Annotated in this window: 41 protein-coding genes and 1 pseudogene (2 of these 42 only partly in view); 12 read left to right on the forward strand and 30 right to left on the reverse strand. The window is 45.3% G+C overall.

What is annotated here, in order from left to right; all coding sequences use genetic code 11:
* From ACX9NY_RS18950 to ACX9NY_RS18980, 7 genes are all read right to left on the reverse strand, one after another.
* Positions 1-471, reverse strand: the 5' end (the start) of a protein-coding gene (locus ACX9NY_RS18950; RefSeq protein ID WP_472474406.1) for a toll/interleukin-1 receptor domain-containing protein. 573 nt of this gene lie to the left of the window's left edge; the window shows 471 of its 1,044 coding nt (coding positions 1-471); it begins with the start codon at positions 469-471; its stop codon lies beyond the left edge, outside the window.
* A 984-nt stretch (positions 472-1,455) separates the two neighbouring features.
* The gene (locus ACX9NY_RS18955; RefSeq protein WP_472474408.1) at positions 1,456-2,718 is read right to left on the reverse strand and encodes a WG repeat-containing protein; all 1,263 of its coding nucleotides are present in this window, start codon (positions 2,716-2,718) and stop codon (positions 1,456-1,458) included.
* A gap of 41 nt (positions 2,719-2,759) precedes the next feature.
* The gene (locus ACX9NY_RS18960; RefSeq protein WP_472474410.1) at positions 2,760-3,062 is read right to left on the reverse strand and encodes a WG repeat-containing protein; all 303 of its coding nucleotides are present in this window, start codon (positions 3,060-3,062) and stop codon (positions 2,760-2,762) included.
* Between the two features lie 1,596 nt (positions 3,063-4,658).
* Positions 4,659-5,849 carry a hypothetical protein gene (locus tag ACX9NY_RS18965; RefSeq protein WP_472474412.1) on the reverse strand — a complete coding sequence of 397 codons (1,191 nt, stop codon included), beginning with the start codon at positions 5,847-5,849 and terminating at the stop codon, positions 4,659-4,661.
* Between the two features lie 690 nt (positions 5,850-6,539).
* The gene (locus ACX9NY_RS18970; protein ID WP_472474414.1) at positions 6,540-7,598 is read right to left on the reverse strand and encodes a hypothetical protein; all 1,059 of its coding nucleotides are present in this window, start codon (positions 7,596-7,598) and stop codon (positions 6,540-6,542) included.
* Positions 7,599-7,739: 141 nt separating this feature from the next.
* The gene (locus ACX9NY_RS18975; RefSeq protein WP_472474416.1) at positions 7,740-8,738 is read right to left on the reverse strand and encodes a M48 family metalloprotease; all 999 of its coding nucleotides are present in this window, start codon (positions 8,736-8,738) and stop codon (positions 7,740-7,742) included.
* Positions 8,739-8,805: 67 nt separating this feature from the next.
* Complete coding sequence (locus tag ACX9NY_RS18980) at positions 8,806-9,651, reverse strand: DUF2971 domain-containing protein (RefSeq protein WP_472474418.1); 846 nt, start codon at positions 9,649-9,651, stop codon at positions 8,806-8,808.
* A gap of 947 nt (positions 9,652-10,598) precedes the next feature.
* On the opposite strand from ACX9NY_RS18980, the gene ACX9NY_RS18985 reads away from it, so the two are divergent.
* Positions 10,599-11,362 (forward strand): IS5 family transposase gene (locus ACX9NY_RS18985; RefSeq protein WP_472474420.1). Its coding sequence is split into 2 segments (ribosomal slippage): positions 10,599-10,935 and positions 10,935-11,362, totalling 765 coding nucleotides; the frame shifts between segments, so codons are not numbered across the junction.
* Between the two features lie 268 nt (positions 11,363-11,630).
* Here the strand turns inward: ACX9NY_RS18985 and dhaK are convergent.
* Positions 11,631-13,400, reverse strand: coding sequence for a dihydroxyacetone kinase subunit DhaK (gene dhaK, locus ACX9NY_RS18990; RefSeq protein ID WP_472474422.1), 1,770 nt, complete (start codon positions 13,398-13,400; stop codon positions 11,631-11,633).
* The gene (locus ACX9NY_RS18995; protein WP_278296700.1) at positions 13,400-14,542 is read right to left on the reverse strand and encodes a glycerol dehydrogenase; all 1,143 of its coding nucleotides are present in this window, start codon (positions 14,540-14,542) and stop codon (positions 13,400-13,402) included. The genes dhaK and ACX9NY_RS18995 overlap by 1 nt, the downstream gene beginning before the upstream one ends.
* Positions 14,543-14,846: 304 nt before the next feature.
* Between ACX9NY_RS18995 and ACX9NY_RS19000 the strand changes: the two genes are divergently transcribed.
* Together ACX9NY_RS19000 and ACX9NY_RS19005 are read left to right on the forward strand one after the other, a co-directional pair.
* Positions 14,847-15,881 carry a PocR ligand-binding domain-containing protein gene (locus ACX9NY_RS19000; RefSeq protein ID WP_472474424.1) on the forward strand — a complete coding sequence of 345 codons (1,035 nt, stop codon included), beginning with the start codon at positions 14,847-14,849 and terminating at the stop codon, positions 15,879-15,881.
* Between the two features lie 105 nt (positions 15,882-15,986).
* Positions 15,987-16,976, forward strand: a complete 990-nt coding sequence (locus tag ACX9NY_RS19005) for an aldo/keto reductase family protein (protein ID WP_472474426.1) — start codon at positions 15,987-15,989, stop codon at positions 16,974-16,976.
* A 236-nt stretch (positions 16,977-17,212) separates the two neighbouring features.
* Here ACX9NY_RS19005 and ACX9NY_RS19010 read toward each other — a convergent pair.
* The 4 genes and pseudogenes from ACX9NY_RS19010 to ACX9NY_RS19025 form a co-directional block, all read right to left on the reverse strand.
* Positions 17,213-18,094, reverse strand: a pseudogene (locus ACX9NY_RS19010) (LysR family transcriptional regulator); the annotation flags it as partial.
* Between the two features lie 30 nt (positions 18,095-18,124).
* Entirely contained in the window at positions 18,125-18,586 is a 462-nt protein-coding gene (locus tag ACX9NY_RS19015; protein WP_472479350.1) for an SMI1/KNR4 family protein, read from the reverse strand.
* Between the two features lie 41 nt (positions 18,587-18,627).
* On the reverse strand, positions 18,628-19,728 hold the full coding sequence (locus ACX9NY_RS19020; RefSeq protein ID WP_472474428.1) for a threonine aldolase family protein: 1,101 nt from the start codon (positions 19,726-19,728) through the stop codon (positions 18,628-18,630).
* 54 nt (positions 19,729-19,782) lie between these two features.
* Complete coding sequence (locus ACX9NY_RS19025; protein WP_472474430.1) at positions 19,783-20,643, reverse strand: LysR family transcriptional regulator; 861 nt, start codon at positions 20,641-20,643, stop codon at positions 19,783-19,785.
* A 181-nt stretch (positions 20,644-20,824) separates the two neighbouring features.
* Between ACX9NY_RS19025 and ACX9NY_RS19030 the strand changes: the two genes are divergently transcribed.
* The 5 genes from ACX9NY_RS19030 (at position 20,825) to ACX9NY_RS19050 (ending at position 24,260) form a co-directional block, all read left to right on the forward strand.
* Positions 20,825-21,814 (forward strand): quinone oxidoreductase family protein, encoded by a 990-nt coding sequence (locus ACX9NY_RS19030; protein ID WP_472474432.1) that lies wholly within the window; start codon positions 20,825-20,827, stop codon positions 21,812-21,814.
* A 398-nt stretch (positions 21,815-22,212) separates the two neighbouring features.
* Positions 22,213-22,452 (forward strand): bacteriocin immunity protein, encoded by a 240-nt coding sequence (locus ACX9NY_RS19035; protein ID WP_472474433.1) that lies wholly within the window; start codon positions 22,213-22,215, stop codon positions 22,450-22,452.
* A 5-nt stretch (positions 22,453-22,457) separates the two neighbouring features.
* Entirely contained in the window at positions 22,458-22,982 is a 525-nt protein-coding gene (locus ACX9NY_RS19040) for a HEAT repeat domain-containing protein (protein ID WP_472474435.1), read from the forward strand.
* The gene (locus tag ACX9NY_RS19045) at positions 22,979-23,389 is read left to right on the forward strand and encodes a hypothetical protein (protein WP_472474437.1); all 411 of its coding nucleotides are present in this window, start codon (positions 22,979-22,981) and stop codon (positions 23,387-23,389) included. Before ACX9NY_RS19040 ends, ACX9NY_RS19045 begins: the two co-directional genes overlap by 4 nt.
* Positions 23,390-23,471: 82 nt before the next feature.
* The gene (locus ACX9NY_RS19050; RefSeq protein ID WP_017690511.1) at positions 23,472-24,260 is read left to right on the forward strand and encodes a formate/nitrite transporter family protein; all 789 of its coding nucleotides are present in this window, start codon (positions 23,472-23,474) and stop codon (positions 24,258-24,260) included.
* Between the two features lie 239 nt (positions 24,261-24,499).
* Here the strand turns inward: ACX9NY_RS19050 and ACX9NY_RS19055 are convergent, their stop codons facing one another.
* The 6 genes from ACX9NY_RS19055 to ACX9NY_RS19080 form a co-directional block, all read right to left on the reverse strand.
* The gene (locus ACX9NY_RS19055; RefSeq protein WP_472474439.1) at positions 24,500-26,068 is read right to left on the reverse strand and encodes a glycoside hydrolase family 30 protein; all 1,569 of its coding nucleotides are present in this window, start codon (positions 26,066-26,068) and stop codon (positions 24,500-24,502) included.
* A gap of 82 nt (positions 26,069-26,150) precedes the next feature.
* On the reverse strand, positions 26,151-28,862 hold the full coding sequence (locus ACX9NY_RS19060) for a glycoside hydrolase family 3 C-terminal domain-containing protein (protein ID WP_472474441.1): 2,712 nt from the start codon (positions 28,860-28,862) through the stop codon (positions 26,151-26,153).
* 625 nt (positions 28,863-29,487) lie between these two features.
* Complete coding sequence (locus ACX9NY_RS19065) at positions 29,488-34,458, reverse strand: DUF5724 domain-containing protein (protein WP_472474443.1); 4,971 nt, start codon at positions 34,456-34,458, stop codon at positions 29,488-29,490.
* A 24-nt stretch (positions 34,459-34,482) separates the two neighbouring features.
* Entirely contained in the window at positions 34,483-34,902 is a 420-nt protein-coding gene (locus ACX9NY_RS19070; RefSeq protein WP_472474445.1) for a hypothetical protein, read from the reverse strand.
* Between the two features lie 409 nt (positions 34,903-35,311).
* The gene (locus ACX9NY_RS19075; protein ID WP_339239763.1) at positions 35,312-36,049 is read right to left on the reverse strand and encodes an SDR family oxidoreductase; all 738 of its coding nucleotides are present in this window, start codon (positions 36,047-36,049) and stop codon (positions 35,312-35,314) included.
* A gap of 17 nt (positions 36,050-36,066) precedes the next feature.
* Positions 36,067-36,351 (reverse strand): Atu4866 domain-containing protein, encoded by a 285-nt coding sequence (locus tag ACX9NY_RS19080; RefSeq protein ID WP_339239761.1) that lies wholly within the window; start codon positions 36,349-36,351, stop codon positions 36,067-36,069.
* A gap of 162 nt (positions 36,352-36,513) precedes the next feature.
* Here ACX9NY_RS19080 and ACX9NY_RS19085 point away from each other — a divergent pair, with 162 nt between their 5' ends.
* On the forward strand, positions 36,514-37,446 hold the full coding sequence (locus ACX9NY_RS19085) for an AraC family transcriptional regulator (protein WP_472474447.1): 933 nt from the start codon (positions 36,514-36,516) through the stop codon (positions 37,444-37,446).
* Positions 37,447-37,525: 79 nt separating this feature from the next.
* Here ACX9NY_RS19085 and ACX9NY_RS19090 read toward each other — a convergent pair whose 3' ends face one another.
* The 3 genes from ACX9NY_RS19090 to nirB form a co-directional block, all read right to left on the reverse strand.
* Entirely contained in the window at positions 37,526-38,266 is a 741-nt protein-coding gene (locus ACX9NY_RS19090; RefSeq protein WP_472474449.1) for a hypothetical protein, read from the reverse strand.
* Positions 38,267-38,412: 146 nt separating this feature from the next.
* Positions 38,413-40,545 (reverse strand): assimilatory nitrate reductase catalytic subunit NasC, encoded by a 2,133-nt coding sequence (nasC, locus tag ACX9NY_RS19095; protein WP_339258968.1) that lies wholly within the window; start codon positions 40,543-40,545, stop codon positions 38,413-38,415.
* Between the two features lie 39 nt (positions 40,546-40,584).
* Positions 40,585-42,753, reverse strand: coding sequence for a nitrite reductase large subunit NirB (nirB, locus tag ACX9NY_RS19100; protein WP_342571915.1), 2,169 nt, complete (start codon positions 42,751-42,753; stop codon positions 40,585-40,587).
* A 425-nt stretch (positions 42,754-43,178) separates the two neighbouring features.
* On the opposite strand from nirB, the gene ACX9NY_RS19105 reads away from it, so the two are divergent.
* Complete coding sequence (locus ACX9NY_RS19105) at positions 43,179-44,408, forward strand: nitrate/nitrite transporter (protein WP_339261308.1); 1,230 nt, start codon at positions 43,179-43,181, stop codon at positions 44,406-44,408.
* Between the two features lie 123 nt (positions 44,409-44,531).
* Here ACX9NY_RS19105 and fabF read toward each other — a convergent pair whose 3' ends face one another.
* Positions 44,532-45,770, reverse strand: coding sequence for a beta-ketoacyl-ACP synthase II (gene fabF, locus ACX9NY_RS19110; protein WP_339239747.1), 1,239 nt, complete (start codon positions 45,768-45,770; stop codon positions 44,532-44,534).
* Between the two features lie 139 nt (positions 45,771-45,909).
* Between fabF and ACX9NY_RS19115 the strand changes: the two genes are divergently transcribed.
* Together ACX9NY_RS19115 and ACX9NY_RS19120 are read left to right on the forward strand one after the other, a co-directional pair.
* Entirely contained in the window at positions 45,910-46,773 is an 864-nt protein-coding gene (locus ACX9NY_RS19115) for a helix-turn-helix transcriptional regulator (RefSeq protein ID WP_339239744.1), read from the forward strand.
* Between the two features lie 135 nt (positions 46,774-46,908).
* Positions 46,909-47,583: a response regulator transcription factor gene (locus ACX9NY_RS19120; protein ID WP_339239740.1), complete on the forward strand. Its 675-nt coding sequence runs from the start codon at positions 46,909-46,911 to the stop codon at positions 47,581-47,583.
* A 21-nt stretch (positions 47,584-47,604) separates the two neighbouring features.
* Here ACX9NY_RS19120 and ACX9NY_RS19125 read toward each other — a convergent pair whose 3' ends face one another.
* The 7 genes from ACX9NY_RS19125 to ACX9NY_RS19155 all read right to left on the reverse strand — a co-directional run.
* Positions 47,605-50,829 carry a hybrid sensor histidine kinase/response regulator gene (locus tag ACX9NY_RS19125; RefSeq protein WP_472474452.1) on the reverse strand — a complete coding sequence of 1,075 codons (3,225 nt, stop codon included), beginning with the start codon at positions 50,827-50,829 and terminating at the stop codon, positions 47,605-47,607.
* A 194-nt stretch (positions 50,830-51,023) separates the two neighbouring features.
* Positions 51,024-51,329 carry a PAS domain-containing protein gene (locus ACX9NY_RS19130; RefSeq protein ID WP_339239734.1) on the reverse strand — a complete coding sequence of 102 codons (306 nt, stop codon included), beginning with the start codon at positions 51,327-51,329 and terminating at the stop codon, positions 51,024-51,026.
* Positions 51,330-51,400: 71 nt separating this feature from the next.
* Positions 51,401-53,398, reverse strand: a complete 1,998-nt coding sequence (locus ACX9NY_RS19135; RefSeq protein WP_472474454.1) for a methyl-accepting chemotaxis protein — start codon at positions 53,396-53,398, stop codon at positions 51,401-51,403.
* Positions 53,399-53,885: 487 nt separating this feature from the next.
* Entirely contained in the window at positions 53,886-54,743 is an 858-nt protein-coding gene (locus ACX9NY_RS19140; protein WP_445252657.1) for a MetQ/NlpA family ABC transporter substrate-binding protein, read from the reverse strand.
* Between the two features lie 65 nt (positions 54,744-54,808).
* The gene (locus ACX9NY_RS19145; RefSeq protein WP_339239730.1) at positions 54,809-55,480 is read right to left on the reverse strand and encodes a methionine ABC transporter permease; all 672 of its coding nucleotides are present in this window, start codon (positions 55,478-55,480) and stop codon (positions 54,809-54,811) included.
* Positions 55,477-56,286: a methionine ABC transporter ATP-binding protein gene (locus ACX9NY_RS19150; RefSeq protein ID WP_472474456.1), complete on the reverse strand. Its 810-nt coding sequence runs from the start codon at positions 56,284-56,286 to the stop codon at positions 55,477-55,479. Before ACX9NY_RS19150 ends, ACX9NY_RS19145 begins: the two co-directional genes overlap by 4 nt.
* Before the next feature lie 131 nt (positions 56,287-56,417).
* Positions 56,418-57,671 carry the 3' portion of an outer membrane protein assembly factor BamB family protein gene (locus ACX9NY_RS19155; protein WP_472474458.1) on the reverse strand. 1,050 nt of this gene lie beyond the right edge of the window, so only the last 1,254 of its 2,304 coding nucleotides appear in the window; its start codon lies beyond the right edge, outside the window; its stop codon occupies positions 56,418-56,420.

The following is a 57,671-nucleotide window of genomic DNA, read 5'->3' on the forward strand; positions in this document are numbered from 1 at the left end:
CGGTGTTAGCTTCTCCTCGTAAAATTCTTTAGCTCTAGTTCCAAATCGAACCATATTGGGCGCCTTTAAACCACGTTCAACAATAGCTTGGGCCACTTTGCTTAAATCATCAACATTAGAAAGAGTAATAGTTTGCAAGTTAGTGCGATAGGGAGTTTCATTGAGTGCCATATAACTCAATGGTGGTAATACTATCGGTATTATGGCTTGCTTGTTTACCCACGAGGCTCCAAGTTCACATAAACAAAATTGGCTTTTTAGGTAGTTAGGAGTTATGATTGGCAAAATTATTTTAGAATCCTCTACACCTTTTCTAATCTGCTCTAACCAATCGCCTCCATAGGTTAGTTCTTCGTCAGAAGACAAAAAGAAATCACTTCGCGAAAGGTCAAATTGGCCTTGAAGTAAATCCATAAGGTTTCTTATTATAGGTGCATCCTTTGAGGAGTGGCTTATGAAAAACATCGGCATAGTCTTTTCTCCTTATTTTATAAAATAAAGAACTGAACAAATTAAATTCCCTTAATATTAACACCTATTTAATCTAAATGACTAGCCCAAGTTTATTTTACGTCTTTATATTTCTTGTTGTTCGAAAAAAAATAAATCCGAGAGCTACTAAATCCAATCCAGCTCTCAGGAGGTGAAAAATGACCCCTAACATGAATGCTTACGAAAAACTCATCGAACAGAAAGACCGGATCGTCATACGTGTCTGGACCTGTTCTAACAGCGATCCAACAGATTCGCGAGATAGGTAAAGGCAAGGCACCTACCCAAGCGCCAAGCATGTCTATGACATCCATAAACGTTAGCACCCGTGGGCGAGGTGTTATCTTCCAACCAGTACGGACCTGGAAGTACCCCGTGACGATATTGTATCAGACGAATTGTCCAGATCCTGACCTCCAAATTCCAACTTCGTCGGTTCTTTGACGCCCTGTGTAAATGCCTCGGCAAGCCCAAAAATAACAGCGGTTAGGACAAAAACGACCACCTTCCAATATTGGAAGGTGGTCGTTACCTACACTTATGTTAGATTCGGAAAATTAGTTAATGATCTCCCAGCCACTTCCGGAGCGTGTTCTTTCGACGACACCCTGCCCCTGAACGAATCGGAGTACGGTACCATCTTGCATTGTATGTTCCAGGAAAGGCAGTTTAATCTGGAACGGGCTATATCGACTACCATGCGCATTCATTTCGGAAAGCACAGATGTGGTAGTTGTGCTACCTTCGGGCCTATCGTTCCAAACGCTGGACAGAGAATATGTTCAGATTCGACTTTGGCATGTTGATCGTAATATCTCGTTGTGACCGGATTCTTACATTCGTGTTTTCCGAATATCACATTGTACGGCTAAATACTGAGAATGAGCCTTTTCGATCCCCGTTTTGTAAATCGTGTATATATCGTTGTAAACTTTCTCGAACGGGAAGGTATACCAAGTCGTTTCATCCATCAATACCTGAGCGGAATACTTCTTTTCCTTTTTCATTGAAAATAACAAACTTATTATTGTTCCCTAGCGGAATCCCACTGTACATTCCGTCACCAAGGTAGTTTACGAATTCATATTTTGGGAATATCCGTTTGCCCGTCTCGATATTGATTGATGTGGTAATCGCACCATCCTTGGCTTTTAATGCATATCGAATCGTTGTGATCGGATCAATATCGTGATAATAGTCGGTACGTTCGATATTAAGAACTTCGTATTTCACATCCATCACGATTTCCCCCCGACTATCCACGATCCCATAGTTTTTCTTCAGCTTTACCCGGTATAGGGGATTCTTTGTTGTCATTTTGTCAATACGGTTATTCATGTAATTGGTCCGCTCGATAAGTGGAACCATTTCATCGTATTTGGCAGGCAAAATGACCTCACCACGAGTTCCAATCAACCCATACTTGCCACTCTGGCGAATGACGGCACTTCCCATCTGGAACAGGTTGGCCTCTTCGTACTGAGCGGATATTTTAATGTCTCCCCGCTTCGAAACATAGCCCCATTTTTGATTAAGTTTCACAGCAGCCAGGTCCTCTGAAAATGCTTGAATATCTGTATAATTGGACTCGAATAGTAGCGTTTGATCCATTTTATAAAATGTCCAACCAGCACTTTGATATTTCATGTATCTCACAGCATAACTTCCGTCTTCTGAGAGAATAACCTTTTGATCATCTTGAGGTTCAACAATTATTTGTCCGGATACATCAACGATTCCTTCGCCACTCCCTTGGATTTTCCAAAGTCCATTCTGTGGCTCACCTAAGCTCAAATATTGTTTTTCTAAAGGAATAATCAAACCATCTTGCCGAACAATGACACTGTACGCATCACGGTGGAGTCCCCACTCTAGTGCATTCCCTCTAAATTCGATCTTATTTTGGAACTCCGCGGGTACCACTAACTGCCCCTTGTAATTCATACTCCCCCACAGTCCATTTATTTTTACGGGGAATAGCCCTGATTTACGATAGTGTGTCCCATAATCCATGTCTTCGATGTTAAACGCTGTAAGCAGTTTCCCTTTGGTATTGATGAGTGCCCACTTACCGTTCTTTTTCACCAATGCTGCTTGATTGTATGTAGGAGAGATAACGAATTTCCCTTTGGTATTTAGGTAGCCAATCTTCCCATTTTTCTTCGCGATCGCCAGCCCATTGTCAAACCCACCGATATATTCAATGCTTTTGTCCTGAAATACCATTTTGCCCTTACTATTAATTAACTGATTTCTATTTACGACTGCTACACCTGGTAGAATGCATCTCTAGCTAATTGAAACTGCGGTTTAATCACAAACTTGCCCTGGTAATTGATGAATCCCCACTTCCAGTTTTGACGAACCGGGATGAGCCCATTATCTGCTCGGTCAGTGAACCACAGATGGCTCAATCCCACATGTTCCTGCGCCTTGTCCCACTCTTGATATGTTGGCTCGCTTACTGCTGCTAGCGCAACCCTGGGTGATATAAATATTGCCGCGATGAGCATAAAAATTGAAACGCCAAGAATTCCCGTGAATTTTTGATACATTGCCCTTTTCTTCAACACCATATTACTCCTTGATATAAAGGTACCATCTTACTCTTACATTAATACATAAGGAAAAATAACTATCAATAGCTTAATGATCAAAAGGAACATTTGCCAAGGTAGTACACTATTCCTGGATTTTTCAACCGTTATGTTCTTGTCCCGCGACAATTTATCCAGCGCTCATCCCCTCAAGAACATTATCAGCGCATCCATATAATCAAGTTTAAATCCGCCAGGAGAGATCCAGCGAATTATTTGTTATCACTATTATAAGTAGCTACCGAGATTATCTACCCAATCACGTTTTATGAGACATTTCCCACTTTTTATTTTAACCGATTTTAAATAAAATGTATTTTCCTTTATATACTGTAAAACCCCTCTCAAAAATCGAAAGGGGGCTCTGATCCGAACGGGAACTTCATTGAATTGATCATACCACGTGTTGATATAATGTCAACTTTGGTACTTAACCTGTTGTAGCCCTTGTGCCATCGCTGTAAAGCGGCAGTAGAACAGCGTCTCCGACTGTAAGATTTTCATTGTATGGAGATAAAACTTTTCTTTTGACACCTTAGTAACGTACATCCATCCATGCATGCGAGCACTTTGGACTTATTGAAGTTTTTCAACAAAAAGGGTCCTAGCACCTTTTTTACAGATATTCAAGAATCAATTTTTTAATAATAGCTACGAGAACACCAATAATAAGTTGGGTAGCGGCTTTAACCCAATAAATGGGCTTACTAGCCCGATATTTGAATGTCCGATAAATATTTTTCATGTGATTTTTCATGTGTTTTCCTCCAATGGTTTATTGGAGTGGCATCTGGAGGAAACAAGAATCATGTCTAGAATCAGCAAAGATCTACTTACTTAAAGGATTTAGGTACGCAAGATATAAATGAATTCAATAATGTACATGTAGATTTCAATAGGTATATGTGGATTCTCAAGGTATATGTAGATTCTCAAAGGTATATGTGGATTCTCAAGGTATATGTAGATTCTCAAAGGTATATGTGGATTCTCAAGGTAAATGTGGTTTCTCAAGGTATATGTGGATTCTCAAAGGTATATGTGGATTCTCAAGGTATATGTGGTTTCTCAAGGTATATGTAGATTCTCAAAGGTATATGTGGATTCTCAAGGTATATGTGGTTTCTCAAGGTATATGTAGATTCTCAAAGGTATATGTGGATTCTCAAGGTATAAGTAGATTCTCAAAAGTATAAGTGGTTCAATAAGGTACATGTAGATTAAATGCTGTTCACAGTCAAATCCTTGATTGCTCTAGGGAATAACCACTCCAATAGAATTATACCCGATTCTTGTAGCGACAAGCAATCTCTATTTTTAACTTCTCGTACATCTTTACCCGGTGGTGTGGTGTATAGAATGAAAGAAGGAGCTAGGTATCGCTAGAAAACACGTTAATATAGGGTATATTGCCTTTAGTCAAATATATCTTCTTATACGAGCTTTTCCAATATACATATTGTTAAGTTTAGCTAAGTCGCTACACTATCCTGCCCGTTAGTTCAATAAAGCAGCTGATCACGTTGGTCAGCTGCTTTATTGGTTTTGTTGAGTTATCGTTCTACTGCTTCACTTTAGTCCAGGCGATTTGTTCAAATCATATCGGATAATCTGGTTGCTGTCGTTCATGTAATAGACGATACCCCCACCCTCATATACAAACGAGGACGTATTTCCGTTGATTTCAGATGTATTCATTGTATGTAGCAATTTCAACTTGGTTGAAGCTGAATTTCTTGCCTGATAGATAGATACTTGAGATTTCTCGACCAACATCACAGTCCCATCTGAAGCTGTCTGATAAATCTCTGCAGAAGCCCTCACTGTCTGCATGACACCCTTACGGTCGATGAATATAAAGTTTCCATTAGTCAGAATTCCTGTGAATCCAAATGAGAACACTTCTTTACCTGAACTCTTCAGATCTTCTCGGTATCTGAAGTTACTTATTTTTTTGGTCCATACTACTTTGCCTTCCTTTGTCTTTGCCGTAAAACTTCTAACGTTATTACCGAGCTTCTTTTCTAAATATACATAACCGTCGGGGCCTAGCCCATCAAATTCCCCTTCTGTGAAATCAAAATTATATTGAAATTGCTTTTTAAAATTAAAATCATAATAAGTGAAACGACTTGAAGTTTTGCTTGTCCTATTAACGGTTTCCAGATAACCATTCACAAAACCATAAAGAATTGATGCGTTCCAACTTTTTTTTCCCAATAGTTTACCCTTAGGGCTATACCGGTAACTTACAACACGATCAGAGGCTGTCTCTAGGTATATAAACAGGTTACCATCTGGCATCAATGAAACTCCAGATAAAGAGCGGATCTTCTCATTAAAATACTTATTCCACAGCACATGTCCGTCCGGGTGATAAGCACTCAAACGCTGTTTTACAACACCAGATGCATTTTTAATTGGTGTGAGAATATACACTGTTCCATTTTGATCAACTTGCGCGTATGTACCGAAGAAGCTGAAGCTAATGTTGGTTCCCTCTGTATAGCTGGTTTTAGACATTAGCTTGCCTGTCTTTTTGTTAAGAATATACATCTGATCATCCATGCTAAGATAACTGAACGTTTTATCTGTGATTCTAACGTTACTATACCACATGTAAGTGTGTTCTTCAGGAACAGAAAATGTCCAATCCGGCTCGGGTAAACTCGAAAACTGGTTGGCAGAAACATTGCTGGGATTGAGGCTGCAAAGTAATAAAACGATTACGAAAGCGAATAAAACATATGCATGTTTCAAAAAAAGGCACCTTCTCTATATTTTTTTAGGGTTTACAACTGAATTATCGTCATTTAATCCGCTCCATTTTAGCCCATCTATTAATCTCCTTCCGCCTTCCTTGATTCATCGATCTGTCTAACATAGTTAGTTGAACATTGTAGTATATTGAAGGGTCAATTTTTATCATGAACTAACTTAGTAAGTATAATCTTATACCCATCTACACTTGAAACTTCTTCTGCTTCGTAGTAACTTTAGGCTTTTGATTCGTCGTATTGTTCTTTAATTATTCATTCTGCTGATTCTTTATTTTCTGCCGTCACTAAGACAATATCCCTATAACCGTTGTAAAGATACAAGGCAACCTCAAAAAGCTTCATTATGTTTATCCCCCTCAAGCAACCTATATAATGCTCTAATATCATACCGACTACTTACCATTAATGGAACTAAACTGCCGTTAATTGAACAAAAGCAGCCGATTATGTTGGTCGACTGCTTCCTTTATATTATTGAGCTATCGCTTCTACGTTAGGGTAGCCTTGAACATAGTTCCTCCACCATGAAACACACCAATTACGGATACATGATCAACGTCATTCAGCGGAATATCACGAACGAATTATTATTCTGTTACTAAATTACTTCCTCTGGAAACATTGGAAGCTTACCTTCTAAAACTGCTTCGGCGTACAATCATGCCAATGATTAAATTCTTAGTAAAGGTAGGTTTAATCTTGTTGCTAGATCTTTTGCCTGACCTACCGACCATTCGCTTGTATCTTCTGTTTCTAATAGAAATACTGCAATGGGATTAGTATAAGGATCATTAAGTAGCACAATTTCGTTATATGCGTCAGTTCCTTTGACATCCTCAATACCGCGTTTTTGTGTTTTTTTTGAATTGTTCTCAATTTCTTCAATATGCATAGTTTTGCATGTTTTAATAGCGCTATAATGTAAATATGTATCCGGCCCTAGCGGTATTGACGTAAGCGAGAAAAATTCAGGGCTGATACTTTGACCGAAAGAAAGAAAATCTGCATAGCAATCAGTGCTACTAATAAGCAATACATTCTTTAAATTAGGCTGATAAACAAACCCAAATTTTGAATTTCTATAAGTCCCTTGAACTTCGTCTGTAATTAGACTTGTAGAAATGATAGGATTACTCTTCGCATTACGAAGAGCAGTTTCAGCATTTGTACCTATAGCATGTACAAGAAATTTAAACTTACATCCTTGTTGATACTTATTGGGTTTTGTAAGTTGATTCTCCCACTTCCTTAATGTAATTCCCGCAAGAGGTTCTTCAACATCATAATGAAAATTTATATATGCTTTGTATCGTGCCACATAATCCTCGTCATCACTATTTAAATGTCTAATTATTTTCCTTGCTAAGTCATGATTGCTAGAAAATTCATCTTTTAGATCTAACTCTCTTTTCAGCCTATCCTCTTTAAAATCAGAAAACTGCTCCTTCCTAAATTTAAAACGTTCATTAATTTTTTCAACAATATTTACATCATCATTACTAAAGCCTCTAATTGTTCCGTCTAAAATCGCAGAGATATTGAGCTCTGTTTGCTCTAACTTTCTTATTAACTTTGAATCATCTAATGGAATGGAATTAATAATGGTAGTTAGAGTGTCGAAATCTTTAATTTGAATATTATTTGAGCAAGCTATCTTGTCTATTTTTTTACGTCTCTCGTATAATAAGCTTTGAATTATCGTCTGTTGAAACATAGATTCAAAATACATTTTATTACCACCCTAATAAAATTTGGACAGTTGAGATAGATAATGAAACTCATCTTACCTACCTTCAACCAAAATTAATTACTACATCAGCTTCAACTTTGTACACTGAGCTATTTACAAACTCAATGCCAGCAAGTTTAGCTAAAGCTTTTTATACAATTTATTGCGTGTATATTTTAATAATTTATCATACAATACTTCGCGATAATAAAGATTCACCTCTTCCATATATGCAATCCGTCGTGTATCAACTAAAGAAATTAGCTCTTCAACACGATTAAAAGATGGATTATGAGTTCCTACTTCCTGGTAAACCTTCTCGCAAAGAGGAAACATTTCACGAAGAATCTCCTCATAACATTTCGCAAATTCCGGTTTAGTTTGTTTAACGACAATTGTTGAAATATCAATATTAACCGCTTGTCTTAAAGCTCTAGGATAATAATTTTCTTGGTGAATATTTTGAAAATCAACAGCTTCTTCCTCAAACAAATAAAAGAATGAATTTGTAGCGAATATCCAAAACCTAAGTAAGTCATTAGCACTCCGCATTATTGGAAGATTCTGATCAAGATCAACGGACAAGAATTTTCCAAATGAGCGTGATGTAGCATAAGCATCCGCATCCATCTCTAGTGTTCTGCTTTCTAAGTGTTTCTCGTAGTCCACATTTCTTTCTATCATTTTTCTAAATGGTCTAGAACAAGAGTCAAATTCTAAGTGGCCGTGATAAAGGTGACCTAATTCATGAAGAATAATAAACTCAATTGCCATAAACATCAGCAAATCTAACAATATATGTCTTTGCTTCTTTTCAACCACCCATTCAAAAATTCCTGTATTCAATGCTTTAACAAAGTATGTTTCTAATTGATGTACTGTCCCAATATTCAAACCTATTACATCCGTTTTCCCATATATAAAGGCGAATGCATTTATATATGGGTTGTTGATATAAACAAATTCAAATTCGTGATCATGACTTCGAACCAATGCTTCAGGTTCATTGGCTGACTTCAGATGTTTGTAAGCCCAATTTTTATAAATATCGTACACATATGAATTCGTAAAACACGATGTATCTAGAATCGGATCTTCTCCACGATCCTTTAGGTATGTATACAAGTCGTTGGACATCATCCCCCCTAACTCTTGTGTGAGTCCATTACAGCTAATCTGAATCAGTATAGGAAGAACAGCGTTTGTATTATTTATCTCTCTTACGGAAGATGTATTTCCCATCTCTCTCAAATCTAATATTCTTTCTTTTCTGAAGTATTCTCTGAAAATAAATCAGATCGGAACTCAAATTATTCTCTTCCAGAATTACTTTGATTTTTTCTACAAATTCTTCACTGGAATACGGAGAAATAATAATCTTATCTATGAGCTTGCTTAAATCGATTTTAAAATTTTGATTCCCACCATATTCAGGGTCTAACTCGATAACTGCTCTGACTTCTTTCTCATGTTCATACAAGTAATCCTTAAGGAATAAACTATTCAGAGGCTTCATCGAAGCTTCCACATTATATTGATTTTTTTTCTTTGGCCTTTCATTTAGTAGAAAAGACAACTCACTATGTTCCATTAAATCACTGTAATCCACTGCTCCGATTGTAAGATTTGCATCGTATGACGATAAAGCATAACGCAACTTATCGAATGTTGTCGTAATTGCAATCCCCTCTTCACCCTTACCTACGTAAAGATCCCACATGGCTAACGATTGAGTTTTATTAGCATGCCAACAGCTAACTCCGAAACCTTCACGTCCGTTTAAGAAATAATTCATATAATCCTCCAGAGATACATACGGAGGAGCAGCGAGTTCAGGAAACCTAGAAACAAACCTTTCATGCGCTTCAATTCCTTCATCAAAATATGCAGTGATCTTTTGCCATTCCAGACTTAACATTCCTTCATTATCATCTTCAAACTCGCTTGGTTTAGCAAAATACAAGCCTCCCGTTTTGATTAAGCTCTCAAAACGCTCCATATTCATGTAGCGCCAGAGTCTGTTTGTCTTGGGTTTCTTAATAACATTAGACATTTCAATAATCCTCCTTGAATTTATAATTGTCAAAATGATTAACTCGATTTGATATTATTATATAAGTGTTATATAAGGGTTGTCAATATTTTGTTAACGATAAAAGTGCGATAGTCCACTGAAGAAGATTCGTAAATGTTTCCCCAATGTTAGCACTGTCATAAAAAAGTCGCTAAAAATAGTGAGTTCAAGTTGGAGTGTGCGTTCTTATCCCTCGACCACTGCAGCTTTTTAATAAAGGTGGCTCAAACGTAATGATGACTTTGTCCTTGTGATCATTTTTTTTGGAATTATGAGAAAGTAAATTTGTTATGGATGTCTTAACTGAAGAAGCCGTTCGGATCGCGGCAAATGTCATACATAGGAAGTACTTTGTCCCATTAGTAATATAAGGTTTGGTTACTTCCGGAGATTACTGATAAAAATTAAAAACCCTTCGCCAAAGGCGAAGGGTTGAGGCCCACCATGGGGCATTAGTTTTAAGTTAATACATTTTATCCCTTTCGATAATTGAAAGGGGTCTCTGCTCCGAACGGATAAAAATATAATTGTTACGGTTGCCCCGGACGGACTTCATCGAATTAATCATACCAAGTGTTGACATAGTGTCAACACTTGGTACTTAACCTCTTGTAGCCACTTGTGCCATCGCTGTAAAGTAGCATTAGAACGGCGTCTCCGACTGTAAGATTTTCATTTGAAGAGAGATAAAACTTTTCTTTTGACATCTTAGTTAACGTACTTCCATCCTTGCGAGCACTTTGGACTTACTGAAGGTTTTTCAAAGGGGCTAGCCCCTTTTTTACAGATATTAAAGTATCAATTTTTTGATAATAGCTACGGGAACACCGATAATAAGTCGGGTAGCAAAATTAACCCAATAAATGGGCTTACTAGGGAATGTCTTCAAACTGATTAAATGGTAATAGATGGGTTAATTATTTTAAATGAATACACGATACGAAATTCACGAGAGACAATGGCGGCTAATTCAAGATTTGTTTCCATCTGAACAAAAACCACAAGGAGGACGTTCCGCAGTGGACAATCGAATCATGTTAAACGCGATGCTATGGGTAGCTCGTTCAGGTGCCCCTTGGCGTGATCTGCCAGACCATTTCCCTAATTGGAAATCCGTCTACACCCGTTTTCGGCGTTGGCAGAAAGCGGGCATTTGGGATGAAGTGTTAAAGCATGTTTCCCTAGATTCTGACAAGGAAAGCCTGATGATTGACGCCACGATTGTGCGGGTTCACCAGCATGGATCAGGAGCAAAAGGGGGCAAAGCAAGCAAGCGATCGGACGTTCCCGGGGTGGATTAAGCACGAAAATTCATGCGGTAGTTGACGCGTTAGGAAATCCACTGTGCTTCGACTTGACTGGAGGTGAAGCGCATGACCCCGTCCAAGGTTTCAACATCCTTAAAAGCATGATACTGACCCGGAAGCAAGTCCTAGCCGATCGAGCGTATGATACGAATGCCATTCGGGCCTTTTTGAAGGAACAACAGGCCATACCGGTTATTCCCCTAAAGAAAAATCGCCGAACGACCCTAAAATATGATCGGGATGTCTACAAAGAGCGCCATTTGGTGGAATGCTTCTTTAATAAAGTAAAGAATTATCGTCGTTTAGCGACTCGTTATGATAAATTAGAGTGTACGTTCAAGTCTTTTTTGGCCTTGGCATCCATTATGGTGTGGCTTGCTTGAGCTTGAAGACACGCCATAGTTTAATATATTTCGCACCATAAATCCCAAAATAAAAAAACGACATTATACCACAAAGTGCAGCATCACTATGTAAAGCTGCACTTTGTGGAGAAAACACTTCATAATCATATATTTTTCCTTGAATAATTAGAGTTTTTACGAGTTTGACGACAACATTAGATAAAATTACCGACAAAATACTATAAAGTTACCGACATTATAATATAAAATAAACAATAATTTTACAGTTACGAGTTTGCCGACAGCTTTACTTCATCGACTCGGACAGCTCTGTGAAAATAACACCCAGCGCATACGCGCCAGCATCTGGGTACCCCAGACTGCGATCGCCGACAGTACCTGCGCGGCCCATACGTGCCACGATATCTTCTGTTTTCTTCGTACCTTCAACGGCTGCTGCTGCACCTTTGGCAAATGCAGTTTTGAAGTCATCACCAGACTCCGCACTTTGTGTCCAGGAATCGGCACATGGAACGAGTGCATCGATCAAGGTTTTGTCGCCTACAACGGCACCTCGTCCGAAGGAACGCTCTCCAGTAGACTGAATCCCTTGCACGGCTGCATGCATCATCTCAGCAAATTCAGCAACATTTAATTGCTGTTTATCCCCTACAGCTTTGCCAGCCGCACGGAATGCCGAACCCCAGATTGGGCCGGATGCGCCGCCACAATATTCCATGATGACCAAGGAACATGCATCCAGGAACGATCCGATGTCTTGTTTATGTTCGTTAACAATGTGATTCCATTCGCGTTTCAACTGGCGGAAGCCTTTGGCCACACTCATACCGAAGTCGCCATCACCGGCATGGGAATCCAGTTCACAGAACGGTACCTCGTTCTTGATGATGATCTCACCCATTTTATCGATCAGATAGACGACATTGTCCAATGAAAATTGATTGCCTTCGATTACCGCAGCAGATGCATCCGTCTCCACTTCATAAGATACGGGAGCGTCTTCACCAACAACCGCTTCCAACGCTTCGGAATACGCCACTTGTGCCACTGGAGGACCGGATACTTTAAACGCAGGAGTATCACTTTCCTTGAACAACAGCGTTTTCAGTTCATCATCCAGTTTCAGAATCGTAACCGATGCCCCTGCCATATCGATACTTGTCATGTAGTTGCCTACAAACGTAGTCGCAACCTTTAGACCTGCATGTCCTGCAAGCTCACGTTGAACGGAATTGTTGAGCAGGTACAGTTCTTGCAGTGGCGTTGCACCAAAACCATTCACGAGTACCGCAATCTCAGCGGATGCATCCTTATCCAGCTTCATGTCTGCGAGCAACGCTTCAACCATACGTCCTGCCAATTCATCCGCAGATACGATTTTCTCACGACGAATTCCTGGCTCACCATGAATCCCTACGCCGAATTCCATCTCGTCTTCAGCAATTTCGAAGGTAGGCGTACCTTTGGCTGGCACGGTACAGGATGTGAATCCAAAACCAATACTGCGAACATTCTGAGCTGCTTTCTCAGCAACCAATTTCACATCTGCCAGGCTGCGGCCTTCTTCGGCTGCTGCTCCGGCAATCTTGTGAACCAGTACAGTTCCCGCAACACCGCGGCGTCCTACCGTGTACAAGCTGTCTTGCACAGCGATGTCATCCTCAACACGAACATACTGTACGTCAATGCCATCTTCTTCAGCCAGATGCGCTGCATTCTTGAAGTTCATCATGTCACCGCTATAGTTCTTGATGATCAGGAGTGTACCCTTATTGCTAGCTGTTGCCTTGATTGCTTGGTACACCTGAATTTGGGAAGGAGATGCGAACACATCTCCACATACCGCTGCATCCAGCATCCCTTTACCCACATAACCAGCGTGAGCCGGTTCATGTCCACTGCCGCCACCACTGATCAGGCTGACTTTATCGGCCTGAATCTCTCTGCGTTTGATGACTTTATATTTTTTCAGAAATTCAAGCTCCGGGTGTGCAAGCGCAATCCCGTTACACATTTCCATAACAACATGTTCAGCTTGGTTAATGATTTTTTTCATTATTTTGCCTCCCGGCGTGCTGCTTTGTACTCACGACCCATTCGGTCAGCCGCAGCAATGGCAGCAGCCACTTCAGGAACGGTGATTGGGAATGGCATCGCGTGAATGGATTCTTCCGGAATACAAGCGATCTCTGCCACTTTCAACAGCTCTTCCTGACTAATTGTATCTACACCGATATCCGCCAAGCTGATCGGCAGTCCCACTTCGAGACAGAAGTCCATGACTTCATGCAGCTCTTCGGTTGGTGCATTTTCAAGCACGAGTTGTGCAATTGTACCGAAGGATACTTTTTCACCGTGGAAGAAATGATGTGTTCCCTCCAGAACAGTCAAACCATTGTGGATCGCATGTGCTGCAGCCAGACCGCCACTTTCAAATCCAAGGCCAGACAACAAAATATTCGTCTCAACAATGTTTTCCAGCGCTTGGGTCACGACGTTGCTGTCACTTGCTACCTTGGCTTTGGCACCGTCAGTCAGCAGCATTTCATAACACAGTTTTGCCAAGGCAAGTGCCGCATTGGTACCTACTGCAGATGGTGTATATCCTTCACGAGAACCCATTGGCAAACTTGCGTTTACACGGGAATAGGATTTCGCTGTTGCTCTTGCTTCGAAGTATGTAGAGAGCGCATCTCCCATACCCGATACGAGGAAACGTGTAGGTGCGTTTGCGATAACCGTTGTATCGACGAGAACGACACTTGGGCTTTGTTTAAAGTAAGCATAGTCATCGAACGAACCTTCCGGTGTGTACAATACAGCCGAGTGACTTGTCGGAGCGTCTGTTGCCGCGATCGTTGGGCAGATGATCAATGCTTCGCCTTCAGCTACACATTTGGCTGCATCAATGGCTTTACCGCCACCAAGACCGATGGTAGAGTCACATCCTTTTTCCTTCGCGATTGCTTGCAGACGCGCAACTTCCTCACGGGAACATTCCCCTTTAAAACCGCTTTCAACAAATGTAATATTGAATTTCTCAGCTGTTGCATCAAGCTTTGCTTTGACACGCTGTACATCATCCGGATGTGCGATCAGCAAGGCAGATTCTCCAAAGGATTTCACAAAATACCCCAGGTTCAACAATTCGTCTTCGCCTTGTACATATTTGGTTGGGCTGATAAATGCTTTTCTCATATTAATATAGCCTCCTAAAGGATATGGAATGGTGTAGTGAATACATTAAATTTTAATCTCTTGCAATTGACCTTAATATAACGCATAGCCAGCAGGTTTACAGTGGACTTTGATAACAAATTATTATAACTTACAATCGTAATTTTTTGCTTTTTGGTGCAATCATGGTATGTTATTGTCATGAGATGGTTGAATTTTGACCTCCCATCATACATTACCCGTCATCATTACATCTTAATATGTACAACTTGCTAACTTTTAACGGCCTAAATCATGAATTAGGTTAGATATGGAGGTTGCACCAATGATCAAAGAATATCTGCATATCAATAAAATTTTGGACCTTAATAAATGGAAGCGTCTACAAGATTCTCTTGCAACAGTAACCAAACTGGCGATCCTCACCGTTGATTATAAAGGCATTCCTGTAACCAGTCACAGCAGTTGTCAGGCCTTCTGCCAGAACGTACGCAAAGACCCCGAGCTGCTCCCCTACTGCCAAAAATGTGATTCACGCGGCGGTCTGGAAGCCGTTCGGTTGAATGAGCCTTATGTGTATTTATGCCATTTCAATATTATAGATATCGCGATTCCGATCACAATCGATGGCAAATATATCGGCGCCGTCATGGCAGGACAAGTGAAACTCGCCGATCCCGAGAAAGGTAGCGACTTGGAGCAAATTGTCACGTCCAAAAACGTACCCATGCATGCAGCGAAGCTGGAGGAACTAAAGGATGATTACGCCCAGCTGCCTGTGATGACCTATGAAGAGATTGTGAAAATCTCCAACATGTTATCCCTGCTCTGCAACTACATTGTGGAGGAAGCGCTCAACAAAAATTTATTAGTTGAAATGTTCGAGAAAGCTTCAGGCAATCAGGAGTCTCTGAACCTCTCCACCATTCTGCCGGGTTACTCCATTCGTAATATCGAGTCGATCAAAAAAGAAATGACCAATGCGATTGCGGATGCCTATCTCAAGAACAGCCCAAGTGATGCGGAAAGCTCCAGTCCCGTGCTTCAGCCTGCTTTTGAATACATTCATAGTCACAAAAGCGAACAGGTTTCGCTCAAACATATGGCTGATCTGTGCCACCTGAGCCCGAGTTATTTCAGCAGGCTGTTTGCCAAGGAAACGGGTGAGAACTTCACAACCTACCTGGCACGGCTCAAAATTAAGTGGGCCAAGCAATTGCTGGAGGTCACCGACATGCCTGTCTCACAGATCAGTGACGAGCTGGGATTCAATGAATCGGGATATTTTATCAAAATATTCAAAAAGTTCGAGGAGATTACGCCTGCCCTCTATCGTAAATACATCCAGGAGAACATGTAGGTGCACTGATATCTTTTTCATATCAAAGATGGGGGTAAAAGATATTTCACCTATTAATCTGCCATTGCTACAATGGAGTCCAGATCACATAGGGAGGCGGCATGGATGGAGTATCGCAAGTTAGGAAACAGTGGATTAACCGTCAGTGAGATTTCACTGGGCAATTGGATTACGCATGGAGCGCAAGTACATGATGGAATAGCAGAAGCTTGTGTAAGCGCCGCTTTGGATGCAGGCATTACCACATTTGATACGGCAGACGTGTACTCGAATACGAAGGCAGAAACCGTCTTGGGACAGGCTCTTAAGGATATACGAAGAGAAAGTATTGAACTATGCACCAAAGTCTGTCACCCAACCGGCACAGGTCATAATGACCGCGGACTTTCACGTAAACACATCATGGAAGCATGCAATGGTTCATTACGGCGGCTACAGACTGATTATATCGATGTCTATTATGCTCACCGTTATGATTACAGCACGCCGCTGGAAGAGACGTTTCTGGCATTCTCCGACCTGGTGCGTCAGGGCAAGGTTCACTACATCGGGGTGAGTGAATGGAACGCGGATCAGATTGCAAGAGGAGCCGCTTTGGCGCGGGAACTTCATGTACCCTTCATTGCAAGTCAGCCCCAATATTCAATGTTATGGCGTGTGATTGAGCAAAAAGTGGTACCTGCAAGCGATCAGGCAGGACTTGGACAGATTACATGGTCTCCTCTGGCTCAGGGTATACTATCAGGCAAATATGTGCCTAACGAAGCGTTGCCCGCCGGATCACGTGCAGCTGGGGAGGCAGGTGCACCCTTTTTCAATAAACTGGCTGGTCAGTGGCTACGCGAAGATGTTCTTACCGCTGTGCAACAGCTTGTTCCGCTCGCTAAAGAGATTGGTCTAACTCTTCCTCAACTCGCTGTGGCGTGGGTTCTTCAGCACTCGTATGTCAGTTCCGTTATTATTGGCGCATCTAGGCTGGAGCAGGTATTGGAAAATGTAAAAGCCTCCGGTGTGAAACTGGACTCTGCGATCATGACTCGTATTGATGAAATACTGAATCCTTGGATTGAGCGTGATCCAGCCAAGACGGGATAGTTTCTTTTTTTACTACTCACAACATACTAAGTTGAACTAATCATTTACACGAAAACGGAGAGGACAGAAAAAAACTGAAAAAGCGGAGCTAAAAGCTTTCTGCAAGAAAGCTACTTCGGAAGCATACACTTCGCCTTTAGCACCAGTCTCCCCTTGAGAAAAGGGATCAAAAAATCTGGGGATAACAGCGATTGGAAGGTTGTTCTGTCATCGCAGTGTAAGTGTAAATAACCTTTAGTGCAACTCATATTCCCGACAATGTCCATAAAACGGGATACCACTTCCTGATTCATATCCGTCCGCCATGCCGTATACAACGGTACGGAGGGCGGATTTTCTTGTAAGGGAAGAAAGACCACACCCTTTCGCTAGAACACATCCACCGAGGAGGGAACAATGGAAATCCCCATGCCCGCTGCAACTAGATTTACAATCGTATACATCTGGATCGCTTCCTGCGTAATTCGTGGATCTACACCATGTGCTCTACAATAGTCCAGAACCATTCGATGAAATGGGGAGCCAAGATGCCGTGGGAATAAAATAAAATCTTCATCCGCCAGTTCCCGAATCGAAACTTGAGTCTGGGCTGCCATGGAGTGATGATCAGGTAACACGGCGAGCAACGTTTCCTCCTGACAGGGGCGGAAGGAAACATGCCGGGTATCTTCCTGATACCGCAAAAATCCAATATGGATCTGTCCGTCTTCCAATGCCTGTAATTGTTGGGATGAAGTCATCTCATGTAATGTCAATTCAATCTGCGGATATGCAGTGCGAAATTTTCTAAGCACCTCCACCATGATCCCGCCCGAAGCGGAGTCCACGAAGGCCACGGATATATGTCCAATGATACCTTGATCAGCCTTTTGTGTAAGCTGAATGGATCGATCAAGTTGGGCCATGATGAGTCTGGCCTGTTCCAGAAAGATGGCACCCGCTGGCGTCAAACGGACCATTTTTCTCGTGCGCTCCAATAACTTTACGCCAAGCTCTTCCTCCAGATTTTGAATCTGCTGGCTCAAAGGCGGCTGCGTCATGTTTAATTTTTCCGCTGCACGGTGAAAATGAAGCTCCTCCGCCACGGTTATAAAATATCTTAACTTACGAATATCCATAGGTCTGTTGCGCTTCCTTCCGTCTCCCTGTTAATTCATCTGTTCCTGTACCCAGATCGCGGACTCCGTCAGCTGCGTCATTAAATCATTAAAATCTGCTGCAATCTCTCGAATTGGCGTATCTCCTGCATCGTGGATCAACATCAGGATCTTGCCCGAGGTCTGATCGAGCATAGCCATACTTCCTTCGCCAAATCCACCAATCGGGAACGGATTGAGATCATCTGACAGGTGGTACTCTTTCTTAACTTCACGATAGACTTCCAGAAACTCGGGATATGCCCAATCCAGTTCTTTGGCTGAATACAAGGCTGGATCGCCGAAATTACATGCTCCGAATTCGAGCAGAAGTGCACGGTACGCTGCGGGCAGTTTTACGTTATACTTTTGCTCAATATCCTCAATGCTCTGTTGCGTTTCCGGCGTGCACCCTTCTCCCATTGTCGTATCGTAAGCTTTCACCAAAAGATCACGAATCGGTTCCAATTCCATCGACTTCACTTGAACTCCTCCTTTACACTAGAATCCTCTTGTTATCTCACCTGTGTACGCAATTCTTGATCCAGCCATTCCAGTGCTGCACGCAGCTTATCTTGGGGAAGTTTCTCATAACGATCCCCCGTGGACAATTCAAAAGCACAGCTGTTCGCACTTGTTTTGTTCAGATATGAAGTCATTCCTATGCCATATCGCTGAGCCATTTGCACAAGAATTGGTTCAACTTCGTCAGCAGCGAGCGCAAAATGTACATGGAACATGTTCGATACAGGTACCTCAGGCAAGGTATGTATCCCGTGACACGCATTCAATAGAGATGCCAGTTCTTTAGCCTGCTCATAATAAAGCTCCATTTTGCCAATCCGTTCATTGAAATAATACTGGGAACTCAGAATATACGGATACAGGCCAATCAGATCACCGCCGTGCCGCCGTTTCCATACTTTCGACTCTTGCATCACATCCGTGTCCCCGGCCAATATGGCCCCCGCAATGCCCCCGATCCCTTTGTAAAAGGACACATACACCGTATCAAAAAGACTGCAAATCTCCGCAGGCGTTTTCTCGTAATAGGGAGTAATCTCAAACAGGCGTGCCCCGTCCAGATGCAGCTTAATCCCGCGTTCACGGCAATAGGCCGAGATCGCTTCGAGTTCTTCATACGCTGGCAATTGCCCGCCAATCTCGCGTTGTGGCAGTTCCAAGAGCAGGCAGGCAATGTCCTGATCAAGCGCTTGTACATCTTGCAAACGAATCAGCCGATCCTTGTCCGCCAGCAAAATCGATTCAATCTGGTGTAATTCCTTCAATCCGTCTTCCTCATGGATTTCCAGATGACATAGGGGGTGGTAAGCTACTCGCTTCACTCCTATGCGGTCACACCAGATTCGTAACGCAATCTGCTGCGCCATCGTTCCACTTGGGAAAAACACTGCCGATTCCTTGCCAAGAATGTCAGCCATCTGTTGCTGAAATTCTTCGATGATCGGGCCGTTACCGTAGTGATCACTGAAGGTCTCCCCATCGACCTGCTCCAGTACGTTCTGAAGCACCTTCACTTGGCGACTGCCATGACCGCCCACAATAAATTCTACCTGATTAAATGCATCAGCCAATGTTAACGTAGTATCCTCCAAAGCCATTCACTCCTTTAATAATGCGTGTTCAAAAGCTTACTTTTTCAATAACCGCTATAGTTCTGGTTCTGTAATGATCTGTACCAGAGCGCTTAGCGCACTTGATATATGTTCACCACGGGAATACACAAATCCTACTTCCAACCGGCAATAGGGATCTGGCAAAGACATCACCGCGATCTCACCTCTTAATTCTGCTTTGGTAACTGAAGATCGCGGCAGCAATGATACACCGAGCCCGGCAGATACCCCATTCAGAATCGTGTCCAGTGTTCCATATTCCATAATGCTCAGTGAGTGGATACCCTGATCTTGCAGAAAGGATTCCGCCTGAGTGCGATGTGCGCATCCAATCTCAAAAAACAACATTGGCTTGGATAATAACTCGTGTATCTCATGCACTCCAGGTTGGGCGATCAACACCAATTCCTCGTCATACATCTTCATATAGTTCAGATCAGGATGATCGATTGGGCCATATATTAACGCCCCATGCAATTCATGTTGGATCACCTTCTGATTCAGCTCATGGGTCCCACCCGTGACAAGCGAGTGTTGTACCTCCGGGTAGCATGAGCTGTATTCAGCCAGGAGCGGCGTGAGGAAAGTGGAAGCTGCTGTCTCAATGGCACCCAGACGAAGCATGCCGGAAGGCGGATTTCCCACTTGTGTGGCCTGCTCTGCTTCATATAATAATTGCAAAATTCGATCCGCATACAACAGCAGATTCTCGCCCGCTGGTGTAAGAGACATCCCCCGATTGGAACGATGAAACAGCGGAACCTGTAGCTGCGTCTCCAACTGTTTGATTCGTGTGGTCACATTGGATTGTACATAATTGAGTGCGAGTGCAGCTTTACTGATACTACCTTCGCGGGCAACCGCCTGAAATATTTTTAAATCACCTGCATCCATACCCTGATCACCTGCTCGTCGTTTATATCGGCATTCTACATCATCGATTCATGCAAAGTGCTTATCTATTATTTTCAATGATACTGACCATCATTTTTGTTCATTTTACGTGAATCTGCACCATCTGTACAATGAGGCTCAGTAGTGAAATCCGATTATATCGACAGGAGGAATATTGAATATGAAAGCTATCGTACATTCAGGCCAGAGCGGCCTTGCAGGTCTTCAATATACAGAGTCAACATCTCGGGTACCCGAAGCCGGGGAAGTGCAGATTCAATTAAAATCCGCTGGTATCAACCATCGGGATCTATTTGTCATGGCAGGACGCAGTACTCAGGACACCCCGCTCATTCCCGGTTCCGATGGAGCAGGTATTATTGTTGGGATTGGCGAAGGAGTAAGTGGACTCGCGATAGGGGATGAAGTCATTATCCATCCTACGCTCGGTTGGGAAGTTGCGAATAACGTACCCATCGTGCCCGATATTGTTGGTGGTCCTACGGATGGAACACTGGCTCAATATATAACGTTGCCTGCTGAAAATGCCCTGCCTAAACCAGTCCACCTATCTTGGGAGGAAGCAGGCGTGTTACCCCTTTCAGCGCTGACGGCCTATCGCGCCTTATTTACTCGCGGCGTATTAAAGCAAGGTGAACATGTGCTCATTCCCGGTATTGGAGGTGGTGTGGCGACCTATGCCCTGCTCATGGCTGTCGCTGCCGGCGCGAAGGTGACTGTCACCTCCAGAAGTGAAGCCAAAAGAAATGATGCACTGCGCTTGGGTGCTACCCATGCACTGGATAGTCATGCCGATTGGAATTTGCAGAACGATCTGGCACCTGTGGACATGATCTTGGATAGCATCGGGCAAGCCATGTTCCCAAAATATTTTGATATAATTAGACCAGGTGCACGTATCGTGATGTATGGTGCAAGCTCGGGGGATGATCTGACCCTACCCATTCGCTCTATCTTCTTCCCGCAGATCAGTCTAATCGGCACCTCTATGGGCAGCCGTGAGGAGTTTGTGCAGATGCTGCAATGGGTGGAGCAACATGATATACATCCTGTGATCGATAGCGTATATCCGTTGCAAGACGTAGCGAAAGCGTTCGAACGTATGGAAAATGGCGAGCAGTTTGGTAATCTGGCTATACGTATGGAGTGAAATCTATTTTGAGATGGGCCTTCATGATTTGTTAAAATATTGATTTATGATAATGGGGTGAATTCATTTGACCCGTCTCGCTAAACGTATACTAATTTTTCTGGTCGCTATTATGCTTTTAGCCCAAATTCCTGTGTTAAAAGAAACTTTAGCCCGCGGAGTTACTGCGCTATATGTGAAGATAAAGTATCCAGAACATTCCTTTCAATTCAAAGACTTCATATACGAGTCTCATTTCGGGAACTATATCATTTCTTATACTGATCAAGATAAACAACTCATTAGTCTGATGCTTGAGTCCAAATTTTTACCGGTGATCATTATATATGATCCATTGAATGAGCCCATGAAAGACTAGTTGCTTCACAATATTAATCATTCAGGAGGTGTAAATACATATGGACAATCGTTCGCATCTGATAGAATTGGTTCGCAAACTAATGGACGCCGAAGGAACCGAAGCCGAGTTGGATGACATGTTGACGGAGCTGCAACAACAGGTGCCTCACGCTGAGATCAGTAACCTGATTTACTGGGATGATCGAGACCTGACGCCAGAACAGATTGTAGAGGAGGCGTTGGCAGCTCGTCCGATCATTCTTCCGCCCCCATCTTCATATTCTTCAGGAGGTGAATGATGCAGATGTCTGATATGAATCATTTCAATCATAACAACAATGAACACCCTGATTTTAACGAAATCAGTGGTGAAGAGAAAATCCAGGCACTTCGTGATCTGATTGATCTAACCGATAGCCAACTTACACATCAAGTTCTATCTATCGGTATGGATACACATGAAGAGGATCTCATCCGTATCGAAGCATGGCGAGCTTTGGGCATGTCAGAGTCTTCCTCACTTTTGGATGAAATTCGTCATGCGGCCGCGCAGCTTGTTCGTGACTCGGAAGAAGATGAGGATGTACAGATCTATGCTTTACAGACTCTAGCCTTGTTACCTGCTACGGAAGCTGAGATTACGTTGGCCCAGGATGTATTGTCGGGGAATGCCTATATATTACTTCAAGGTGCAGCTTTTGCTATTCTTGCTGCTCACAAACATGTTCCGGGCGCAGTCCTTGCGCTAAAATCTCTTCAATCTCATCCGCATTTCGGCGCTTCCGCCAAGCGAGAACTGCATTCCATAACAGGAAGTGATGATCTATGAATCAGGACCATGAACCATTTTCACCGGGAACACCAGGAGCATCAGAAGAAGCAGAAGAAACAGAAGCATCAGGAGAGCATGCTACGCAGGCTGTTTACCTCACCCAAGGTGAAATCAACGCCCTACAGAAAGCTATTCTGTTCCTCAAGTTTGAATCTGAAGAGACGGCCTCCTTGCTCTATGCAGGCAGTCCGCTACTGAACAGAGTGTTGGAAAAGGTACGGGATGTCAGCTCATTTGGTGAGTACGCCAAAGAACTTCACTCTCGTCCAAACGAATATGCGGAGCGTTTTATGCGCGCCAAGGTGGAGCGTTCCTATGCAGAAGAATTGGCACCGCGTGAACGAACAGAGGAGCAGAAGATTGAGATCCTAAGATCCTGTATGTATCCGTATCCAGTTAAATAATCAGTAATCCAAGTTTCCCCTCCCCAATTTCCATAATTTCGTTATAATGGTAAGCAAGACATCATGCTACTGGAGGAGAATTATGGAAACGGAAGCTCTACGGAACGTGGAACAACTTGCTCTGAAGAAACACAAGATTTACAAACAAAGCTTAATCAGGTACCTTGCACGCTCCATGCTGGCCAGTATGTTTATCGGATTCGGCGTCATCGTGGCGTTTAAGACAGGTAACTTCTTTTATATGGAGCAGTCCCCTTTTACCTATCCGATGGCAGCCATTACGTTTGGCGCGGCCATTATCCTGATCGCTTACGGTGGCGGTGACTTGTTCACGGGCAATACGTTCTATTACACGTATGCGGCGCTGCGCAAGAAACTGCGCTGGTTCGAAGTGATCAAGCTGTGGATTGCAAGTTATAGCGGTAATCTGATGGGCGCAGCCGTGTTTGCCTTGTTAATATACCTGACCGGATTGTTCGACTCGTCTCAGGTGAATGGATTTCTGTTAAGCGTGGTGGAGCACAAGATGGAGGTCCCAACCATGCAGCTCTTTTTCCGGGGAATTTTGTGTAACTGGCTCGTATGTATGGCGTTCTTTGTGCCGATGTTTATGAAGGAGAATGGAGCCAAAATGTTCGCCATGATGCTCTTTGTCTTCTGCTTCTTCATCTCGGGATATGAGCACAGCATCGCCAATATGTGTACGTTCGCGATTGCACTTGTGCTGAATCACCCGGGGACGATCTCATTTGAAGGTGTGCTTCACAACCTGGTGCCCGTGACCCTGGGTAATCTGGTGGGTGGTGTGCTGCTGATGGGCTTTATGTATTATGCGGTGAACAAACCTTTTCTGGATGAAGAGACACATTAATCTCCGGTAAAAAAAATCCCCTTCCGGCCCGGTCCATTGACCGAGGCTAACCGGTAAGAGAAACGATAAACACCCCGGCAACCTTCCCATCTCAGGGAAAAGGTTGCCGGGGTGTTTGTCTATGGGCAAGCTTACGGATAAGCCACCTGCCCCTTATCTCTTAACAACCTATTCGAAAAAACTCCAAAAGCCTTTTACCATGCCATCCTTCCATCTGCACTCTAATCCCCAAGCTTGAATTAATGCTCTGTCCCCATTTTCGGGTTCCAACGGAAGGTAACTGCCGATTGGGAAGTCAGCACATATCGAAACGTATCTCCATCCATGACTACATCAAAGGAAACATCTGCTTCACCCGTATTAGCTGCAACCAGCACCATCGTTCCATTCGGATTGCGGAAGGCAACGTTCTCGATCTGCCCATGTTCTTGCGTGGAATGCACTCTTACAGCTCCCGGACGCACATAACGGCTGATGTGGCCCAACGCATAATACTCGACATTTCTAGTGATTTCATCACTGTCCGGGTCAATCGTCACAACCCCACGGCAGTTCTCACAGCCCCCGTTCGTGGGACCCCCTTGCGGATCGAGTGCAATGTTCCAGAGCAGTACATTCTTCGCCCAGTTGCGAGGTGCACCAATGATGAGATTGGACATCTGCCAGCTCAGATTCTCGCCAAAATCAGGACTCCACTCCCCACCACTACATTCGGTAAAATAAATATTTTTGTCTGGGAAGCGCTCATGCACTTCCGACATGGCATATGGATCACCTGCATAACAGTGAAAAGCAGATCCATCGATATAGGCAGCAGCCTGCTCATCACCCAGCACCTTGCCGGTATATTCGACCGCCCGATCCCAGTTATGATCATATGCGATGATTCGTGTATCCAGTCCCGCATCCTGTAGTGCCGGGCCGAGATCATCCCGAATGAACATGGCTTGTTCTTCGGCCCCCATACTCATACTCGGATATTTATCCGAGGTGAACTCCGGTTCATTTTGCAACGTGATCCCGTAGATGGGAATGCCCTTCGCCTGATAAGCTTCGATATACTTCACAAAATATCTCGCATAAGCTTCATATACCTTGGGATTGTTATAATCCAGATACCAGCCGTTAGTGGTCTTCTCTTCCCCGTACTTCATCCAAGCCGGGGCCGTCCACGGTGTGCCAAACACTTTAAGATCCGGTTTCAATCCAGATACACGCTCCAACATATTCACAACATCCTGATCTTTATCGATCGAAAAGTGTTGCATCTCATAATCCGTGCCGGACTCGATATCATCATAGGTATAGCTTGAAGCCTCACTTGATTCACCCACCGAATAATCGGAAGCACCAATCGTATGACGCACCATATCCATGTTTAGCCCTTCTGTTGTAAACAGTTCCTTCAGTAGTTGTTCTTGCTTTTCCTCTGGAAGCTGATCAATTAGATGTACCGACGAACCTGTCATCGCTGCGCCAAATCCATCCATGGTCTGATACGTCTTGTCCGGGTTAATCTGTATGGTGAACTCCGACGAAGAAGTGTCTGACTCCTGCGTTGAAGCAACTGAAGAGCCTGTGTCTGCCTCATGGTGATCTGTAATTGGAATAGGCTTTTGTGGTGTAAGCAGATTTTGCTGATCTCCTGTGGTTAACCAGACTTCGGCCGCTCTCTGCTTGTCCACAACCGGTGGCGGAGCGGGTTGTTCACTTCGGTTGAAGATAAGCCAGATTCCTATACCGAAACAACAAACAGCGATGAACAGGATGATCCATCGTTTGGGATGCTCTCGCCAGCCCATGTTCATCACACTTCACTCTCCTTCCATTATGGAAAAAGCCGCGGCCATTAGGCCACGACTCATTTTTGCGATCTCCCTGACTTCACTTTTATTTACCGGACTTGCTTCCGATATTCACACTGCCTGTCAGACGGATATCATCTGATGCACTGCCGACATACACTTGAACTTTACCCTTAGGCATTACCCATTCATGGGATGTTTCATCCCAATAGGACAGTGCACTGCGATCCAGTTGAATGTTCACTCTTTGCTGCTTGCCTGCCTTCAGATCAACCTTTGCCCAACCAGCAAGCTGCTTCTCTGGCGTCTCCACTTTGGTTGGCAGATTGCCGACATAGACCTGTACCACTTCTGCACCGGAAACTTTGCCGGTATTGCGCAGGTTCAGAGACACTTCAACGGTTGCATTGTCGCCTTTGCCAGTGTTCTTCACATGCAGATTACGATAATTAAAATCGGTATACGACAGTCCGTGTCCAAAGGCGAACGCGGGTGTCATGCCTTCTTTGTCGTATCCTTTGTACCCTACAAAGATACCTTCGGAGTAGTTACCCACCCCATTTACACCCGGGAATTGTTCCGCAGTGGATACCGGGGTCTGGGAATCATCTGATGGGAACGTCACCGGCAATTTACCGGATGGATTCACATCACCGAATAGCACACGTGCCACGGCATTCCCTTGTTCCTGACCTGCATACCAAGCCTGAACGATGGATGGCACTTCTTTTTGCCAGGAGTCCATCTCAACAGCACGACCACTCATTTGTACCACGATAGTTTTTGGATTGGCTGCCGTAACCTTGCGGATCAACTGCTCCTGATTATTCGGCAGCTCCAGATCGGAACGGTCGACATAACCTTCACTGTCATACGTACGAGTTACCACGACGGCAACATCGGATTTTTTCGCCAGATCAACTGCTTTTTGCATTTTGATATCAACAGCGTCCTCTGGAGCTTCCCAGCCAAAACGAACCTGCGCACCCATATCGTGATTGGACTGTACCGGGAAATCGGTACGATACTCAATCCGAATGTCGTGGGACTCGCCTTCTTTGAACGTGATTTCTTTCTTGGTTGTACTCAATGTTTCACCTTGATTGTCTACGAGCAACTTGTCATCCACATACAGCTTCGCAGAACCGAGACTGGTCAGGGACAGTTTATATTCACCCGTTTGAGGTGCTGTGATCGCCCCCGTCCAACGAGCTGACATTTTGGCATTGAATTTCGTTGGTGTCACGGGAAGCTTGGAAGATTGTGCGTTAAAACCTTCATAATTGTAAAATCCAAGATTCATGTTGACCTGATTGTCTGTACGGACCAGAGAAGGGTTACCCTCCATATCTTTATTCGTCCAGTATTCGGCACGCAGACCGTATTCTGCACGATCTGTACCATAGTCTCTTTCACTTTTTTGAGCATCTGCTGGCGATAAAAGAGTGGAAGGTACAGCAGACGGTCCATTAAATGCATCTCCTGCGGAGATTGGATCAGTTCCGGCTGCATATTTTACATCCACACCGTTACCGGCACGGTTACGAATGCCTTCCAGTGGACTTACGGTATACGTCGGATTAACCAGACTGCTTCCTCCACCAGCAGCCGATGCGTTATCTGCATCCGGTCCGATGACCGCGATGGATTTCACGTCTTTCTTAGACAGTGGCAGTACATTATCGTTGTTTTGCAAAAGAACCATGCTCTCTTCTGCAATTTCACGCGCTTGTTTGCCGTCTTTCTTGGCATTGATTTGTGTATTCGTTACAGGATTATCGAACAGCCCTTTATCGAACATCTGCAGCAAAATGCGTCTAACCTTCTCATCAATCGTTTGTTCGCTGACTTCGCCTTTGTTCACGGCTTCCAGCAATTTGTCTCCCCATTTGCCATAAGGCTCCCCAGGTGTCTCCAGATCCAGACCCGCATTGGCGGATTTGACAGTGCTGAAGTTTGCACCGTAATCACTCATGACGAACCCTTCGAAGCCAAACTGATCCTTAAGGACATCGGTCAGCATCTCCTTGTTCTCACAAGCGTATGTACCGTTCACCTGGTTAAATGAACACATTGCGGAACCGAGATCCGCTTTTTCAACCATCGCCTGGAACGGACGTGCATAGACTTCCTGAATGGCACGTTCGCTGGCTGTTGCATTGGTGGTGAAACGCTCCGTCTCCTGGTTGTTCAGGATGTAGTGTTTCGCTGTAGCGATAACCGGATTGCTTTGAATTCCGTTTACATACGCTGCACCCATACCGGAAGCCAGCAATGGATCTTCACCGAGCGATTCAAAGTTCCGGGAACCCCATGGTGTACGTGCAATATCCAGCCCAGGGCCGAGAACTACATTATGTGTTGTATCATGTGCTTCCTGACCGATCAGATCACCATATTTCTTGGCAAGATTAGTGTCCCAGGAAGCAGCTAGCGCAATTGGTGCAGGCAGTGCCGTAGACTTTTTGTCCTGCACATCCGGGTTGGCCACACGTACCCCTGCAGGTCCATCTGCCATCTGTAATGCCGGAATGCCGAGGCGCTCCAATCCATCATTATAGAAACCATAATAGTTATTTACTTTACCAGTTACGAATCCAACTTTCTCCTCCAGCGTCATCTCCTTGAGTAACAGCTCGGTGCGCTCCTCCGCAGATAAGGATTTGTTCATCCAAGGCCGATCAGCCCCGAATTCCGCCTCCGCGGCGAAGGCATGCAGCGGCATAGCCGCAACCGCCACGATGATTAATAGCATAAACCATCGTTTGAGGAAAATTAGATTGAGTCTTCTGTTCATGTTGTAAGTTCTCCCTCTCTCTTGATCATTTTTCTTGTGCACATATTGAATACATGTATACAAGGGAATGCAAACTGGCTTGATCCCAGTCTTTCAAGCATTCAGGTCGTCCTGCACATGGCTTCGGAAACTGCAGCCTGCAAGCAAGACAGCAGATTTCGCTTCCTAACGATAGCCGACATGATCATGAATTACACCCCCTTAAATTTGGTAAATAACAGATTATAGCGAGCCTAGTCCTTTGGAATCATCTCACTTTAAATTCAGATAACATAACAAGAAAGCGAATTATTTACAGTTCCGTAACTATTTCCGAACCAATTCTCTACTTTTAAAAACAGTCAGTTCGACCCACATCCAACCAGCCAATTAATGCAATTAATTAACATATTAAGGAATATGTTGAGGCGCTCTGGGTCCCAGGTCTATTTGAAACCGGAACCAATCCGGCCCATTGATTTATCCAAAAATATAAAAGCAACTGAAGTCCCTTTTATCAGGTTCCTCAGCCGCTTTATGTTGAAGTCTCTCCCGCTTGTTCACGAGATTCGGAGATACATTGATAATCGGGGTAACAAATAAAAAAACCGCCCCACAGGGCGGTTCACTTCTAATTCACTAACTTCTAATTCTGTAACTGTGCAAGAATCTGCGGGTCCTTGATCTTCTTATCTTCGGCAAGCAACATCACCTTGGACAGAATCTCGGCCGTTCTCGGATCTTCATCCAGGAATGGCAGGAAGATTCGACCCCGATGCTGACTGTGCACTGGTACGATATGAAGGGCACCTGTGGCTTGTTTGAATACATTGCCACTACCCAGATGAACAGCATACTCACCCAATTTACCATCAATCCGTGCGTAATTCCCATCCAGACGTACATTTTCGATCTTCAGCAGACGCAACGACTCGTTCACAATGACATGGCGCATCTCGATTGTGGTCAGGCTGGCTTCCGGATCTACACCTCCCACATGTGCAACACTGACCACCAGATCGATGTCACGCATAACTTCCGAGAAGAACGTCAGCGGCACATCTTGCAACGGTACAGGTTTGTAGCTCTTGCGATCGTAGAACTGCACCGTCTCCAGTGTTGGCGCCTCGGTATCTGCCGGTGAGAACCAATCCGCCATGGCATAGAGATTTGCAATCAGATTATGCTCGTAGCTTACCTTCTGCAGACCTTCTTCATAACTGACTGTCCATTGGCGTCCTTTGAGCAGAGCAACTGTTTTTTTCGGTTGAATCTGATACCCGGCATATCGGCGGGACACTGTACCATTAGCCGATTCGTCCTCGTTAGGAAGATATAATTCACGAAATACCTGCTTGAACGGCTGACGCTCCTGACGGGTGAACAGATCACGTTGGAATTCACTCCAGCTTCCGCTCTGGTACAAATGAAGAGGATGAGCAATCAACAATTGATCCTGTTCCGCTAGGACATGGATCGTACCCTCTGGTCCTGGAGCAACCAGACCACTGGACGAACCATCGAATCTTCCCATCTTGTCACCTGACTGGAATACAAGCGTTCTTACCAACGGATGTATAACCGGATTTTGCATCAGACTGGCAATTTCCTGACGTGTAAAGGATGTTCCAGCCGTCATCGAACGCTCCAGCTCCTGCCTTGCCCGGCGATACTGATCAACCAGATCCGTTTTGAGCTCTTTCAGTTCAGCGATATATCCATCTTTTTTGAACCGGGCAGGTACAGATTTGAGTGTCTTGCCTTTGCTAACGATAACCATCTCGGGCTGGCCTTCTTCATCAATGACCAATTGTGCTGTCGTGTCAGCATCCAATGCATGTGGCTCAAAGAAAGATCTCATTTCATCGAGCTTACGTGCTTCCATGTCCCACATCAGCCGCGTAACATCGGCATAGCCAGCATTACGAGCAAGGTTACCCAGTGCAATCTGTGATGCTACACCTTCACTTGCGCGGCGTTGTGCGCCGAATTGCTTGCTCTGTGTCAGGAATTTCTGAATGAAGTCGTAACGCTCACGCAGATCCTGTTCACGATTTACGGCGAATGGAATCAGACTGTAGGTTAACAAATGATCTTTGTTTCGCTTGTCTGACACGGAATCACGCATATCCTCCAGCCGAAGCCTGCCCAGTGCAGCATCCGCAAACAATTGGGATCTGCGATGGTTGGCTCCCCCGGAAATATACTTGGCACAATCGTATAAGAGATTGAACCGTTCCTCCCCGACAGCAGCATAAGCTTCTTCAAACCAAGCGATATCAAACGCACCTTCATTAAAGTCCTGTGGTGAGATTGGAGAATAGTGGGCCACGATGGTTTCTTTCTCCGCAGTAAAGCGTTCATTGATATGAGCATGGAAGTACCATGCCGCACTGCGAAGACCTTCCCATCCCAGATGTTTTGCAACAATCTCCATCCACTGTGGCGCGTACATGGCTGCTTCCAGCAATTTTTTCTCTTTAATCGGGTATTTCTGGAGCAACTCTCCGAGTTGTTTCTCATCTTCTCCATCCCGTGGATGACAATTCTGAATCAGATAGCTGAACGTCTCTTTGCGTGTTGTGTTGTCCCCATAACTGTAGATATATCCACGGACAAAAGTATCCTGATCCATCGCAGAGACTAGATGTACCCAGTGTTCCATGCCTTCAATTCGTTCCAGTTTCATGGCAAGTGTACTTACTTCTGTAGAGAGTTCTCCCCGGGTCAGCTCGATTTCCAGAATCCGATTAACGACCGTATCCCGTAAGTGAATCAGCTTCGGGTCACTTGCGATCTCTTCCGTACGAGTGGATGTTAAGTTCCGAATAAACATCAGACGATTCCCACCGACCAGAACCTGTCTATATATCTCCTGTTCGTCAATCAGGTTCAACTGGTACGCACGGAGGAAATCTTCAAGTGACAGTAAAGACAGCGGCTCACTACGCTCTACAAGACTGGTGAACTGGTAAGCCGTCTGGAAGAAACGTTTGAAGCTGTTATCGTCATGGATTTTGCCACGAACCACATAATTCCAGGGTGCAGTCAGAATATGAAGCATGCCTGACTCCTTTTCGAGTCGATCAGCAGGCATACTCGCAATAATAGAGGCCCAAGTCTTCTCGGCTATCTCAAACGTGTCGATCGGATCGCTATCCAGAAATGCCGCCGATATAAGCGCCACTACCTGATCCTTATACGGTAACGAATTCAGCATCTGCTGCAGTTTTTCGATATCCTCCAGCGGATAGATTTGTTCAGCAAACGTCTTGCGCCAGCCTTCCAGTAACGGAATCTTTTGCAGTTCTTCATAGCCATACTGATCATGGAAGTAACTGTAATGGTCGCTCAATTTGCCATTGAAATCCCGGAGCTGTATAACCATATACAACTGCATTAACTCCATACTGCTAAACTCGCCATGTTGAATATAGTTCTCCCATACCTCATGAAGCGGAAACTGCTGCATATGCTTCATTTCATTGCGCTCTCCATACGGAACCTTGGAGCGAAGACTCGCTCCAACTAACAATGTTTCTTTATAGCCAGCGTAGTACTCCACTTCATACTCATAATCCCTGTGTTCATGCACCAATTCATTGAGACCCTCCAGAAAAGGTCTGGTCTTATCCAGAGATAGCGTGAAGATGTCCTTCGGAGTAACGTCCTTGAGATCACGCATCTCATCCAGCAATGGCTCACGTCGCTTCGGATCAAATAAACCAAATCCATTGGAGGCTGTGTAACGACTCCCCTGATCGGTCAGCTTATCCAGCAGTTTCTGTTCCTTGGCAGTTGGTGTCTCAATAAGCTGCGCCAATGGCTGTAATGCCTCCTGCTGATCTGCCCGCTCCGGATCTGCCGCAATCTCGGTCAACAATTCGAGTGCGCCCAGACGCTGCAACTCACTCTTGGCCTGCAAAAGTCGCTTCAGTGAGACCTTCAATTGGTCTATAGGTTGCAGTAATAATACATGGATGACCTTCTGACGAAGTGAGCCTGTCTTGAGCTTCATCAGTGCCTCCATCTGTTCCATCTCTTCAACTGTCAACGTGAGCAACTTCGCCTTGGCGAGTGCACTCTCCCGGTTACTCATACTTTTATCAGACAGACTCTCAAACACAAACTGTCTTTGCACCTCATTCTCAGGATGCTGAACAAACTGGGATAACAGTTCTCCGCGCAGTTCCGGGCTTAGGCGGTCCTTGATTGCAATGACTTCGCCGATCCATTCCGGGTCCATATCATAAGCGGCCAGATATAACATTTTTTTGACTACATCATCCATATCAATCCGGTAGTGAACATACTCAAGTACACCCGATGGTCCGCCTGACCCGCCTTTTGGAATGACACCCAACATCTGTTTGAATCGGTCAAAGTCCTGACGCCGCAAGGCCTTATCTTCATGAGCCTGCAATGGCCACACGTAAACGCTACGCTGATTCTCACCATTCTCGAAACTCCAGTTATACATATACATGGCGTCATAGTTGGTCACAATCCAGTGCATTAACTCGGTATCCTGCGCTTCCAGATACCGACGTGCAATGTCCAATCGAAGCTCTCGGTTCTGGCTGTTAGCCAGTACATATTGGGCAACGATCTTCTGATATAATTGGCCTTGATCCATAATCTCGATGATCTTGCTCTTCAAATCATTCTCTTCGATGACTGCTGTCGCCCACAGGCTGATAAAGAGTTTGTTCGCGTTCGCTTCCTGCTGCCAGGCTTCGCGTACCTCTGGGTGCACCAGCGCCTCATGAGCCTGCTCAATGAGCTGTGCAGCAACTCGCTGATTGGCTGCTTCTATGCCGATCCCTGTCCATACAGCGAGCGCTCTTACCACAGAACTGAAACGAATCAGGTTGTTGTCGATAATGATTTTTAATATGTAAATATAGGCTTCCAGTGTTCCTTCATCCATCCGCTCCACAATGCTTTGGCGCAGACCTTCCTGCAACCGTGCTGCAACCAGCAGCTCACCTACCATCTGATAGGCTTCCACCTGATCGCTCATGAATATGCCCTTTATCATTTCATGGGTTAACAGTGCATTCTGATTGTCACCATATATAATATCGTGCAGCGCCTGCTTCATACCTCCGCCCTGATGATCCAGTTCATACGCGATACAATCCGCCAGGACCCAACGGATCTCATGCAGATAATCCAGCTTGTACTCACGAAGTGACACATATTCTTCCAGAGAAAAATTATTCATTTCCATCCGGAACAACCCCATCAGTTTACGGATGACCTGTGCTACATGCTGCCCCGGATCGGATGTGCGGAAGGGCCTGCGTTCATAGTTGTTACTGTATGGGAAACGGGTCGCACGCTCTGCAATATAACGGAATCGTGCAACCAATGACTCACTCGCCAGATGCTGGAGCACATCCAATAGTGGCTGGAATAATGGCTTCTGTGTCTCTGCAGCCAGCCTTTCAAGCAACTTTTCTGTATTCAAAAACATCTTTTCGTCTCCACGCAAATACGTAGACCCGGCGATCTCCACAACATAACCTGCCAACTCAAGCTGTACCCCTGTTAACGACTTGGCTCTTTCCTGCAATTCATCCATATACACCTGCACTTGATCTTCCTGATTCATCCTGTTCTCCTCCTTCATCACTCTCTACCACAGACGTCCGGCAAGCATTGTAAATCGGATAAACACCACGTTGTCGCCGTCTTGTATCAAAATTGACTTGTCCAGTTCCTGCAATTCTTCATCGTTGAGAAACACTTTGTACAATCCATCCTCATAGGCAGTTATAGCTGTCTCCATCGCGCCATTCAGATCAGGAACACCCTCATTGTATACTGCGCCAAACCCGACTTTCCCCGCCGCTCCCTGCGATTCAATATCATCCGGCATCAGGTAGGCGAGCAATTCCGCCTGTTGCTTCTTGTCCTGAAGAGCTTTTACTTGCAGAGCCACCATATTTTCAATGAGCTGCCTTAGCGTATGAGTTGTTTCCGGAAGTTCAGCAGCTTGCTTGGCAAGTACCGGCTTGCGCTTACCCAGACTTTTTACCGTTATCCATATGTTCACTGTCATGCCCCCTCTGTCCTGCCCTATTTGAAGAAGCTTCCATAAGCCCCGATATCTATACCACGATGCGTAATAACCTAAACTCACAATGACGATCTATCCCAAAATAAAATTAAAAATACGTACATATGTACCCCTAATGAACATCATAACTAAAATTCAATCCATATTCATGAGCCAATCCTCATGTTTACGTGGAACCACGGAACTATGAACTACTTGCGTAGATATACGCAAAATCAGCTAATACACTCTTTCTGGATTGCCCCCATGTTAAATTCTTCTATCTTACTGTTGATAGCATTAGTGGTTGGTCACCCTGAGATATGAACCAAGTTGTTTATAAGGTACAAAAAGACGCCCCAACCGTATATATGGTAGGGGCGTCTTCGGAATCTTACAGCGAGGTTTAAACTAAGCTTGCAGTGGGTCTTACCACAATTTCATTCACATCCACCTCAGCCGGCTGGTTGATCGCATATAGTATGCTTTGAGCGATAGCCGTAGCTGGAATGGATATGCTCCGATAATCTTTCATAAACTCCCGTGCTCCATGATCAGAGATGGATTCGGCAAGTTCGGATTCAGTCACACCTGGCGATACAAGGGTCACGCGGATATCTGAGCCTACCTCCTGTCGCAGACCCTCCGAGATCGCCCGGACAGCGTACTTGGTTGCACAATATACTGCGGCTGTTGGTGTCACGGCATAAGCTCCAATGGAAGCGATATTAACAAACTGCCCGAAACCCTGTTCTTTCATAACGGGCAGCCCAGCTGCAATACCGTGTAGAACACCCCGAATATTAACATCAATCATACGATTCCACTCGTCCACTTTTAGTGCTTCAAGGGTTGATAGTGGCATGACCCCGGCATTATTAACTATCACATCCAAACGTCCATAACGACTGAGCGCAAGCTCTACGATCGTTTGCATGTCTTCCAGCTGTGTAACATCAAGGGCATGATATTCTACTGAACCACCTTCCGAGCGAATGGCGGAAGCCAGCACCTCTAGGCGATCCACTCGTCTTGCACCAATAACAACATGTGCTCCCTGCTCTGCTAACAGACGCGCTGTTGCCTCCCCAATTCCGCTGCTTGCACCCGTGATTACAACGACTTTCCCTTTTACATTAAACATATCGACTTCTCTCCCTATTAGGTATTTGATTGTGCATCTTCTCTGTACAGAACCATGCCTGCATGATAAAGCACGCCTTCCTTAAAGTCTCCATCCGCAGTAAAGCCAGTATCATCCACATATTCAATATGATCTCCTTCGACTACATATCGACCTTGGTACGCACTTTGCCTATCTCCCCGTGATTCGTCATAACGACCGGAAGGAAGCAGTTCATGTCGGATGTACCCGTCCTTCGTCACCCACATTCCTACATACGGGTGCTCCAATTCTGGTCTGTCTTCTGATCTATTACCTGCCATATTTCCACGTCACTCCTTTCTGTTGCCAACAGATTCAATTGCTTAATTTCATTATGTAGTCGATCAGTCTCTGTACGATAGAAGAATCCCACAGTATTCTTGCCTATTCGTCCAACGCATTTTAAAATGGTTATGAGTATCAGGAAAGGGGGCCTGCAATCCATGCTATCCAAAACGGAACAGGGTACAGCTATTATTGAGCAGCAACAGGAATTGGCCCGCTTAATCAGTCGTTTCGCCCACGATGACGGGATTCATCTAACAGCAATTCCTTCGTTTGCTTTGATCCGTGCTTCCCAGGTTTCAGAGCCCATTCATACCGTGCACGAACCCGCCTTGTGCATTGTGGCCCAAGGTTCCAAACTGGTTATTCTCGGACAAGAGAGCTATACCTATGACTCTTCACAGTATCTGGTCGCTTCCATAAACTTGCCTATTTCAGGACAAGTGGTACAGGCAACGACAGAACACCCTTATCTCTGCTTACGACTTGATTTTGATTCGGGGCAGGTTTTTGATCTTGTTCAAGATTCTCCTTCCGCACACACCAAATCCAACAACTCAACACGTCGTGGGTTGTTTGTAAGCTCAAACAAACCTCCGCTTCTGGAAGCCGTAATCCGATTGGTCAGATTGCTGGATACACCTGAAGATATACCTGCACTTGCACCTCTTATGACTCGTGAGATTCTATATCGTCTGATTCAGGATGAACACGGACATTCCATCAGGCAGTTTGCAGTCCAAAACAGTCATGCACAGCATATCGCCCAAGTCATTGAAGTCATTCACTCCGAATACGCCCATCCACTGCGAATCGAGCAATTGGCTTCCATGATTAACATGAGTACGTCCTCATTGCATTATCATTTCAAAGCCGTTACCGCCATGAGCCCACTGCAATATCAAAAACAGATTCGATTGCAGGAGGCCCGGCGAATGTTACTTGCAGGTTCAACCGATGCGGCCGATGCGGCATTCCAGGTTGGATACGAGAGTCCTTCCCAGTTCAGTCGGGAGTACGCTCGCATGTATGGCCTTCCTCCTAAAAGTGATATCAAGCGCCTTCGCCATACACTCCAGATCGAGGGCTAAATTCAAGGAAAAAGCCAGCTCTCAACAAATATGAGGGCTGGCTTTCTTGTAATTGTACTTGCTGATGAAATAGAAAATCTTAGGACCCTCCAAGCACCTTATCTTCAATGACCGGCGCCGGTATTTCTCTAATCTCAATCGATTCTTCCGGAGCAAAGCTCTGGATCTTCATCGGGATAGAATCCAAATGCTTGTACTCTTCGGTCTTGGTTGGTCTGGTTACAATTTCACCGTTTTTGTCTTTCTGATAAATCACACGTTGCGTCGGTATACCCGTATTTACATCAATGGTTACCACTTCCTTGTGGAGTGCGTCTTCAGAAACAGCCTTTTGCTCGTTACGCTCTGTAGCAGAACGGGAGTGTGTTCCCGCAGTTTCCAGTACGGTCCAATCCTGACCTTGTAATTCTTCTTTAGCGTTCTCCAACAGCGAGTTCTGTAGCAACTTCTCATTTTCAGCAGCTATGTTGTCCGGCATGGTCCAAGTGTTCCCAACCAATTTTTCCGTCTCAAAATCTCGACCATACGAAGTGATTTTCTTACCACCAGCTTCAATAATCATTTTGTAATGAAGCTGGTTATCACGGTATTCCTCAGTGACTTCTGTCAAATTCACACGGTCCCGATAGCGAACGATATATGATCCGTCTTCAAACGATTCCTTAATATAATCCACCTTACCCTGGGTCGCCTTAAGTGCTGCTGCTTCAACATCGCTTTGAGCACTAACTATAGACGGCCTGTTCAAGTACATGTAGCCACATACAGATGCAGCTACCAGTGGTAGGGTGAGTAGTGAAACCAATGTTTTCTTTTTCAAAGGTTTGACCACCTCTTATTTAGTCAGTATATATTCTTAACGCTTTATTCTACTTTTAAGTTCCAGTGATTTACATATCCGTTCTCGAAGTTAGCATTAGAGCAGCTTATGATGCCTGGAAACCTGTATGCTGAAACCTGTATGGATTATTTGGCTAATCGCAATGGTCGAATGGTTACTGCCGCCGTCTTGAATCCGGGCATACGGCAGAACGGGTCCAGTTCCGGTCGGGTTGCCCGATTCACATTTTGAACACCACCCCAATGCATCGGCACAAACAAGGTATCCTCCCGAATGGAATCCTTGATGCGCGAACGAACCGTGAAACTTCCGTACTCCGATTGTATCTCTACCCACTCTCCATCGTGAATACGATGACGGGCAGCGGTAACCGGATGAAGCTCAACGAAGTTCTCCAATTCACGAGCTGCAAGTGCCGGACTGCGATGCGTCTGCACCCCTGTAAGATAATGAGGGAGCACACGTCCGTTGGTAAGAATTAAGGGGAATTCCGGTGATATATCATTCCATCCCAGGCTTGACTCACATGTGAATGCCGCTTTGCCATCGGGATGTGCGAATCGATCACCGAATAACAGGCCTTCTCCTTGCTCTTCAAGGGAAGAACACGGCCAGTATACCCCTTTCTCGTTACGCAAACGCTCATAGGTAATGCCATAGTAATCAGCCACTCCACCACGGCTCGCCAACCGAAGCTCATTAAAGATATCCTCAGCAGTTTCATATTCAAAGTAAGAAACTTTACCCAATTGCGCGGCAATCCGGCATAATATCTCCCAATCATTGAGCGTTTCGCCCGGCGCAGGCCGCCCCTGTTCACGGAGCAGAACACGCCCCTCCAGATTGGTCAGTGTACCTTCATTCTCCATATAAGAGGTAACCGGAAGAACCAGATCCGCCATTCGTGCAGTCTCGGACAGAAACATATCTGCCACGATTAGAAAATCCAGCTTACGCAAACCTTCTTCCACCAAACGCACATTAGGATTGGATACAACCGGATTGGAGCCCATCACAAGCAAAGCCCGAATCTCCTGGTCATGAACTTTCTCCATCATCTCGTAGGCCGAGACTCCTTTACCCGGTAAACTTGCAGGGTCCACGCCCCAGATCGATGCCACATAGGCACGATCAGCTTCATTTTCAATCGATCGATAGCCCGGCAGCTGGTCAGCCTTCTGCCCATGCTCCCGTCCACCCTGCCCGTTTCCCTGACCTGTGATCGCACCATATCCACAGCCTTCTCGGCCAATTTTGCCAGTCGCTAACACCAGGTTGAGAAAGTGTCTGACAGCCATATGTCCATCCGTCTGTTGCTCAACGCCACGTGCTGTCATGATCATGCCTGTCTCTGCCTCACCATAGGCCAGTGCAGCCTGACGAATCAGGGCCAGATCGACTCCACATGCTAGTGCCGACTGTTCGAGTTGGAGATCAGCCAACCCTTGTATCAATTGCTCGTATCCATGCGTTCGTTCTCCTATAAAATGAGGATCCACCAATCCGGCATCGATCAATATTTTTAACATGGTATCCGCCAACAAGGCATCCGTTCCGGGCTTTACCTGCAAGTGAAGATCGGCAATCGCAGCGGTTGCCGTCTTACGGGGATCGATAACGATGAGAAAGGCCCCATTCTCCTTCGCCTGATTAAAGTACGGCAAGAGTGTAGGTTGGCATTCTGCGATATTGGTTCCGGCAAGTATAATACAGCCCGCTTTCGGTATATCGGACAGGCGGAACGTTAGTCCTCGGTCCATTCCAAATACTTTACTTCCGGCCGAGGCGGCAGCTGACATACAGAATCGTCCATTATAGTCGATATATTTCGTCCCCAAAACTACCCTGGCGAACTTGCCGAGCAGATAGGCTGTCTCATTTGTTAAAGATCCGCCTCCGTATACTCCAACCGTATCTGCTCCGTATGAATCTTTCAAGTTCTGAAACCGCTGTGCGATAGTCTGAACAGCCTCCTCCCAGGAACAGGGTTCAAGCTCACCATTGCGACGAATCAGCGGATGCATTAATCGTTGACCACTGAGCGCATGCTGATGAGCATTCATACCCTTCACACACAGCCTGCCCTGAGAAGCTTCATTCGGAACGCCTTGGACCGTATATTCCGCTCGGCTCTGACCTGCAACAGGTGCGGCCAGTTCTTCAACTGTCATCTTGCATTGCACACTGCAATATGGACACTGTGTTTCTTTTACATACAGCTTGGATACCGCCATTTCCGAAGTTATCGATAATTCCATTTTCCCATCCCTGCCTTTCAGCTGTAATACTGATCCGTTTCAGACGGTGCCCTGCACCGCGGGAGATTCAAGAAATTGCTTCATCGGGGATGCTGAAGCCACATCCCGCTCATAATGATGAATCGCAACAAGTTCCTTCTGTAGTTGGTCATCCAGCAGCGTTTCCCGAATCGACATGAATCCCAATCGTTCCGTCCATGCCCATAACGGCTCATCATACCAAGCGGTTTGGCGATACCATTGAAGGCAGGCTGATGCAAGCATAGCCGCTTGCATCTCTGTCTCAGCCACCCCAAGCAACTCACCTTCCTTCACCGGATGCTCTGCATGACCACCTGCATAGATCTCCCATCCAGCTGGTGAAGCCAGCAAACCAATATCCTGAACCAGTGCGCTCACTAATGACCCCGGCCCTGGTGCAACCCCTATATTCACGGATGACGGCATCACTGCACCGATCCAACTGGCACGAAGCTGGGCAGCCAACCTACTGACATCTCTGGCATAGGATGACGACGGGATATGATTATCCCAGCGCACCTGAACCTCGGAGTGACCTTCGAACTCTGGAGCAACTTTCGTTTCAATGGATACTTGCAAGTAATAGTGGATCACTGGACGACATACAGCACAGCCAAGCTTCGAACCCCAACCCAACTTCTGCAAGATCAAAGGTAGATCTGTATTCGGAACAACGATGTCAGCCAGCATTTCCTTCAGTTCTGCATGCCCAAGCGCCGTACAACTGCATACAGACATTGGAGCAGGTTTATCTGGTGTGGCTTCCACTCCAGTACCCCCGTTATTTTTCAGGTTATGCGTATGTTTCAACAGTGCAGCCACCATCGGGCGACAGCCACCACATGAACCAGAAGCCTTCGTCTGTTCCTTCACCTGATCTGCCGTCTCGAGGCCCTGTTCCTGAATCGCCTTCATAATGGCAGCCTTGGTCACATTGTTACAGGCACATACGGTCTCCTGAACTGGTAATGCCGCAGCAGCCATCTCAGCCGGGTCTGGGGCCCCTTCACGCGGAGCCAATTCCGCTACATCCGCACCTCGTTGCACCAGTCCAAGCAAAGCCGTTCCTTCCGCTGTATCTCCAAATAAAATGGCGCCACGCACTTTGCCAGCCTGCATCAGTACCTTTTTGTATGTGCCTTGAATGCCATCCAGATGTTGAATTGCAGTCTGTACACCTTCACCACTAATCTCGCCGGCTGAGAAAACATCAACTCCCGATACCTTCAACTGTGAGTAGGGAATCGATCCTTTGTATTCATGCGTTTCCTGTCCACAGAGCGTACGTGCGAGCACCTTCCCCTGTTCGTATAAGGGGGCCACCAGACCATAACTGATTCCCCGATGTTCGGCACATTCCCCAACTGCGTATATATCCGGTACATTGGTGCGCATATAGTCATCTACCACAATTGCCCGATTTGTGGCAATTCCACTTCGTCTGGCGAGATCCACATTTGGCCGAATGCCTACAGCGACAATGATAACCTGAGCTTCAAGCTTGGAACCATCTGTGAACAGCAACCCCTGCGCCTGTGATCGTCCGGTAATTTTCTGCGTGTTTTTGGACAAAAGAAAGGACATACCCTGGTCTTCAAGTTGCTTCTGAAGCATCGCAGCTGCTTTTTGATCCAACTGTCGGTTCATAATGTAAGGTGCATTATGAATCACCACAGCTTCCATCCCCAGATGCAGCAACCCACGTGCAGCCTCCAGTCCAAGTAATCCACCCCCAATAACGGCGGCCTTGCGAAATTCTCTGGAATAGTCGGACATACGCATACAATCATCAATGGTTCGGAAGGACATGACCCGCTCTTTATCCACTCCTGGAATCGGTGGAATAAACGGTGAAGACCCTGTCGCCAGAATCAAGACATCATATGTTTCTCTTAGGCCGGATTCAGTCTCTATATATTTCCCTCGGGTATCAATTCGGTGTACCGTCTCACCTGTGCATAGCCGGATTTGATGCTCGGCATACCAGCCCCAGTCATTGATTATGATATCCTGTAGCGAATGCTCCCCCTGCAATACTTTTGATAACATGATCCGATTGTAATTGGGACGGGGTTCATTGCCGTAGATTACAATCTCATACGTATCAGGCTCCAGTGCGATGATCTCTTCAACACACTTCATTCCTGCCATGCCATTCCCGATAATCACCAGTTTGCTTCTGCTCATGGGCTGCCCCCTATCTCTCTCACCTGAAAATAAACAGAAAAATCCCTTCTCCATCATTCGGAAAAGGGCACCGTTGCCTCCGGAATCCACACGCCATTGTGTGGATTCATATTAGATTCAGATTAAGGGAATCCAAATACAATGTCAATATAATTAACATAAAAACCACGAAACACGATCAAAAAAAGAATTAATTAAAATTACGTGTAATTTTTGTTGACATGACCATTTTCTCTTGCTTATAATTTGAATCAAAATCACAGTGCTGTGATCAACTCAGATGCGGGAACACAATGACGTGTACCGCCTGTCGGCAACGGGGCCGCAAATCGTTCTGATCTGGACGAATTGCGGCCTTTTTCTGCCTCAACAAGCACATAGACAAATTACGAAGATCTTAATTGGATGAGGAGCGATGATGGATGATGGAGAGCAAAAGTTTTTGGAAAAGCGGGCATAAGCCCACCCTGTTCGGGGCATTTATGTACTTTGACATCAGTTTTATGATATGGGGGATGCTGGGTCCACTCGCAGTTGTCATCGCATTGGACTATCCGATGACTCCATTGGAAAAGGCCAATCTGGTCGCATTGCCTATTCTTGGCGGCTCCATCCTGCGACTTGTACTCGGCTTCATGTCTGATTATATCGGTCCGAAACTAACCGCACAGATCGGGATGCTCGTCACTCTGGTTCCCTTATTACTCGGCTGGTTATGGGTTGACTCCTTAAGCCAGCTTTACGTGGTGGCACTCTTGCTGGGTGTGGCTGGTGCCTCCTTTGCTGCTGCGTTGCCGCTGGCGGGCCAATGGTATGGCAAAGAGCACCAGGGTCTTGCCATGGGTATCGCCGGGGCGGGTAACAGCGGAACCGTACTCGCGACGTTGTTTGCCAATCGCTTGGCTACGCATTTTGGCAGCTGGGAAGTTGTGTTCGGACTTGCTATTATCCCGATTGCTCTCGTATTTATTCTCTTTTCTCTCTTTGCCAAGAATAGTCCTAACCGGCCTGAGCCCAAAAAATTGTCCCAATATGGAAGTCTGCTTAAACAAAAAGATGCTTGGGTGTTCTGTGCCTTCTATTGTGTAACCTTTGGCGGCTTCGTTGGATTATGTAACTATCTAACCATCTTCTTCAACACCCAGTATGGACTTTCACCTGTTCGAGCCGCAGATATTACCACCTTCTGTGTCATTGCAGGCAGCTTCTTCCGGCCTGTAGGGGGTTATCTGGCAGACAAAATTGGTGGAACCCGCATGCTGACTTTCCTTTATACAGGAGCCTGCGTCATGTTGATTGGAGTATCCTTCATGCCACCACTTCCTGTTGTAGTGGTCATGCTGTTCCTCGGTATGATGTGTTTGGGAGCTGGAAATGGATCCGTGTTCCAACTGGTTCCGCAACGCTTCGGTAACGAGATTGGCCTGATGACAGGCATTGTAGGCGCGGCTGGCGGGTTGGGCGGATACGCACTGCCGCTGATTCTCGGTCAACTGTATAGCAGCTACCAATCCTACACTCCAGGCTTCGTCATTCTTAGCCTGATTGCTGCAGCTTCCCTGTTCCTTGTTCTCTTCATGCAATCCCGCTGGCGTGTAAGCTGGTTGAGTCGGGGCAGCAAAGGCTTAGCGGAATCAACGCCTCTCTCTTCGTAAGGCATGCAAACACTTGCCTGTTAATAGGGTTCCGTGATACGAATGATTCGCGTATAACCAAAGGAACAGCGTGGCCTCACCAGGCTGCGCTGTTCCTTTGGTTATTTCAGCTGTTCTTTTAGCTTAAGAAGAATATTTTTGAAGAACAATCACCGCATTATGACCGCCAAAACCAAAGGAATTGGACATTCCAATCCGCAAATCTGCTCTTCTTGCCTCATTGGGTACATAGTCCAGATCACATTCAGGGTCACTCTGCTCCTGATTGATGGTTGGAGGAATGATGCCATGACGCAGGCTTTGAATAAGTGAGATCGCCTCCGCACCACCAGCTGCACCAAGCATATGTCCTGTCATGGACTTATTCGCTGTGACCGGAACATCATAGGCAGCTTCCCCGAAAAGTTGCTTAATCGCTCTCGTCTCAGAGAGATCGCCCGCCTCCGTACTGGTGGCATGAGCATTAATTACATCGATGTCTTCAGGTTCAATCTGAGCTTCTTTAAGCGCTGCTTTCATTGCCAGATATGCCCCCCGTCCTTCCGGGTGGGTTGCTACCATATGATATGCATCTGAACTGGCACCATATCCAATTACTTCGGCAAGAATATTTGCCCCTCGTTCCAGTGCATGAGATAGTGACTCAACAACCAGAATCCCAGCGCCCTCCGCCATGACAAAACCGTCTCTCCCCGCATCAAATGGACGGCTTGCTGCATGGAACGCTTCATTTCTTGTTGACAACGCTGTCGCATTACCGAAGCTTGCCAGTGACACTTCAGTTACAGCGGCTTCTGTCCCGCCAGCAATAATGACATCGGCTCCACCATGACGAATAAGACGGAAAGCCTCTCCAATGGCTGTATTGCCAATGGAACAAGCGGTTACTGGCGACAATGTCGGCCCCCAGCAACCAAACCTCATACTAACCATAGCTGCAGCCATATTGGATATCATCATAGGTACGAGTGTTGGACTGACTCTCGCAGGTCCCCGATCAGACAGGACCTTGCCTTGTTCCATCAATGTCTGAATTCCGCCTATTCCTGAACCAATATATACACCTACCCGTTCGCGATCCAGTTCGTCCATCACAAGACCCGATTGGGATACTGCCTGGTCCGCAGCAGCAACAGCGAATTGAACGAAGCGGTCCATACGCCTTGCTTCCTTGCGTCCAAATTGCTCTTCACCATCAAAATCACGGACCACACCAGCGATTCTGGTTTTATAGGAAGCTGTATCAAAATGTTCTATTGTTGATATTCCTGATCTACCCTCAATTAATCCATTCCAGAATGTATGTACATCATTTCCCAAAGGAGAGATGACTCCCATACCTGTAATGACGACTCGTTCCATATCCATCCTCCTTCAGCGCTGTTATCTTCCTTCATTCTTACGCTATGCCACTAATAGTGCACTTTTGAATATCCTATTACAAGTTGTCAATTATAATAGTATAATGACTACCATGATAACGAGGACGGAAGGTGATGGATTGAACTACGATGTCAGGTTACAGGCATTGTCTACTTTTCTAAAAACACAGCGTTCCAAAATTTCTCCCGAATCTGTCGGTTTACCCACTGGAAGCCGGCGCAGAACGCCTGGTTTGAGGAGAGAAGAGGTTTCCCAACTGGCAGGTGTAAGTACAACATGGTATACCTGGCTTGAACAAGGTCGGGATATTCAGGTATCCCATTCGGTTTTGGACAACATCGCTTCAGCACTAAGACTTACTGCGGATGAGCGAAAATATCTGTTTTCACTTGCCATGGAACATCACTCCGAACTGCCGACACTGGAAGAAGAACCTGTTCAACTTCACCCTTCCTTGCAGAAAATTTTGCAAGAGCTTCATCACTGCCCTACCGTGATCTCGGATCGGCGTTGTTACATTGTTGGCTGGAATGATGCAGCCCGGCATGTTTTTATGGATTTTGAACAGATTGCCCCCGAACAGCGGAATATGATCAGTCTGTTATTTGATCGAAAGGAGTTTCGCAGGCTCGCGGTGAACTGGGAGGATTTTGTTAGCGGATTTCTGGCGATATTTCGTGCTTATTATGGTCAGTATGTTGATGATGAATGGTATAATTTATTTTTGGACGACATGATGAACAGACATCACGATTTTCACACCCTTTGGAAACAAAGCAGCGTCAGCAGCGCCCCGGACGTATTAATCGAATTCAGGCACTCCAAAGCAGGCAAAATGTTGTTTGATCTGACTTCGTTGCAGGTTCAGGGTAGTTCCGATCTGCGTTGCAGTGTCTACACCCCTGCACCAGAGACAGCCACCGAGCGCAAACTGATGCGCCTGATCGAGCGTGAAGCTCATCCACATTTGGGCGAGCAATAAACCAGATTCTCTCACCTTCTTGGAGTCATGTTAGAGTCTTGACATCCTCATGCAGCCTGTTTTAAATATCAGGTATATTAAGTTAATCCATGGATCTTAATCCTTCTACAAGAAGGGGGTTCAGAAAGGAATATCATGACGAAAGTGCTTATCATAGAGGACGACAACATGTTAGGCGATACATTATCCTTGTATTTACAAGGTGAAGGGTATGATGTTACCCGTGTCGATAACGCAAGAGATGGTCTTCTACAGCTTCAAGCGCGGCCTGATATCCTGCTTCTTGACTTGCTGCTCCCTGATTCGGGTAATAAGAATCCTTGTTCTCTCATGCGCCAACATACGGCAATCCCCATCATTGTCATCTCTTCGTTAACCGAAGTATCCGAACGTATTCGATCATTAACAGATGGGGCTGATGACTATGTATGTAAACCTTTCAGCATGCAGGAACTGAAAGCACGTATTGAGGCTGTATTGCGTCGTTACGCCATATTGAACAGCTCTATTGTCACTGAACAGGAAACTGGAATATCTCTCGATCTGGCGCGAAGAACCGTTCTGTTAAATAACCAGCGAGTGGAGATGACATTTTCCGAATTTGAGATCATGAAGCTGTTTATCCTCAATCCTGGCAAGGTCTACAGCCGGTATGCCCTGATTGAAGCCATTCGTGGTATTGATGCCGGCATTAATGATCGCACCATCGATGTGCACATTACCAAGCTTCGCAAAAAAATCGAGAACAATCCGAAAAACCCCCAATACATTCAAACCATCTGGGGGGTCGGATATAAGTTTACTCCTTAAAATAATATAACTTTATTCAGGTCACCATGGCAGAGACCCGGTAATTTTATCAATTTCCTGTTGCACCTTCTCTAATACCGAGTTCAGTGCCTTTTCTTCGAGTAACGGATCGGATAAGAGCAGCTCCAGCTGGAGAACCGCACACATCAGGTCCACTGCATGCAGATTCGCAGCTACGCCTCGAAGAGAATGAACATTACGGATTACTTCAGTAATCTGCTGTTGCTGAAGCTGTGCCGCCAGCTTTTGCTGAAACGAACCATACTCCGTCCTGAATTTCGTAAGCGCATATTGCAGAATATGCGGCTTGCCGTCCATCTGTCTAATGGCCTTATCTGAATCGATTCCATTGATATCTCTTATGCCTTTTAGATCAATCCATATGTCCAACATATCTGCGATCTGTTGTTCCTGTATGGGCTTAGTCAGGATTGCATTCATGCCCGCTTCAAGATATAGCTCATCGTCCCTTTTTAAAGCATTCGCTGTAAGCGCGATAATGGGTGTACGGTCATATTTCCTCATCTTGCGAATGTGCCTTGCTGCATCAATACCATTCATATCTGGCATTAAGAGATCCATCAGAATCAGTTCCCATGTTTGTTCGTGCAATTTCTCCAAAACCTCTGTGCCACTGTCTGCTACCGTCACCTTGAATCCGATATGCTCCAGCATGGCCCGAATGGCCAATTGATTGATTTCATGATCTTCAGCTATCAGAATGTGGCCTTTCAGGTTACGCGAATGGAACTCGTCGCCTTCGCTCATCCGCTTGTCCTCTAATGGCCCTTCACCCTGAAGTGCAAGTAACACTTCGAACAATCCCAGACGTGTAATCGGTTTGATCATCATGAGATCCGGGCGAAAGGATCTCTCCTCACTCCACAGGGCATTTTCACTAAAGGCATGGGTATAACCCACCATCTGAAATTTGGTTCGATTCAATCGCTTCATCAGGTTGTTCCAAGGTAAACGATGGTGTGCGTGTGCTGCATCCATATTTATCATCAATAATATTGAACTTATCCCCTCTGCCTTTGGTATACACCAATCACTTTCCATCATATGGTTCAACGAAGGATACAGCTTCGGCTTCATCCCGAATGAGTGGAGGATCTGCTTCAAATTCGCACCCATTCGTTCATCTTCCTCAACGATCACCACATCATCCGCGTAATATAGAAGAGGGTATGTTTGCAGAAAGGAACTTTCTTCTTCCGATTCTGCCAGTTCAAATATCAAGTCGAATGAGAACAGACTGTACTCTCCCAGAACACTATCCACCTGCAAACTTCCTCCCAAGGAGGTCACCAGAAGGTAACAGATGACCAGCCCAAGACCAGAACCACCATATGTTCGATACGTTGAAGGTTCCGCTTGAGTAAACGGGACAAAAAGCCGTTCCAATTGTTCGGGTGAGATTCCGATTCCCGTGTCCTCTACCTCAAAACGGACCTGAACTTGCTCCGCCTCCAATGAAAGCACCTCTGCCTGCAACGTCACATATCCATGCTCCGTAAATTTAATTGCATTGCTCAGCAGATTCAATAACACCTGTTCAAGTCGGAAGGGATCACCAATCACCGTTAACGGCAGATCGGGATCGGTTGTAAAGATCACTTCGATATCTTTGTGCCCGATGGCCACACCGACCTGATCTGCCACACGTTTGATCACATCCTCCGGTGAAAAAGAAACCTTCTCCAAAATCAGCTTGCCTGCCTCAATTTTCGAAAAATCAAGAATATCATTTACGAGGGCAAGCAAGGTTTGGGAGGACGCATTAATTTTACTCAAATAATCCTTCTGTTGTGGAGATAGATCTGTTCGTTGAAGCAACAACGAAAAGCTGATAATGCCGCTCAGTGGGGTACGAATCTCGTGGCTCATGAATGCGAGAAACTCACTCTTCGCCTGACTTGCTTTGTCAGCCTTAACACGTCTATAGTGATCCGAAATGTCACGAATGACTGCCTTAATTTTCTCACTTGAGTTTAGTCCTTTGACAGGATACAGGTGAACCCGAACATGCTGCTCATGAGCTTCTCCAATGATGAAACTTAATTCCGTATCCTGGGCTATATTGTGATGCAAGGCTTTTTGGAAAATGAACAACCAGTTATCCAACTGCTCAATGAACAATAATTCTTCAAGCTGACGACCAAGCACTTCCTGCCTGCTGAGACCGAGCACATCCAGAAATTTCTGATTAACCGACACAATACACCTGTTGCTGTCCATACCGACGAACCAGTCTGCCGACACGCGCTCAAGTGTTCGATATCGCTCTTCACTTTCTTGAATCCTTCGTTTAACTGCTCTGTGTTCCGTGATATCGAGTCCATATCCCACGACATATTTCACAACCCCCTCTTCTCGAAGAGGGCGAATTTTCACCAGGGAATAGAACCCTTCATGCTCAATCTCGTAAAAAAAAGATTCCCCTTCCCAGGCCCGGTTAAACTGCTTTCGCAGAAATTCTACCTTTTCCTGAGGTAAAATGTTCAATGTACCCAGCTTGTAGTCTTGCTTCAGACTATTCATATCCAAGCCCAGTCGAGAGAGCATCTCCCCTTCAAGCAGAAGGTACTCAAATTTCCCATTCTGTTTATGGATTTTAAACGTAAAACCCGGCTGCATCCGAAGCATCTCCAGCATTTCCTGATCCCTTTGAATGACCAATCTCCTATATCGATGATTTTGGTTCAGATAGTACAGGAATAATATAACGAAGAGCATGCAGATACCTTGAAAAAGGAGAATCTGTCCCAACATTAGCAGAGAAGGAGAATATATCTTTAGTACGAAAAACTCATACACAGTTATCAGCAGCAACGCTCCAGACAACCACTTTTGCATAAATCCCTTAACATACTGAAAGATCAGGCATACGGCTACAACAAATAACAACTCTGCCAACGCATACTGCCAGTTCTCCAACAAAGGATTACGCCCCATATTAATGCGAAAAATCCACATGAATGCAAAAGTAACAAAGGCAGAGCCAGTTCCACCAAAATAAGCGGCGAGCAGATATACACTGGCCCGGAAATTCAACAATGTTCCATCCTCAAGCACAATAGAGAAATAATAGAGCGCCGTACCCAACATGCTCAGTGTAATACCAATAATGATCCGAGTCGTGATGGATGTAGAACGGGTAGCATTGGTTTGGTTCAGATAGTGATGAGTCAGGAAAACAAAGATCAAAATTAGCGTGAAATTTAACACAAGATCGCGTAGCAAATGGTCACCGTCCACATTACGACTTCAGGATTTCATGCATTCAATGAATGTTGCCAGATTCACGTTCGCAGTCCCCCGGTACACAAATCATAGTATGCCAGGCTCCCTTATTCAATTGACGATATTGACCTTTTTTTTGAAAATAATTCCCACTTTCAGCTAACATACCCTTATCACAAAACAACGATTTTTTTTCATGAAAATTCATCATTAAAAATACTGATATAAAAGAGAGAATCGTTCAAATAAACCGATGTAATCGTAACTTGAGCTTCCCAAAATTCCTGATCTACCTTCATCAGTTTGGCTACGCCGGACCAGGTCTGATTTCCTCTCCAGTGCGTATCCATTAGCAATCGGGCAGGCTGACCTATGGTGCTTTCCCGTGAGAATCCTGTTTTGGTTACATAAACGGAATTCACATCTAGAATCACACCCTCCTCATCTGTAATCATGACCGCATCCGTTAGCAGCAAGAAGGCTTTGAGTTCTGGTTGCATGGCTGTCCACTCCCTCTGATGAAACATCATGTGATGCTGTCCCTGTGTGATATTCGTATCTACGATCCCGATTAATACTTAAACTGTCTAATCAGGTGCTGCAGCTCTTCCGCCATGGTAGACAAGCCACGAGCAGAGGCAGAAATCTGCTCCATCGCTGCCAGCTGCTCCTCTGAGGAAGCGGCCACTTCTTCAGAAGTTGCAGCGTTGCCTGACGCAATGCCAGCCAACTCATTGGATACAGCAGATACTTCCTGTACACCTGCTGTAATCTCTTGTGACGTAGCTGCAATCTCTTCAATCTGAGGTGTCGTTTCACGCATGCTATCCAGAATGCGTTCAAACTTTCGAATCGCTTCTGTAGAGATCTCCATGCCCTCTCCCACCTCTGAAGTTACCTTCTCCATCATGCGAACGGAAGCAGCCATATCTTCCTGTACCGCCGTAGTCAGCACGGTAATTTCATTGACAGACTGCCCGGATTGTTCTGCCAACTTGCGAACCTCTGCTGCTACAACGGCGAATCCATTGCCATGTGTACCTGCACGAGCAGCTTCGATGGATGCGTTCAGTGCGAGCAGGTTTGTCTGTTTGGCGATGTTTCCGATTAACTCCGTGATCGCTGAAATTTGGTGTGATCGTTCATATAACGCCTGAATCAATTGATTTGTCTGTTCTACCGTCTCTTGAATCGATTGCATCTGACTCACCGTCTGTTTGACGGTGTTGCCGCCTTCTTCCGCTTGTACGGTTGTATGTTTAGCCAAATCAGCAACATGTATGGAACGTTCGGCGATCCTTGTAATGCCAATCGTGATTTCATTCATGGCCTGATGGTTATGTTCAATTCCCTGGGTCTGTTTCTCTGCGCCACTCGCAATTTCCTGAATAGCTCGTGCTACTTGCTCACTGGCTGCACTGGTTGATTCCGCACTCTGAGTCATTTCATCCGATGAGATAACGACCTGACTGGCGCTGTTCTCCACATTTTGGATTAATACACGCAGGTTGCTCTGCATTTTGCCAAATGCATCACTCAGTTCACCAATCTCATCATTACTTGTACTTGTAATCGTCTGGGTTAGATCTCCTTCACTCACCTGAATCGCCTGAACCTTCAACTGACGAATCGGTTTAACAATCGATCGCATCACCAGCCAGATGATCATAATTCCGATGACGAGAAAAGAAACAATTACCATAATCGTTCGATTCAAAATGGGCGCAGCAGCATCCTCTACTTCAGAGGAGAACATGGTGCCAGCGACCTTCCATCCCGTGGATGCATTCGTAGCGTAATACATGACCTTATCCATCTGATCAAAGGTATATCTAAAGTTACCGGATTCGTTCGTATACACTTGTGTCCAAAAATCTTCTGTTGCATCTGTTCCAGGTTGCATTGTCGGATGATAGATATACTTTTCACTGGCATCCAGCAGAATCAGATGCCCTTGCTCTCCAACTTTAATTCCGCTAACCAATTGGCTAATGTCCGACAGATCGAGATCCAGCTGGACCACACCGGATTGGTCTTCCAATGCCTTTGCAATCGTAATGGTGATCTCTTTTGTCTCAGCAGATATATAGGGATCTGTAACAATCACCTGCTGTGGAGTTCCCATGGCTTCCGTGTACCATGGTCTGGTTCGCGGATCATAATCTTCAGGCATCTCCGCATCAGAGGACATGAGATACACACCTGCCTCTGTGCCCACACCTATGGTGATGATGTCTGTGTTCTGCGCAGCATACCCCTTCAATTCGTTCACAACCCGAACCTCGGCATCTTCCTGTCTTAATTGCTCTGCAAGTGTTTTCGCATAGTATTCAATATGATTCCGTTTGGCATTGATTGAGAGATCAATCGTCGCACTGGCAAGGTTCACGTTTTCCATCGCACTATGTAAAATTTGCTTCTCTACTTCACCTTTGGCACTGTTATACGATAAGATTCCAATACTTAACGAAGGAATGGCCAGGAAAGCAATAAAGGACACCACCAGCTTTGTCTTAAAGCTCTTATGTATCTTGTTGAACCAGGTCGGTTTGCTATTGTTTTGGGACAAATTTCTCTACCTCTTCCAGATTAATTTTACAACCTTCCAATCGCTGTTATCCCCCAGATTTTTTTAATTCCCCTTTTTTAGGGAAAATCCGGTGATAGCTTATGCTTCCGATGCAGCTTTCTTTCAGAAAGCTTTTAGGTGACCGCTTCGCTTTTTCAGTTTTTTCTGTCCTCTCCGTTTTCGTGTAAATGATTAATACAACTTATATAGCTCTCATAGAGTGTAAACCATCTTTCTAAAAACTAGGTCTCCATTTTTGTAAAAGACATTTTTCACGCTCAAAAAGACAATAAAATCTCTTAATTTATAATCCTAAAGAACTATTTTCAAACAAATTATACAAAAAAACTATTAAATAAAATGTTCCGGGGATATGACCTAATTGTTAACTTTCTAAATACTTGTTAATAAGCACGTGAGGACAAAAAAAAGATCCAAGCGTTATCGCTTAGATCTTAAGACTATTCACGTTGTTCTCACGTATTCTCTATTTAAATGCCGGGATAGCGATATCTGCATATTTCTCTTCGAAGAAGGCTTTGACCTCCGGGCCCGCCATACGTTTAGCCAGCTTCTGGATCGCTTCGGAGTCCTTATTATCTTCACGGGCAACCAGAGTGATGGCAAAATGGGAATCATCCTTCTCGGTTAACAGTGCATCCTTTTTCGGTGTAAGACCGAGCGGACTGGCATAAGCAGGTGTCATGGCTACCAGATCAGCGTCATCCATCATGCGTGCAAGCATCAGCAAGTCCACTTCCTCAAACTTGAAGTTCTTCGTATTCTCGGTGATATCTGCCTGTGTAGCGTTAAAACCTACGCCTTCTTTCAGCTTAATCAATCCGTTCTGCTCCAGCATCACAAGAGAGCGACCAATGTTGGAAGGATCGTTCGCAATGGCGATCGTTGCACCTTCTGGCAATTCCTCAATCGTTTTGTACTTTTTGGAGTAGCCGCCGTAGATGGCATTATAGATGGGCTGCACGGGCACCAGGTTCGCATTGTTTGCTTCATTATATTGATTCATGTAAGGCACGTGTTGGAAGAAGTTTGCATCTACTTCCTTGTTCGCGAGTGCTGTATTCGGTTGAACGTTATCCGACAATACAACAACTTCCAGATTGACGCCATCTTCCTTCAAGAGTGGTTTAACAATATCCAGTACGTCTGTCATTGGCGGAATCAATGTGGCCACTTTCAGCGTAACTTCTTGTGCAGCTTGTGTATCTTCTTTCGTTCCTTCAGCCGCAGGTGTTTCTTCTTTTTTGCCACAAGCAGCTACGACAAGCATGACTGCAAGCAACATAAGCATCATTTTTGCTTTCATTGTATGTCTACCCCTCATCATATAATCTGTATTGGTCTTCCTTGTTACTGCACTTTCTTCAATCATGTACCGTGTCACTACGCTCAGGATCTGCGATCCAGCCAGCGGGACAATCTGCTGCCTGTGAATTGGATCATCTGTACCAGGATAATCATAATGATGATCGTAAATACCATGATCTCCGTTTCGAAGCGCTGATAACCGTAGCGAATGGCAAAATCTCCAACCCCGCCGCCACCTACAATGCCCATCACCGTCGAGTAGGAGATAAAGCTAATCGTAGCTGTGGTGAGTCCCAGTACAAGGCCAGATCTTGCCTCCACATACAGGAATTTCACCACGAGCTGCATCGTCGATGCCCCCATGGATGATGCAGCTTCAACCACGCCCTTCGGTACATCCAGCAACGCTTGTTCCACGAGTCTGGCATAGTAGGCAATCGCAATGACCGAGAGTGGAACGGTTGCCGCCAGTGTACCGATCGACGTTCCAACGACGATTCGTGTGAATGGAATCATGAAGACAACCAGCAGTAAGAATGGAAACGAACGAATGATGTTGACGATACTGCCGAGTACAAAAGACAACGTTTGATTCTGATACCGTTGTCCTCTCCTGAATAAGTACAGAAGTGTACCCAGAGGTAACCCGATCAGAACAGCCGCTGCAATGGAAATGCCTACCATGACAAAAGTCTCTCCGATCGCTTGCCATATCTCATGCTGATACTTCAGTACAGATTCAGGTAACCTCATGACTTGTCCCCCTGTTCTGTCTGACGGAACAAAGACGAACCTGCCATCCCATATTCATCACCCGCAAGCAAGGAGGTCAGCAGATCCGGCTGCGGAGCGGGAATACTGCTCACTTCCGCTTCAGTCAATGTTCGTACGAGTCGCCCATCCTTCATGACGGATACCCTGTGACATAGTCTACGAGCCACTTCCATCTCATGCGTCACGACGACAATGGTCACGCCCAGCGTTTCATTGATATGACGTAGCACATCCAGTATGCCATTCGTAGTCTGTGGATCAAGCGAAGAGGTCGGTTCATCACAGAGAAGCACATCCGGACGAATGGCGAGTGCGCGTGCAATCGCCACACGTTGCTTCTGTCCTCCGCTAAGCTGAGCAGGATATTGACCCGCTTTGTCTTCCAGTCCAACAAACCTAAGCACCTCAAGTCCACGCTCGACTCGCTGTGTACGGGACATCCCGGCTAGTTCCAGCGGCATACAGACATTGCCACTCACCGTCCGATTACTGACCAGATTGAAGTGCTGAAAGATCATGCCAATGGACCTTCGTGCCAGACGCAAAGTGCGCTCATTCATCTGGGTCAGGTGCTGCCCATTCACAACAACCTCACCCTCATCCGGCTTTTCCAGACCATTGAGCATCCGCAGAAGCGTGGATTTGCCTGCGCCACTCGAACCGATGATGCCGTGAATTTCGCCTTGTCCCACTTCGAGCGACACCGAGCTTAACGCTTCGAATCCCTGATCTGCACGGGAACCGCGCTCGTTATAACGTTTGCTTACACCATATAATGAGATCATGGAGAGTCCTCCCGTGAATGATCATGCATGGTTCTTCAAGAACACATGAAGAAAGCCCGCACAGCCGATAACCGGAGCGCGAGCAATCCTGTTCATTTATAATAAATCAACATCCCTGATGAGACAAGCTTTTAAGGTGAGATTGCCTCCTGAAGGCGGCTGGCTTCATACACGCGAAAACGTCCGTTGGACGAACCCACATACACTTCATTGCCGATCCGGTTGATCGTTCCGTTCTTCGCATCCCGGTCGCGATGCTCCGGGTTTCCCATCGCCACGTCATGTACACGACCTAACAAGGCTCCATTGTTTTTATTCAATACCAACCAATTCTCATCCATGGGCAGCAGCAACTGATCATCAATGACCAGATAGCTCCCCTGATTCGTGGGATACCTGAGAGTGGCAATCGTATCTTTGGCATTCCAACGCGTCTCCCCCGTATCATAATTCAAAGCCGCGGGGTAACCATTTTTAATTACATATAACTGATCATCTTCCACCAGTCCTCGTTCAATTTTGCCATTGAGCGTCCACCGTGTTTGGCCTGTCTTGGCATCGTACAGGGTGGTTGTAAAATCTTCATACTCTCCGTAATGATCGCCGTTTTGATTCTCACGGATCAACAGCATGCCATCATTCAGCTCCTCCAATCTCTGTCCTACCCGAGCAGGAAATTGGGCAAGCTTTTTCCCCGTGTTCAGATCAAGCAGCAGCCACTGATTATCTAACGATAGCCATCTTCCAGCATTCCTGGTTACAAAGGGATCCAGACGTTCAATTCCATCAAAATATGGATCATTCCCAAGTTGTTCTATGGTAGATCGCTTGGCCTTCAAGCTCCATACGGTTCGCCCTGATTGCGGATCGGCTGCAGTCAGCTTATTCTTTTCCCAATACAACACATAAGGGTCATCTGCACTCTTGTTCAATAATTCATAACCTTTCGCGAGTTTTCGCGTCCACAATGTTTTTCCGTTTGCACTATCCAGTACCGTCAACCAACTGTTGCTTGAGCTCTCAACAACCGGGCTATCCACGACCACAACGTTTTTCGCAGCGGTGATGCCATTTAGTCTAAAATTTTGCTTAGGGGTGTACGTCCATGCGACCTTCCCGCTCTTCAAGTTCAGATGACGAATACGATCCACGTATTTTTTCTTGTCAGGGTCATAATCATTGTAGATTGTAACGTATTGGCGTGCTGTATCCACCTCAGCCTGCTGTCTTCCAAAACCCCCATTGATCCTCCATAATTTCTGGCCCGTATGACGGTCAAGGGCATATATGGAACCTTCGTAGTAGCCCCCGCTAAATCCACCGTCATCCCCCTTCATCAGGAGTACATCATCCGTCGCTGCTTGTAAAAAAGTGTAGTTAATATC

This window comes from Paenibacillus sp. CB74, from assembly GCF_055687625.1.

What these genes read in the sequence shown, in the direction of transcription:
- ACX9NY_RS18955 (WP_472474408.1), bottom strand. Translation starts at nt 2,718, where the DNA reads ATGGTATTTCAGGACAAAAGCATTGAATATATCGGTGGGTTTGACAAT.
- ACX9NY_RS18970 (WP_472474414.1), bottom strand. Translation starts at nt 7,598, where the DNA reads ATGTATTTTGAATCTATGTTTCAACAGACGATAATTCAAAGCTTATTA.
- ACX9NY_RS18975 (WP_472474416.1), bottom strand. Translation starts at nt 8,738, where the DNA reads ATGATGTCCAACGACTTGTATACATACCTAAAGGATCGTGGAGAAGAT.
- ACX9NY_RS18980 (WP_472474418.1), bottom strand. Translation starts at nt 9,651, where the DNA reads ATGTCTAATGTTATTAAGAAACCCAAGACAAACAGACTCTGGCGCTAC.
- dhaK (WP_472474422.1), bottom strand. Translation starts at nt 13,400, where the DNA reads ATGAAAAAAATCATTAACCAAGCTGAACATGTTGTTATGGAAATGTGT.
- ACX9NY_RS18995 (WP_278296700.1), bottom strand. Translation starts at nt 14,542, where the DNA reads ATGAGAAAAGCATTTATCAGCCCAACCAAATATGTACAAGGCGAAGAC.
- ACX9NY_RS19000 (WP_472474424.1), top strand. Translation starts at nt 14,847, where the DNA reads ATGATCAAAGAATATCTGCATATCAATAAAATTTTGGACCTTAATAAA.
- ACX9NY_RS19005 (WP_472474426.1), top strand. Translation starts at nt 15,987, where the DNA reads ATGGAGTATCGCAAGTTAGGAAACAGTGGATTAACCGTCAGTGAGATT.
- ACX9NY_RS19015 (WP_472479350.1), bottom strand. Translation starts at nt 18,586, where the DNA reads ATGGAATTGGAACCGATTCGTGATCTTTTGGTGAAAGCTTACGATACG.
- ACX9NY_RS19025 (WP_472474430.1), bottom strand. Translation starts at nt 20,643, where the DNA reads ATGGATGCAGGTGATTTAAAAATATTTCAGGCGGTTGCCCGCGAAGGT.
- ACX9NY_RS19030 (WP_472474432.1), top strand. Translation starts at nt 20,825, where the DNA reads ATGAAAGCTATCGTACATTCAGGCCAGAGCGGCCTTGCAGGTCTTCAA.
- ACX9NY_RS19035 (WP_472474433.1), top strand. Translation starts at nt 22,213, where the DNA reads ATGGACAATCGTTCGCATCTGATAGAATTGGTTCGCAAACTAATGGAC.
- ACX9NY_RS19040 (WP_472474435.1), top strand. Translation starts at nt 22,458, where the DNA reads ATGTCTGATATGAATCATTTCAATCATAACAACAATGAACACCCTGAT.
- ACX9NY_RS19045 (WP_472474437.1), top strand. Translation starts at nt 22,979, where the DNA reads ATGAATCAGGACCATGAACCATTTTCACCGGGAACACCAGGAGCATCA.
- ACX9NY_RS19050 (WP_017690511.1), top strand. Translation starts at nt 23,472, where the DNA reads ATGGAAACGGAAGCTCTACGGAACGTGGAACAACTTGCTCTGAAGAAA.
- ACX9NY_RS19055 (WP_472474439.1), bottom strand. Translation starts at nt 26,068, where the DNA reads ATGAACATGGGCTGGCGAGAGCATCCCAAACGATGGATCATCCTGTTC.
- ACX9NY_RS19060 (WP_472474441.1), bottom strand. Translation starts at nt 28,862, where the DNA reads ATGAACAGAAGACTCAATCTAATTTTCCTCAAACGATGGTTTATGCTA.
- ACX9NY_RS19065 (WP_472474443.1), bottom strand. Translation starts at nt 34,458, where the DNA reads ATGAATCAGGAAGATCAAGTGCAGGTGTATATGGATGAATTGCAGGAA.
- ACX9NY_RS19075 (WP_339239763.1), bottom strand. Translation starts at nt 36,049, where the DNA reads ATGTTTAATGTAAAAGGGAAAGTCGTTGTAATCACGGGTGCAAGCAGC.
- ACX9NY_RS19080 (WP_339239761.1), bottom strand. Translation starts at nt 36,351, where the DNA reads ATGGCAGGTAATAGATCAGAAGACAGACCAGAATTGGAGCACCCGTAT.
- ACX9NY_RS19085 (WP_472474447.1), top strand. Translation starts at nt 36,514, where the DNA reads ATGCTATCCAAAACGGAACAGGGTACAGCTATTATTGAGCAGCAACAG.
- nasC (WP_339258968.1), bottom strand. Translation starts at nt 40,545, where the DNA reads ATGGAATTATCGATAACTTCGGAAATGGCGGTATCCAAGCTGTATGTA.
- nirB (WP_342571915.1), bottom strand. Translation starts at nt 42,753, where the DNA reads ATGAGCAGAAGCAAACTGGTGATTATCGGGAATGGCATGGCAGGAATG.
- ACX9NY_RS19105 (WP_339261308.1), top strand. Translation starts at nt 43,179, where the DNA reads ATGGAGAGCAAAAGTTTTTGGAAAAGCGGGCATAAGCCCACCCTGTTC.
- fabF (WP_339239747.1), bottom strand. Translation starts at nt 45,770, where the DNA reads ATGGAACGAGTCGTCATTACAGGTATGGGAGTCATCTCTCCTTTGGGA.
- ACX9NY_RS19120 (WP_339239740.1), top strand. Translation starts at nt 46,909, where the DNA reads ATGACGAAAGTGCTTATCATAGAGGACGACAACATGTTAGGCGATACA.
- ACX9NY_RS19130 (WP_339239734.1), bottom strand. Translation starts at nt 51,329, where the DNA reads ATGCAACCAGAACTCAAAGCCTTCTTGCTGCTAACGGATGCGGTCATG.
- ACX9NY_RS19140 (WP_445252657.1), bottom strand. Translation starts at nt 54,743, where the DNA reads ATGAGGGGTAGACATACAATGAAAGCAAAAATGATGCTTATGTTGCTT.
- ACX9NY_RS19145 (WP_339239730.1), bottom strand. Translation starts at nt 55,480, where the DNA reads ATGAGGTTACCTGAATCTGTACTGAAGTATCAGCATGAGATATGGCAA.
- ACX9NY_RS19150 (WP_472474456.1), bottom strand. Translation starts at nt 56,286, where the DNA reads ATGATCTCATTATATGGTGTAAGCAAACGTTATAACGAGCGCGGTTCC.